The 57,671-nt window shown below is 70.7% G+C and carries 42 protein-coding genes (2 of these 42 cut by a window edge); 21 read left to right on the top strand and 21 right to left on the bottom strand.

Translation table 11 applies throughout. From position 1 onward, the window contains the following. The 3 genes from galT to SACCYDRAFT_RS08600 all read left to right on the top strand — a co-directional run. Window positions 1–420 carry the final stretch of a galactose-1-phosphate uridylyltransferase gene (gene galT, locus SACCYDRAFT_RS08610; protein WP_005455432.1) on the top strand. It extends 657 nt beyond the left edge of the window, so 420 of the gene's 1,077 nt are visible here — the last part of the coding sequence; its start codon lies off the left edge, out of view; it ends in the stop codon at window positions 418–420. A gap of 139 nt (window positions 421–559) precedes the next feature. Next, entirely contained in the window at window positions 560–2,260 is a 1,701-nt protein-coding gene (locus tag SACCYDRAFT_RS08605) for a sodium:solute symporter family protein (protein WP_005455430.1), read from the top strand. Window positions 2,261–2,272: 12 nt separating this feature from the next. Beyond that, a complete protein-coding gene (locus SACCYDRAFT_RS08600) occupies window positions 2,273–2,551 on the top strand; it encodes a hypothetical protein (protein WP_005455429.1) in 279 nt (92 codons plus the stop codon). 97 nt (window positions 2,552–2,648) lie between these two features. Here the strand turns inward: SACCYDRAFT_RS08600 and SACCYDRAFT_RS08595 are convergent, their stop codons facing one another. Together SACCYDRAFT_RS08595 and SACCYDRAFT_RS08590 are read right to left on the bottom strand one after the other, a co-directional pair. Beyond that, entirely contained in the window at window positions 2,649–3,050 is a 402-nt protein-coding gene (locus tag SACCYDRAFT_RS08595) for a hypothetical protein (RefSeq protein WP_005455426.1), read from the bottom strand. A gap of 90 nt (window positions 3,051–3,140) precedes the next feature. After that, the gene (locus SACCYDRAFT_RS08590) at window positions 3,141–4,136 is read right to left on the bottom strand and encodes an asparaginase (protein WP_005455425.1); all 996 of its coding nucleotides are present in this window, start codon (window positions 4,134–4,136) and stop codon (window positions 3,141–3,143) included. 156 nt (window positions 4,137–4,292) lie between these two features. Between SACCYDRAFT_RS08590 and SACCYDRAFT_RS08585 the strand changes: the two genes are divergently transcribed. The 12 genes from SACCYDRAFT_RS08585 (at window position 4,293) to SACCYDRAFT_RS08530 (ending at window position 24,637) form a co-directional block, all read left to right on the top strand. After that, window positions 4,293–10,268, top strand: a complete 5,976-nt coding sequence (locus tag SACCYDRAFT_RS08585; RefSeq protein ID WP_005455424.1) for a non-ribosomal peptide synthetase — start codon at window positions 4,293–4,295, stop codon at window positions 10,266–10,268. Beyond that, entirely contained in the window at window positions 10,265–11,221 is a 957-nt protein-coding gene (locus SACCYDRAFT_RS08580) for a TauD/TfdA family dioxygenase (protein ID WP_005455423.1), read from the top strand. Before SACCYDRAFT_RS08585 ends, SACCYDRAFT_RS08580 begins: the two co-directional genes overlap by 4 nt. 61 nt (window positions 11,222–11,282) lie before the next feature. Beyond that, window positions 11,283–16,304: a non-ribosomal peptide synthetase gene (locus SACCYDRAFT_RS08575; RefSeq protein WP_005455422.1), complete on the top strand. Its 5,022-nt coding sequence runs from the start codon at window positions 11,283–11,285 to the stop codon at window positions 16,302–16,304. Window positions 16,305–16,387: 83 nt separating this feature from the next. Further along, complete coding sequence (locus SACCYDRAFT_RS08570) at window positions 16,388–17,530, top strand: acyl-CoA dehydrogenase family protein (RefSeq protein ID WP_005455421.1); 1,143 nt, start codon at window positions 16,388–16,390, stop codon at window positions 17,528–17,530. Next, window positions 17,527–19,074 carry an amino acid adenylation domain-containing protein gene (locus SACCYDRAFT_RS08565; protein WP_005455420.1) on the top strand — a complete coding sequence of 516 codons (1,548 nt, stop codon included), beginning with the start codon at window positions 17,527–17,529 and terminating at the stop codon, window positions 19,072–19,074. The genes SACCYDRAFT_RS08570 and SACCYDRAFT_RS08565 overlap by 4 nt, the downstream gene beginning before the upstream one ends. Further along, a complete protein-coding gene (locus SACCYDRAFT_RS08560; RefSeq protein WP_005455418.1) occupies window positions 19,071–19,352 on the top strand; it encodes a phosphopantetheine-binding protein in 282 nt (93 codons plus the stop codon). Before SACCYDRAFT_RS08565 ends, SACCYDRAFT_RS08560 begins: the two co-directional genes overlap by 4 nt. Further along, entirely contained in the window at window positions 19,349–20,695 is a 1,347-nt protein-coding gene (locus tag SACCYDRAFT_RS08555) for an NAD(P)/FAD-dependent oxidoreductase (RefSeq protein ID WP_005455417.1), read from the top strand. Before SACCYDRAFT_RS08560 ends, SACCYDRAFT_RS08555 begins: the two co-directional genes overlap by 4 nt. A gap of 42 nt (window positions 20,696–20,737) precedes the next feature. Beyond that, a complete protein-coding gene (sbnA, locus tag SACCYDRAFT_RS08550; RefSeq protein WP_005455416.1) occupies window positions 20,738–21,745 on the top strand; it encodes a 2,3-diaminopropionate biosynthesis protein SbnA in 1,008 nt (335 codons plus the stop codon). 62 nt (window positions 21,746–21,807) lie between these two features. After that, complete coding sequence (locus SACCYDRAFT_RS08545; RefSeq protein ID WP_005455415.1) at window positions 21,808–22,029, top strand: MbtH family protein; 222 nt, start codon at window positions 21,808–21,810, stop codon at window positions 22,027–22,029. A gap of 46 nt (window positions 22,030–22,075) precedes the next feature. Next, window positions 22,076–23,617: a tryptophan halogenase family protein gene (locus SACCYDRAFT_RS08540; RefSeq protein WP_005455414.1), complete on the top strand. Its 1,542-nt coding sequence runs from the start codon at window positions 22,076–22,078 to the stop codon at window positions 23,615–23,617. A 115-nt stretch (window positions 23,618–23,732) separates the two neighbouring features. After that, window positions 23,733–24,272, top strand: a complete 540-nt coding sequence (locus SACCYDRAFT_RS08535) for a flavin reductase family protein (RefSeq protein WP_005455413.1) — start codon at window positions 23,733–23,735, stop codon at window positions 24,270–24,272. 86 nt (window positions 24,273–24,358) lie between these two features. Next, a complete protein-coding gene (locus tag SACCYDRAFT_RS08530) occupies window positions 24,359–24,637 on the top strand; it encodes a hypothetical protein (protein ID WP_005455412.1) in 279 nt (92 codons plus the stop codon). Between the two features lie 37 nt (window positions 24,638–24,674). On the opposite strand, the gene SACCYDRAFT_RS08525 is transcribed toward SACCYDRAFT_RS08530, so the two are convergent. The 6 genes from SACCYDRAFT_RS08525 to SACCYDRAFT_RS08500 all read right to left on the bottom strand — a co-directional run bounded on the left by SACCYDRAFT_RS08525 (window position 24,675) and on the right by SACCYDRAFT_RS08500 (window position 36,189). Then, a complete protein-coding gene (locus tag SACCYDRAFT_RS08525; RefSeq protein WP_005455411.1) occupies window positions 24,675–25,925 on the bottom strand; it encodes an MFS transporter in 1,251 nt (416 codons plus the stop codon). Then, window positions 25,922–26,842, bottom strand: a complete 921-nt coding sequence (locus SACCYDRAFT_RS08520) for an ornithine carbamoyltransferase (RefSeq protein ID WP_005455410.1) — start codon at window positions 26,840–26,842, stop codon at window positions 25,922–25,924. The genes SACCYDRAFT_RS08525 and SACCYDRAFT_RS08520 overlap by 4 nt, the downstream gene beginning before the upstream one ends. Window positions 26,843–26,877: 35 nt before the next feature. After that, window positions 26,878–33,312: a non-ribosomal peptide synthetase gene (locus SACCYDRAFT_RS08515; RefSeq protein ID WP_005455409.1), complete on the bottom strand. Its 6,435-nt coding sequence runs from the start codon at window positions 33,310–33,312 to the stop codon at window positions 26,878–26,880. A gap of 145 nt (window positions 33,313–33,457) precedes the next feature. After that, the gene (locus SACCYDRAFT_RS08510) at window positions 33,458–34,231 is read right to left on the bottom strand and encodes a thioesterase II family protein (protein WP_005455408.1); all 774 of its coding nucleotides are present in this window, start codon (window positions 34,229–34,231) and stop codon (window positions 33,458–33,460) included. 2 nt (window positions 34,232–34,233) lie between these two features. Beyond that, window positions 34,234–35,205 (bottom strand): TauD/TfdA family dioxygenase, encoded by a 972-nt coding sequence (locus tag SACCYDRAFT_RS08505; protein ID WP_005455407.1) that lies wholly within the window; start codon window positions 35,203–35,205, stop codon window positions 34,234–34,236. 42 nt (window positions 35,206–35,247) lie between these two features. Next, entirely contained in the window at window positions 35,248–36,189 is a 942-nt protein-coding gene (locus SACCYDRAFT_RS08500; protein ID WP_005455406.1) for a TauD/TfdA family dioxygenase, read from the bottom strand. Between the two features lie 283 nt (window positions 36,190–36,472). On the opposite strand from SACCYDRAFT_RS08500, the gene SACCYDRAFT_RS08495 reads away from it, so the two are divergent. Further along, window positions 36,473–38,347: an AfsR/SARP family transcriptional regulator gene (locus SACCYDRAFT_RS08495; RefSeq protein WP_005455404.1), complete on the top strand. Its 1,875-nt coding sequence runs from the start codon at window positions 36,473–36,475 to the stop codon at window positions 38,345–38,347. Further along, window positions 38,319–39,383, top strand: coding sequence for an ornithine cyclodeaminase family protein (locus SACCYDRAFT_RS08490; protein WP_005455403.1), 1,065 nt, complete (start codon window positions 38,319–38,321; stop codon window positions 39,381–39,383). The genes SACCYDRAFT_RS08495 and SACCYDRAFT_RS08490 overlap by 29 nt, the downstream gene beginning before the upstream one ends. Window positions 39,384–39,394: 11 nt before the next feature. Here the strand turns inward: SACCYDRAFT_RS08490 and SACCYDRAFT_RS08485 are convergent, their stop codons facing one another. Beyond that, window positions 39,395–40,339, bottom strand: coding sequence for a helix-turn-helix transcriptional regulator (locus SACCYDRAFT_RS08485; RefSeq protein ID WP_043536301.1), 945 nt, complete (start codon window positions 40,337–40,339; stop codon window positions 39,395–39,397). 502 nt (window positions 40,340–40,841) lie between these two features. Between SACCYDRAFT_RS08485 and SACCYDRAFT_RS08480 the strand changes: the two genes are divergently transcribed. Continuing rightward, window positions 40,842–41,330, top strand: a complete 489-nt coding sequence (locus SACCYDRAFT_RS08480; RefSeq protein WP_005455401.1) for a hypothetical protein — start codon at window positions 40,842–40,844, stop codon at window positions 41,328–41,330. Between the two features lie 243 nt (window positions 41,331–41,573). Here the strand turns inward: SACCYDRAFT_RS08480 and SACCYDRAFT_RS08475 are convergent, their stop codons facing one another. Next, a complete protein-coding gene (locus SACCYDRAFT_RS08475; RefSeq protein WP_005455400.1) occupies window positions 41,574–41,774 on the bottom strand; it encodes a DUF397 domain-containing protein in 201 nt (66 codons plus the stop codon). Beyond that, window positions 41,771–42,628, bottom strand: a complete 858-nt coding sequence (locus tag SACCYDRAFT_RS08470; RefSeq protein WP_043537159.1) for a helix-turn-helix domain-containing protein — start codon at window positions 42,626–42,628, stop codon at window positions 41,771–41,773. The genes SACCYDRAFT_RS08475 and SACCYDRAFT_RS08470 overlap by 4 nt, the downstream gene beginning before the upstream one ends. Window positions 42,629–43,093: 465 nt before the next feature. Between SACCYDRAFT_RS08470 and SACCYDRAFT_RS08465 the strand changes: the two genes are divergently transcribed. Continuing rightward, the gene (locus SACCYDRAFT_RS08465; RefSeq protein WP_005455398.1) at window positions 43,094–43,342 is read left to right on the top strand and encodes a zinc finger protein; all 249 of its coding nucleotides are present in this window, start codon (window positions 43,094–43,096) and stop codon (window positions 43,340–43,342) included. Window positions 43,343–43,354: 12 nt separating this feature from the next. Here SACCYDRAFT_RS08465 and SACCYDRAFT_RS08460 read toward each other — a convergent pair whose 3' ends face one another. The 7 genes from SACCYDRAFT_RS08460 to hutH all read right to left on the bottom strand — a co-directional run bounded on the left by SACCYDRAFT_RS08460 (window position 43,355) and on the right by hutH (window position 51,925). Next, a complete protein-coding gene (locus tag SACCYDRAFT_RS08460) occupies window positions 43,355–44,158 on the bottom strand; it encodes a hypothetical protein (protein WP_157606474.1) in 804 nt (267 codons plus the stop codon). Window positions 44,159–44,171: 13 nt separating this feature from the next. Next, window positions 44,172–44,951, bottom strand: a complete 780-nt coding sequence (locus SACCYDRAFT_RS08455; RefSeq protein ID WP_232283801.1) for a hypothetical protein — start codon at window positions 44,949–44,951, stop codon at window positions 44,172–44,174. Between the two features lie 87 nt (window positions 44,952–45,038). Further along, on the bottom strand, window positions 45,039–46,199 hold the full coding sequence (gene hutI, locus SACCYDRAFT_RS08450; RefSeq protein ID WP_005455395.1) for an imidazolonepropionase: 1,161 nt from the start codon (window positions 46,197–46,199) through the stop codon (window positions 45,039–45,041). Continuing rightward, complete coding sequence (locus tag SACCYDRAFT_RS08445; RefSeq protein WP_005455394.1) at window positions 46,196–47,524, bottom strand: formimidoylglutamate deiminase; 1,329 nt, start codon at window positions 47,522–47,524, stop codon at window positions 46,196–46,198. Before SACCYDRAFT_RS08445 ends, hutI begins: the two co-directional genes overlap by 4 nt. After that, window positions 47,518–48,729 carry an allantoate amidohydrolase gene (locus tag SACCYDRAFT_RS08440; protein ID WP_005455393.1) on the bottom strand — a complete coding sequence of 404 codons (1,212 nt, stop codon included), beginning with the start codon at window positions 48,727–48,729 and terminating at the stop codon, window positions 47,518–47,520. The genes SACCYDRAFT_RS08445 and SACCYDRAFT_RS08440 overlap by 7 nt, the downstream gene beginning before the upstream one ends. Continuing rightward, window positions 48,726–50,393: a urocanate hydratase gene (gene hutU, locus SACCYDRAFT_RS08435; RefSeq protein WP_005455392.1), complete on the bottom strand. Its 1,668-nt coding sequence runs from the start codon at window positions 50,391–50,393 to the stop codon at window positions 48,726–48,728. The genes SACCYDRAFT_RS08440 and hutU overlap by 4 nt, the downstream gene beginning before the upstream one ends. Then, window positions 50,390–51,925 (bottom strand): histidine ammonia-lyase, encoded by a 1,536-nt coding sequence (gene hutH / locus SACCYDRAFT_RS08430; RefSeq protein ID WP_043536298.1) that lies wholly within the window; start codon window positions 51,923–51,925, stop codon window positions 50,390–50,392. Before hutH ends, hutU begins: the two co-directional genes overlap by 4 nt. Before the next feature lie 83 nt (window positions 51,926–52,008). Here hutH and SACCYDRAFT_RS08425 point away from each other — a divergent pair, with 83 nt between their 5' ends. Then, window positions 52,009–52,794 carry an IclR family transcriptional regulator gene (locus SACCYDRAFT_RS08425; protein WP_005455390.1) on the top strand — a complete coding sequence of 262 codons (786 nt, stop codon included), beginning with the start codon at window positions 52,009–52,011 and terminating at the stop codon, window positions 52,792–52,794. 24 nt (window positions 52,795–52,818) lie between these two features. Here the strand turns inward: SACCYDRAFT_RS08425 and SACCYDRAFT_RS08420 are convergent, their stop codons facing one another. After that, window positions 52,819–54,555, bottom strand: coding sequence for an SdrD B-like domain-containing protein (locus SACCYDRAFT_RS08420; RefSeq protein WP_005455389.1), 1,737 nt, complete (start codon window positions 54,553–54,555; stop codon window positions 52,819–52,821). A gap of 203 nt (window positions 54,556–54,758) precedes the next feature. Here SACCYDRAFT_RS08420 and SACCYDRAFT_RS08415 point away from each other — a divergent pair, with 203 nt between their 5' ends. Continuing rightward, window positions 54,759–55,997 carry an NAD(P)/FAD-dependent oxidoreductase gene (locus tag SACCYDRAFT_RS08415; RefSeq protein ID WP_005455387.1) on the top strand — a complete coding sequence of 413 codons (1,239 nt, stop codon included), beginning with the start codon at window positions 54,759–54,761 and terminating at the stop codon, window positions 55,995–55,997. On the opposite strand, the gene SACCYDRAFT_RS08410 is transcribed toward SACCYDRAFT_RS08415, so the two are convergent. Both SACCYDRAFT_RS08410 and SACCYDRAFT_RS08405 read right to left on the bottom strand, forming a co-directional pair. Then, the gene (locus SACCYDRAFT_RS08410) at window positions 55,994–56,620 is read right to left on the bottom strand and encodes a DUF4291 domain-containing protein (RefSeq protein ID WP_005455378.1); all 627 of its coding nucleotides are present in this window, start codon (window positions 56,618–56,620) and stop codon (window positions 55,994–55,996) included. The genes SACCYDRAFT_RS08415 and SACCYDRAFT_RS08410 overlap by 4 nt on opposite strands. Before the next feature lie 41 nt (window positions 56,621–56,661). Continuing rightward, window positions 56,662–57,671 carry the 3' portion of a M20 family metallopeptidase gene (locus SACCYDRAFT_RS08405; RefSeq protein WP_005455376.1) on the bottom strand. It continues 136 nt past the right edge of the window, so only the last 1,010 of its 1,146 coding nucleotides appear in the window; its start codon lies off the right edge, out of view; its stop codon occupies window positions 56,662–56,664.

Below are 57,671 nucleotides of genomic sequence, written 5' to 3'. Positions count from 1 at the left end.
GCCGACGTCGTGGCCGCCGAGAGGGCCGCCGGACTGCGCGTGATCGCCGAGAACGCCCACTGGGTGGCGTTCGTGCCCGCGGCGGCGCGCTGGCCGGTGGAGGTGCACATCCACCCGCTGCGCAAGGTACGGACCATCCCCGAACTCGACGACGCCGAACGCGACGACTTCGCGACGCTCTACCTCGACGTGCTGCGGCGGTTCGACCGCCTCTACGATGCTCCCCTGCCGTACATCTCGGCGTGGCACCAGGCGCCCAACAGTGACGACGAGGACCTGAGCCGGCTGCACCTGCAACTGTTCTCGATCCGCCGCTCGGCCGACAAGCTGAAATACTTGGCGGGCTCCGAGTCGGGGATGAACGCCTTCATCACCGACGTGCTGCCCGAAGACGTCGCGCAGAGACTTCGGGAGGTGTGACCAGACGACCGACCGATACGTCCACAGTGGCCGGCTTTCGCCGGAATCGAAACCAGGGGACCGGCGCGCGGGTCGACGATGCCGCGCGGTGGCCGTTCGACAAATTGGCGTGACTTCTCGTTGACCCCGGAGGTGGGCCGTGCACGTCCTCGCTGAAGCGGACCTGCGGCTTGATGCAGGAGCGATCGACTACGTGTTGCTCGCTTTCTATTTCCTACTCGTGCTCGGTATCGGCTACCTGGCCCGCAGACAGGTGTCGACGAGTCTCGACTTCTTCCTGTCCGGCCGGTCGCTGCCCGCGTGGGTGACCGGTCTGGCCTTCGTCGCCGCCAACCTCGGCGCGATCGAGGTCATGGGCATGTCGGCCAACGGCGCCCAGTACGGCATGCCGACCGCGCACTACTTCTGGATCGGCGCGGTGCCCGCCATGCTGTTCCTCGGCATCGTGATGATGCCGTTCTACTACGGCTCCAAGGTGCGCAGCGTTCCCGAGTTCATGTTGCGACGCTTCGGCAAGCCCGCGCACCTCGTCAACGGCATCAGCTTCGCGCTGGCGCAGATCCTCATCGCGGGGGCGAACCTCTACCTGCTCGCCCTGGTCGTCAACCTGCTGCTCGGCTGGCCGATCTGGGTTTCGGTCCTCCTGGCCGCGGTGATCGTCCTCGCGTACACCGCGCTCGGTGGGCTGTCGGCCGCCATCTACAACGAGGTGCTCCAGTTCTTCGTCATCGTGGCGGCCCTGCTGCCGCTGACCATCGTGGGACTGGCCAAGGTCGGTGGCTGGCAGGGACTCGTCGAACGGGTCTCCGCGGGCCCCGGTGGCGCCGAGCAGCTCAGCTCCTGGCCCGGTAACCAGCTCACCGGGTTCGGCAGCAACTTCCTGTCGGTCCTCGGCATCGTCTTCGGTCTGGGCTTCGTGCTGTCGTTCGGGTACTGGACGACGAACTTCGTCGAGGTGCAGCGGGCGATGGCGTCGAAGAGCATGTCGGCGGCCCGCCGCACGCCGATCATCGGCGCGATTCCGAAGATGCTGGTGCCGTTCATCGTCATCATCCCGGGCATGATCGCGGGCGTCACGGTGACCGAGCTGGCGGGCGAGAACAAGGCCGCGCTGCTGGCCGGTGAGGAAGCCCCGAGTGGCGCGACGTTCAACGACGCCCTCCTGCTGCTCATGCGTGACCTGCTGCCCAACGGCATGCTCGGCATCGCCATCGCGGGTCTGCTGGCGTCGTTCATGGCCGGTATGGCGGCGAACCTGAGCTCGTTCAACACGGTGTTCACCTACGACATCTGGCAGGCGTACGTCGTCAAGGGCAAGCCGGACGGCTACTACCTGCGGGCAGGCCGGATGGTCACCGTGATCGCCACGATCCTGGCCATCGGCACCGCGTTCATCGCCGCGTCGTACGCCAACCTGATGGACTACCTGCAGCAGCTGTTCTCGTTCTTCAACGCGCCGCTGTTCGCGACGTTCATCCTCGGTATGTTCTGGAAGCGCATGACACCCACGGCGGGTTGGACCGGTCTGGTCAGCGGTACCGCCGCCGCGGTCGGCGTCTTCCTGCTTGCCGAGACCGGGGTGTGGGACCTGCCGGGCCAGGGTGCGTCGTTCGTCGGCGCGGGCGCCGCGTTCGTGGTCGACATCGTGGTGAGCGTCGCCGTCACCTACGCCACGCAGCCGAAGCCCGAGGCTCAGCTCGTGGGGTTGGTCTACTCTCTGACCCCGAAGGAGAACCTGAAGCACTCCACGACGGGCGAGGACGCGGGCTGGTACCGCCGTCCGGGTCTGCTCGCGGGCATCGTGCTGGCCGTCACCATCCTGTTCAACATCATCTTCTAGGAGGCGGTAACCATGACGAACACCTCCGAGACCCGCCGTGCCAGGGCCTTCGACATCCGATTGGTGATCGCACTCCTGACCGGCGTCTACGGCGTCGTGTTGACGGTGATGGGGGTCGGCTTCACCACCGACGAGGACATCGCCAAGGCGGCCGACATCAACATCAACCTGTGGACCGGCATCGGCATGCTGATCTTCACGGGACTGTTCGTGCTGTGGGCGAGGCTACGTCCCGTGGCCGTCCCGGCGGAGGAGATCGAACGCCTGGAGCAGCAGAAGAAGGACGACTGAGCCTGGTACAGACGACGGTGGCGGCCCCCTGTGGGTGGCCGCCACCGTCGTGTACGCGCCGGGTTCGGAACGCGTCACCGCCGGGTGTCCCCGACGGTCAGAGAAGCACGCTCTCGCAGTCGTTCGTCTCCCCGGTGCCCTTACACAGGTACACCCTCACCGAGGACATGATGCTGTCGTAGCCCACCGGGGTGGTGAACTCGTCGCTGCCCGGTCCGCACACCGTCGAGAGCGTTCCCGAATGGCCTGAGAAGTCGTAGACGTATATGTACTCAAGCGTGTAGCAGCCGTCGCCGGTGTTGCGCAGTTCCCCCTCCACGACGATCTGGCGGTTCTCGGTGTAGTGCGTGCCGGACGCGCTCGCGCTCCCGTAGGACACCTGCCACGTCTCCGCGGACTCCTCCGCCTGCGCGGCCGCCGTCCCCGCACCGAGCGCGGCGGCACACGCGAGTGCGGCCACTCCGGCGGACCGGCCGATCCGCGACAACAGTCTGGCCATCTCCCTATCCTTTCCGTCGATTTGGACGGCGGTGCGACAGCGGCCGGGTCCCGCGATCCACCCGGCCTCGTCACACCACCCCACCGAGCACTACGGCGCCCGGTAGGTCTCGAACAGCGTGTGGGCCCGCGCGCGGTCGCCGCCGACGCCCAACGCCAGGACAAGCAGCATCCGGGCCTTCTGCGGGAGCAGATCCTCCGCTGCGGGGATCTCGGGCATCCCACTGCGGTAGACGGCTCCCGAGCCGTTCCGGCTCGCGGCGACGACGAGCACGCCGTGTTCGACAGCGCGTCTGATCGAGGCCAGTTGCGCCGCCGACGGCTCCCCCGCCATCACGATCCCGTCGGCTCCGGCGTCGAGGGGTCCGTCGACCGTCGCGGCGCCGGCCTCGACGTAGGACAGGACGATCTCCACAACGGGGAGCCGGTCCCCAGCCAGCTCCCGCACGTCGAAAGGCGTCCGCCACCGGTCGGTTCCCACATCGGCCGATCGGGCGGGCGCGCGGGGCAACCGGATGTGCTCCCCGTCCACCGTCCCGAGACGCCCGTGGTCCCGAGCCTGGAAGGCGTGCAGCCGCAGCGTGCTGGTCTTGGTCACCTCACGGGCGGCGACGATCTCGTCGTTGAACAGCACCACGGTGCCGAAGCCGGTGGTGCGTGCGGAGGCGGCCAGCGACACGGCGTTGTAGAGGTTGGCGGGAGCGTCACTGCCCAGGACGTTCCACGGCCTCATCGAGCCGGTGACCACCACCGGTTTGGGGCTGCGCACCGTGAGGTCGAGCCAGTACGCCAGCTCCTCCAGAAACTGGGTGCCCGTCGTGACGACGACCGCGTCGACATCGGTGAGCAACGCGTCGACCCGGAGCGTGAGTTCGCGGTAGTCGGCCAGCCGCAGCCCGGGCGGACTGGCGCCGCGGAACTCGCTCGGGTACACGTCGGCCAGCGTGGTGAGCTCGTCGCGCAGCTCCTCGGTGAGATCGCGGATACGCAGCCGCCCACCCTCGTAGCGGTGGAAGGACGTCCGCGACGGCGCCACACCGCTGACGGTGCCTCCCGTTCCGATGATCGCCACGGCTGGTTTCGGCATGCCTCCATTGGTCTGTGCCCGGCTATACGCGACCCATACTCACCCCCCATGGAGCCGGTATAGGCGCGGCATAGCCGCCGCACACACGATGGCGACCTCACCGCCCGCGGCTCGGGGGCGGTGTCCGCGAACGACCGTGTGGACGATGGAGCTGGCATGCCCGAAGGTCGCCGAACACGTCTTCCGTTGTCTCGTGCGCAACGGGAGATCTGGCTCGCACACCAGTCCGATCCGGACGGACGACGTTACACGTGTGCCGAGTACGTGACGGTGACCGGACCGCTCGACCCGGACGTCCTCCAAGCGGCCTGGAAGAACCTGTGCGCGGAGGCCGACGCCCTGCGCCTGGTCCGCGCCCCGCAGGACGCGGAGACGGGCGAGCCGGTGCAGGTCCTCGACGACCGCATCGCCGAGCTGCCGGTCCTCGACCTGCGGGACCGCCCCGATCCCGACGCGGCCGCCCTGTCCTGGATGCGGCGGGACCTCGACGTCCCGATCGACATGGTCGAGGGTCCCCTGTCGGCGTTCGCGCTGTTGCGGGTGGCTCCGGAACGGCACCTGCTGTACCTGCGGACGCACCACCTGGCGACCGACGCCTACAGCATGCACCTGGTCCAGTCGACCCTGGCCGACCTCTACTCGTCGTCGCTCCTGGACCGGCCCAGGCAGGCCCCACGGCTGCGACCGTTCACCACGTTGCTCGACGAGGACGAGTCCTACACCACGAGCGAGGACTTCGTCGTGGACGGCCGGTACTGGAGGGGACGTTTCGCCGACCGGCCACAACCGATGCGGATCTCGTCCACTCCGCCGGTGGAGACGCCCGACGCCCGGTTACGGGACACCCTGACACCTCCCGGCTCCGACGGCCGCCGGCTGGCCGAGGCCGCCACGGAACTCGGCACCACGTGGCAGGTGCTGCTCATCGCGGCCACCACGGCGTTCCTGTACCGGAGGACGGGCAGGCGCGACGTCGTGCTGGGGCTGCCGGTGAGCGGCAGGCGAGGAGTGGCGGCCCGGCACACGCCGGGAACCGCGTCGGGCACGGTGGCTGTCCGGGTGACCGTCGATCCCGGCATGTCCCTGCGCGAACTCCTGCCCGAGGTGACGGCGGAGCTACGGGCAGCGCAGCGGCACGAGCGCTACCGGCACGAGGAGTTGTGCCGCGAGCTGGGCGGTGTGTCCGGTGAGGGTGGTCTGCTCGGCCCCATGCTGAACTTCATGCCCTACGGCGGGTCCCTGACGTTCGGTGAGGCCACCGGCATCGCCACGAACCTGGCCGCGGGCCCCGCGATCGACCTCCAGTTCGGCGTCCGAGGCGACGTCGAACCAGGGCTGTCCTTCGTGGTCGACGCCAACCCTCGGTTGCACGACCGGAAAACCGCGAAGGAACACCTCGCGCGGTGGCTCCGGTTCGTCCGCGCGGTCGCGGAGCACCCCGACCGCGCGCTCGGCTCCGTGGACCTGCTCGACGACGACGAGCGTGCGGCGCTGCTCCACGCACGTGCCCACACCGCGCGAACCCGGCCCGAGCACAGTGTGCTCGACCCGATACGCGAGCACGCGGCGTCGGCACCCGACGCGCTCGCCGTCAGGGACTGCCGGACGGGCGAGGAGGTGAGCTACGCACAGCTCGACCACGCCGCCGCTCGCCTGGCCACCCGGTTGGTGCGGGCGGGCGTAGGGCCCGAGGACGTCGTCGCCGTGGCGCTGCCGCGTTCGGTGAGCATGGTGGTGTCGCTGGTCGCGGTGCTGCGAGCCGGCGGGTGTTACCTGCCCGTGGACGTGACCTACCCGCCGGACCGGATCGCGGACATGCTCGCCGACAGCGCCCCGCGCTGCGTGATCGTGGCCGACGCGCGGGAGACGTCGGTACTCGGCGTTCCCGGGGACGTGCCCGTCGTCGTGGCTGGTGGTGACGAGCGGACCCCTCTCGATCACACCGCGCCCGACCTGGATTCGGCCGCCTACGTCATCTACACGTCCGGCTCCACCGGCCGCCCCAAGGGAGTGGTCGTCAGCCACCGGTCGCTGTCGAACCTGGCACTCGACCACCGGGACCGCATGGGCCTGGGCCCGGGGAAGAGGCTGTTCCAGTTCGTGTCGCCGTCGTTCGACGCCGCCGTCGCCGACATCTGGCCCGCACTGGTGTCGGGAGCACTGCTCGTGCTGGCCCCGGAGAACCGCACGAGCGATCTCGACGAACTCGTCGCGACCCTGCACGACGAACGCGTCACCCACGCCGCCTTCCCGCCCGCCGTGCTCGCCCGCTTCCCCGAGAAGCCGCTTCCCGACCTCGAGGTGCTGGTGGTCGGGGGCGAGTCCATCGACCCGGCGGTGGTCCGCCGCTGGGCTCCTGGGCGGCGGATGCTCAACATGTACGGCCCGACGGAGGTCACGGTCACCGCCGCGGGCGGCACGCTCCGTGCCGACGACCTCGTCACCATCGGCTCGCCGATCGACAACGTCGCCGTCTACCTGCTCGATCACGACGGGCAGCCCGTCCCGCCCGGCGCGGTGGGCGAGGTCCACATCGCCGGTTCCGGTGTCGCCCGCGGTTACCTAGGCCGCGCGGCCCTGACCGCGGACCGCTTCCTGCCGTGTCCGTTCGGGCCTCCCGGCGAGCGCATGTACCGCACCGGCGACACGGCCCGTACCACCGATGACGGCCGGATCCAGTACCTCGGCCGCACCGACGACCAGCTCAAGATCCGGGGGATCCGGATCGAACCGGGCGAGATCGAGTCGGCGCTGGCACGCGATCCGAGCGTCCGCGCGGCCGCGGTCACCACTCGCGACACCAGCGCGGGCACGCGCAGGCTCGCGGCCTACGTCGTTCCCGCCGAGGGCCACCGGCCGGACGCGGGCGCGTTGCTGGCCGGCCTGCGGCGAACCCTGCCCGACTTCCTGGTTCCGGCGACGCTGGACGTGCTCGACGCGTTCCCGCTGACACCGAGCGGCAAGGTCGACCGCCGGGCTCTGCCCGCTCCCTCCGAGTCCGCTGCCTCCCCCGCGTCGTCCGCCCCGGCGACGGAGCGGCAGCGACGGTTGTGCGCGCTGTTCAGCGAGGTCCTCGGCGGCACCACGGTGGGCGTCGACGACTCGTTCTTCGACCTCGGGGGCGACAGCATCGTCGCGTTGCAGCTGGTGTCGCGGGCCCGGCGCGAGGGGTTCGACCTCACCTCGCGGGACCTCTTCACCAACCCCACCGTGGCCGGTCTCGCCGCCGCACTGGCGCAGCGACCGAACACCGGCGAATCCACCGCCGGTGCCGGTGTTCCCGCGACCGGGACCATGCCCGCGACACCGATCGTGCGATGGGCGCTCGACCTGGGTCCCGAGGTCGACCGCTTCCATCAGTCGGTGGTCGTCAACACCCCGGCCGGTGCCGATTCGGACACGCTGGTCGAGGTCCTGACCGCGCTCGTGGACCACCACGACGCGTTGCGGTGCCGACTCGTGCCGGGCCCTGCGCTGCACGTCGATCCACCGGGCGGCGTGGAGGTGTCCGAACTCCTCACCCGCGTCGCCGCCTCACGCCTCGACGACGAGCAGCTCACGCGGGAGACGGCCAGGCTGCGTGCCGAGGCGGTGGCGTCGCTGTCGGCGGCCGACGGCCGTCCACTGCGGGCGGTGTGGTTCGACACGGGAGCGGACCGTCCCGGACGGCTGCTGCTGGTGGCCCACCACCTGTCCGTCGACGGGGTGTCCTGGCGCATCCTCCTCGACGACCTGGCGACGGCCTGGGCCGCCGTCTCCCGGAACCACCCGGTGACGTTGCCACCCGTGGGAACGTCGCTGCGGGAGTGGGCCCTCGCGCTGACCGACGCCGCCACCGACGACCGCTGGGTGCGGCAGCGCGAGCACTGGGAGCGCGCCCTGTCCACTCCCGGCTTCCGCCTCGGCCGTCGGGCGCTGGATCCGGACGTGGACACGTTCTCGACGGCGGCACACAGCAGGCTGGTCCTGCCTTCCTCGGTGACCGAGCCGCTGCTCACCACGCTGCCCGCCGAGTACCGGGCGAACCCGGAGGACGTGCTGCTCACCGGCCTCGCCCTGGCGCTGCGGGAGCACGCCCGGCAGCGTGGCCTCGCACCGGCCGACAGCCTCCCGATCGACGTGGAACGCCACGGACGGCGGGAGGTCGGCGTGACCGCCGACCTCGACCGCACGGTGGGCTGGTTCACGACGCTGTTCCCGGTCGTCCTGGATCCGGGCACAGTGGACTTCGGTGACGCCCGCAATGGCGGTCACGGCGCGGGCACGGCGTTGAAGCGGGTGAAGGAGCAGCTGCGTGCCGTGCCGGACCACGGGACCGGGTTCGGGTTGCTGCGCCACCTCAACCCGGCCACGGCGTCCGAGCTCGCGCCGCTGTCCGCTCCGGACGTGGCGTTCAACTACCTCGGTCGGCTGTCCACGGCGGAGCCCCACGACTGGTCCCTGGTCGGGGACGAGGCCTTCGCGGGCGATGCCGACGAGCGCATGGCCATGCCGCACGCTCTCGAACTCAACGCGATCGCGTACGACCGGTCGGGTGGCCCCGAACTGACCCTGCTTGCCGAGTGGCCCGCAGGCGTGCTGGACCACGACGAGGTGGACACCATCCTCGTACTGTGGCGGGACGCGCTCACGGGCCTGGCCGAGCACGCCCGACACCCTGGGGCCGGGGGGATCACGCCGTCGGACGTTCCCCTGACGAGCCTGGACCAGGAGGAGCTGGACGCGATCCACGCCGACCATCCCGGTGTCCTCGACGTCCTGCCGCTGTCCCCGCTGCAGGGTGCCTTCCTGCTCCACAACCTCGTGACGGCCGACACCGTGGACGCCTACGGGACACAGATCCGGGTCACCCTCGAAGGCGCGGTGGACGCCGACCGGATGCGCGGGGCGGCCGAGCTGCTGCTGCGCCGCCACCCGAACCTGCGGGCGGGTTTCCGCTACGAGGACGTCACCGAGCCGGTACAGGTGATCGATTCCGGGGTCACGGTGCGCTGGAGCGCACACGACGTGTCGCACCTGTCCCCGGAGGCGGGCACGAAGGCGGCCGCGGAGCTGGCCGACCGCGACCGGCTGACCCGGTTCGAGTTGGACGACCCGCCGCTGGCACGGTTCCAGCTCGTCACACTCGACGAGAACCGCCACCAGCTGGCCGTGACCATGCACCACATCCTTTGGGACGGCTGGTCGACATCCATCGTCCTGCGCGAGTTGTTCACGTTCTACACGCACGGGCACGACGCGCTCCTGCCGCCCGCGCCCGCGTTCCGCACGTACCTCGCCTGGCTCGCCGGGCGGGATCGGCGCCGGTCGCTGGAGGCGTGGGCACGACACCTGGAAGGGCTCCGGGCGCCGACACTGGTCGCCCCGCACCTGACCACCGACGTGCAGGTCTGTCACGAGCAGGTGACAGCGACCCTGCCCGAGAGGGTGTCGGAGTCCCTCACCGACACGGCCCGCACCGAGGGCGTCACCCTGACGTCGCTGGTCCAGCTCACGTGGGCGGTGGCGCTGGCCCGCCTGACCGGAGACGGTGACGTGGTGTTCGGGACCTCGGTGTCCGGCAGGCCACCGGAGCTGGACGGCATCGACCGCACGGTGGGGATGCTGACCAACACCGTGCCGGTCAGGGTGCGTGCCACCGAACTGGCGACCGAACCGGTGTGGAGCGCGGCGCGGACGTTGCAGGCCGAACAGGCCGAGCTCTCCGCCCACCACCATCTGCCTCTTGCCGACATCCAACGACAGTCACCGGCGGGTCGCACCCACCGCTCGCTCTTCGACACCACGACGCTGATCGTGAACTACCCGTTCGACTCGTCGTCCTGGAACGCCGCGCTCGGTGAACTCCGCCTGGCGGGCTACGAACTCGTGGACCAGACGCACTATCCGATCCGGCTCGCCGTCATCCCCGGCGACGTCATCGAGATCCGCCTGGGCTATCGCCCGGACGTGTTCGGCGCCGCGCAGGCGCACCGGATCGCCGAAGCCGTCGTCGCGCTGCTCACCGCCGTCGCCGACGCTCCCCGCACGGGACCGGGGGCCCGCACCGTGAACACGCTCGGCGCCGACCTCCCGCCACTGCCCGCCCCGTACTCCGACCACCGCCGCCGTACCAGGAGCGAACAGCCATGAACAACGACACGACCTTCGTTCTCACCGACGACGAGAACAGGCAGGCGCGCGCCACCACGGAGCAGCTCACCCAGGTCGAGCCCCGCCTGGTGGACGCGCCGGACTGGCTCCACGCGTGCCGGGGCTCGTCGGCCGAACTGCCCTCGCGGCTGCGGCGGCGACTGGCGGAGTTCCGCAACGATCCCGGCGACCACGGCAGTCTCCTCGTCCGCAACCTGCCCGTCGTGGTCGACCGTCCCACACCCGCCGACCCGGGATCGGTGGAGCGGGACGCCACCACGGGTGCCGCCCTGATCGGCATGGTGTCGATGCAACTCGGGGACCTGATCGCCTACCGAAACGAGAAGTCGGGCGCGCTCGTGCAGAACGTCGTGCCGGTACCGGGGCAGGAGGCCCAGCAGAGCAACGCCGGGTCGACCCGGCTGGAGATGCACATCGAGAACGCCTTCCATCCACATCGGCCGGACTACGTGGGCCTGCTGTGTGTGCGCAGCGACCACGAACGCGTCGCGGGGCTCCAGATAGCGTGCGTTCGCCGGGCCGTCGACACGCTGCCCGGCGACGTGCGCACCGTGCTGGGCGAGCCGCGGTTCGTCACCGACGCACCGCCCTCGTTCGGCGGCGGCAGCGCAGCGGCTCCCCGGCACGCCGTGTTGACGGGGCATCCGGACGACCCCGACATCCGCGTGGACTTCCACGCCACGCACGGATGCGACGTCCCCGCCAAGGACGCGCTGGAGATCCTTCGTGACGCGCTGACCGCCGTCACCGAGACGCTGGTGCTCGAACCCGGTGATCTCGCCCTTGTGGACAACCGGGTCGCCCTGCACGGACGGACCCTGTTCACGCCCAGATACGACGGCGAGGACCGCTGGTTGTACCGCACGTTCGTCCACCTCGATCACCGCCGCTCCCGGGCCTTCCGGTCGCGCGACGGCCATGTCCTGGACTGAGAACACCGCCCGCGGCACCTCCACCACGGAAGCCACCACCGATTCGACGAGGAGAAGTCCCGTGGAACACCTGGCCGAGACGTCGCTGCCCCGGTTGGTCGCCGAGCAGGCCGCACGCACGCCCGACGCGATCGCCGTGATCGACGACGCCGGTTCACTGACGTACGCCGAACTGGACGCGCGCGCGAACCGCCTCGCTCACCTGCTGCGCGCCCACGGGGTGGGCGAGGCGCTCGCCGGGGAACCGGACAGCGTCGTCGGGGTCTGTCTGCACCGGAGCGTGACCCTGGTGGTGGCGCTGCTGGCGGTGTGGCGTGCCGGCGCCGCCTACCTGCCCCTCGACCCGGGGCATCCGGGTGGCCGCCTCGTGTCCGTGGCCCGGTCCGCGGCGCCCCGGCTGGTGCTCACCCAGACGATCACCCACGACGCCGTCGCCGTGGCGGGGGTGCGCACAGTGGTCCTCGACCGCGACCTCTCCGTGGCCGCCGGACAGCCCTCCGACGACCCCGGACCGGTGATCGACCCCGACGCGGCGGCCTACGTGCTCCACACCTCCGGCTCGACCGGCACGCCGAAGGGCGTGGTCGTGCCCCACGCGGGTATCGGGAACCGGATCGACTGGGTGGTACGCACCCACGGGCTCGGCCCCGGCGACCGGGTGTTGCAGAAGACCGCGCTGACGTTCGACGCGTCCATCTGGGAGGTCTTCGCTCCACTGGTGTGCGGTGCGACGGTCGTGCTGGCCCCCGTCGGGGCCGAACGTGACCCCGCCGTGCTCGCAGGCTGCCTGGCCGAACGCGACATCACCGTGCTGCAGGTCGTGCCCTCACTACTGCGCGTTCTCGTGGAGGAACCCGCGCTGGCCGAGTGCCACGCGCTACGTCTGTTGTTCTCCGCGGGGGAACAGCTGCACGCCGAGTTGGTGCACCAGTTTTTGAACAGGCTGCCGGACCCGTCGGCGATCGGGGTGTGGAACACCTACGGACCGACCGAGTGCTCGATCGACGTCACGGCCCACCGCTTCGACCCCGCCCAACGCTCGGGGCCGGTACCGATCGGACGCCCGATCGACGGCCTTCGCGCCCTCGTTCTGGACCCGAGTGGGCGTCCCGTCGAGGCGGGCGAGCAGGGTGAGCTGCACGCGGGCGGGACAGGTCTCGCGCGAGGCTACCTGGGACGTCCCGACCTCACGGCCGAACGTTTCGTTCCCGACCCGACGAGCACGTCGGGCGAGCGGCTCTACCGCACCGGGGACATGGTCCGCGTGGAGCCCGACGGTGTCCTGACCTACCTCGGCAGGCGCGACCACCAGGTGAAGGTCAACGGTGTCCGGATCGAACCGGGCGAGGTCGAGGCCGCGCTGGCCGCGCATCCCGGACTGGGCGGGGCTGTCGTCCTCGGGTATCCGTCGGCCGAGGGCGGCACCCGGCTCGCCGCCTACGTCCGCACGTCCGACGGCGAGGTCCCGGCCGGGCTGCGGGACTTCCTCGCCGAACACCTCCCCGAGACCCACCTGCCCTCGGCGTTCATCGGACTCACCGCCTTCCCCACCACCAGCAGCGGGAAGATCGACAGGTCCGCGCTGCCCGCACCGGACCAGCGCGCACCCTCCCCCACGCGCCCGGACAGCGCGGAGGAAGCGCTCGTCGCGGAGGTGTGGCGGGAGCTGCTCAAGATCGACGAGATCCGTCACGACGACGACTTCTTCGTACTCGGCGGTTCGTCCCTGCAGTTCACCCGGCTGGCCAACCGCCTGCGCAAGGCCAGCGGTACCGAGATCGATCTCCGTTCCCTGCTCTCGGCGACGACCCTCGCCGCCCAGGCGAAGCTGCTCGGCACGGCCCGCCGCGCCGACGAGACCATCCGCCCCGTACCGCGCGACGGTGGCCTGCCCCTGTCGTCCGGTCAGCGCCGGATCTGGTTGCTCGACAGGATGAACCCGCGCAGTCGCGAGTGGATCTCGGCCCTGTTCGTGCGCATCGACCGTGGTGTCGCCGTCGCCGACGTCCAGGCGGCGCTCGACGCGCTCGTGTCCCGGCACGAGTCGCTGCGCACCCGGTTCGTCCTGCGCGGCGACGAGCCGGTGCAGCTCGTCGATCCGCCCTCGGGCTGCGAGCTCACCACCGCGACAGGCGCGCACGACGACTTCGTCACCGACCTCGACGCCTGGCTCGACCAGGGCTTCGACCTCCGCACCGGCCCGCCCGTGAGGGCGCTGCTGTACCGGCCGGAGGCCGGGGAGGCCGTCCTGGTGCTGGCCATGCACCACATCGTCTGTGACGGTTGGTCGTCGGCCGTGCTGGAACGGGACCTGCGGGAGATCCTGGCGGCCCGGTCGGCGGGGCGCCCGCCCGCACTGGCCCCGCTCCCCGTGCAGTACGCGGACTTCGCGGTGTGGCAACGGCAGCGACACGACGGGGACGGCGTCCGGAGTCTCGTCGAGCACTGGCGTGTCATCCTCGACGACGCGAAACCCACGGAACCGCGGACCGACCTTCCCAGACCGGCCCGCCGTGACGGACGTGGCGGCATCGTCGGCTTCACCGTGCCCGCCTCCGTGGCCACGGCGCTCGACTCGCTGGGCAAGCGGGTCGGAGCCACCCCGTTCATGACGCTGTTGACCGGGTTCGCCACGTTGCTGGCCCGCTACCAGGCCGAGTGGGACGTGGTGGTCGGCACTCCCGTGGCCGGGCGCGACCGGCCCGAGCTGGAGAACGTCGTGGGCTTCTTCCTCAACAACCTCGTGCTGCGGTGTTCGCTGGACCCGGGCGACGACTTCACCGGCGCGGTCGCCGAGGTCCGCGACACCTGCCGCGACGCGTTCAGCCACCAGGACGTTCCGTTCGACATGCTGGTGGCCGAACTGGCACCCGACCGCGACCTGTCACGGACCCCGCTGTACCAGGTGGCGTTCGACTTCCACGACGAACAGCTCACGGGCTCGGCCGCCGACCCGGATGACTGGCGGACGCTGCTGGACGTCTCACGTATCGCCAAGACCGACCTGACGATGTACCTGCGGCCGCGCCCCGACGGCTCGCTGGCGGGCGGGTTGGAGTACGCCACCGCGTTGTTCGCGGAAGAGACCGTCGAACGGATGTGCCGGCACTTCCTGGCGTTGCTCGACGCGGTCACGGCCGACCCCACCCGGCCCCTGGCCGAGATCGACTTCGTCGCCGGTGAGGAGGCGGCGACGCTGCGCGAGGTCGCCGCCGGAGCCGAGCTCGGCGAGAAGGGTTTCACCGACGCCACCGTGGTGGACGCCGTCGAGCGGCAGGCCGCGGACTCCCCCGAGGCGACCGCCGTGGTGTGCGGGTCGACGCGCGTGACCTTCGCCGAACTCGACCGCGCGGCCAACCGGCTCGCCCACCGGCTTCGCGACCTCGGTGCGGGCCCGGACCGGGTCGTCGGTGTGCTGCTCGACCGTCGCCCGGAGTTGCTGTCCACGCTGCTGGGCGTGTGGAAGTCGGGGGCGGCGTACCTGCCGCTCGACCCCGCGAACCCGGCCGCGCGGGTGGCCGCCGTGCTGTCGGACGCGGGTGCGAGCGCACTCGTGACGACGGCGGCCGAGTGGAGTCGCGTTTCCGGGGAGGTCGACGGCGTGGCGCCCGTCCTGCTGGACGAGGAGGCGTCGACGCTCGCCGCCGGTCCCTCACAGCCGCCCGCCAGGGTGTGCGACGCGGACCTGCTCGCCTACGTCATCTACACCTCCGGCTCCACCGGAACGCCGAAGGGAGTCCAGGTCACCCACGGCGGTGTCGCGAACCACGTGCGCTGGGCCGTCGACGAGCTCGCGAAGCGCGGCACGGGTGGCGCGCCGGTCTTCTCCTCGGTCGCCTTCGACCTGGTGGTGCCGAACCTGTGGGCGCCGCTGGCGGCGGGACAGCCGGTGCACCTGGTGCCCTCGGACGTGGACCTGACCGAGCTCGGAACGGCCCTGACGGCCGCCGCGCCGTTCAGTTTCCTCAAGCTCACCCCAGGCCATCTGAAGATCCTGTCCCACCAGCTCGACCCCGCGGCGAGGGCCGAACTCGCGAACACCGTCGTGGTGGCGGGCGAAGTGCTGCCCACCGTGCTGGCCCGGGAGTGGGTGGGCGCGCTCGGCGAAGGACGGCTGATCAACGAGTACGGGCCGACGGAGGCGTCGGTGGGCACCTGCGTCCATCCGGTGTCGCCCGAGCCGGGCGGTGCTTCCGTGCCCATCGGCAAGCCTCTCCCCGGCGTGACCATGCGTGTACTCGACGACCGGCTGCGCCCCGTACCGATCGGGGTGGTCGGCGAGCTCTACGTGGGCGGAGCCGGCCTCGCCCGCGGGTACCTCGGTCGTCCCACGCTGACGGCCGCCTCGTTCCTGCCCGACCCCGACGGCCCGCCCGGCGGCCGCCTGTACCGCACCGGCGACCTGGCCCGTGTCCTGGCGAGCGGTGACGTGGAGTTCGTCGGTCGCCGCGACCAGCAGGTGAAGATCCGTGGTCACCGGGTGGAGCTCGCCGAGATCGAGGGGGTCCTCTCGGCTGATCCCCGGGTCCGGGACGCGGTGGTGGTGGCCGACGGCGACGAGGCCGGGCGCACGGTGCTGGCCGCGTTCTGCACCGGCGCCGACCAGGTTGCCGTCACGGACCCGACGCTGGTCCCCGACCTGCTGGAAGCCTGCGCCCGGCAGCTCCCGGAGTACATGGTCCCGACCTCGTGCCACGTGCTCGAACGACTCCCGTTGAGCGCCAACGGCAAGCTGGACCGCAGGGCACTTCTCGCCCACCTGGACGAAGAGGCCGACGACACCGCCGCACTGGAAGGCGTGGTCGAGCGCCGGGTCGCCGAGCTGTTCTCCGAACTGCTGGGCAGACCCGCGGGCCGCGACACCGACTTCTTCACCGCGGGCGGCAACTCCATCCTCGCCATCCAGCTCGTCGCGGCCGTGCAGGCGGCGTTCGAGACCGAGTTGCCCATCCGGGCGGTGTTCGAGGGACCGACCGTGTCCGCGCTCGCCACCGTCATCGAGGAGCGGGTCCGCGCCGAGATCGACGAACTCGACGACGAGGACCTCGGTGTGACCGGCGCGGCCGGGAACCTCACGCGCTAGGACCGCGCAGGCCCACGGCACGGCAGCCGACCAGAGCCCTCGTCATCCCGGACAACGGGCACCGCGAGAACCGGAGGACGTCGATGGACTTCGACCTCACCCCCGAGCAGCACCGCCGCCTCGAGGAGATCGAGACGGCGGTGCGGGAACGCCTCGGGTCGGAAACACCGTCCACACCGGACGACCATTTCACCCGTGAGCGGTGGCGGATCGCCGCCGACATCGGCCTGACCGGGTTGTGCCTGCCCGAGCGGCACGGCGGTGGTGGGCTCGGAGCGCTGGACACCGCACTGGCACTGGAACGGTTCGGAAAGGCCTGCCCCGACACCGGCCTGGTGTTCGGGGTGGCGGCACACCTGCTGGCGTGCGGGGTGGCGGTACGGGACTTCGCGTCCCCCGAGGTCGCCGACACGTTGTTGCCCGGACTGTGCGACGGCGAGCTCATCGCCGCGAACGCCATCACCGAGGACGAGGCGGGCTCCGACGTCGGTGCCCTGTCGACCAAGGCGGTCGCCGACGGGGACACCTACCGGCTGACGGGCGCGAAGTCGTTCTCCAGCAACGCGCCGCTCGCCGACGTCCTCGTCGTCTACGCCGTCACCGATCCCGCGGCGGGCTTCCTCGGTACCAGCGGGTTCGTCGTGCCGAGGAACACCCCGGGCCTGTCGGTGGGCCTCCGCCTGGCCAAGGCGGGCCTGCACGGGTGTCCCGCGGGCCGGGTCACGCTCGACGACTGCGCCGTGCCCTCCCGGTTCCTTCTCGGTGAGCCGGGCCAGGGTTCCATGATCTTCCAGCACTCGATGGGCTGGGAACGCAGTTGCCTGTTCGCGGTCTACCTGGGACTGATGGAACGCCAGCTCCGCCGCTGTGTGCGGCACGCCCGCACGCGGCGGCAGTTCGGCAGACGGATCGGCGACAACCAGGCGGTGTCCCACGCCGTCGCGGACATGCGGCGGCGACTGGAGAGCGCCCGGCTGCTGCTCTACCGGGCGTGCTGGTCGCTGGACGCGGGCCGGGACCACACGACGGCGTCCTCACTGGCCAAGGTGGCCGTGTCGGAGGCCGCGATCGCGAACAGCCTCACCGCCGTCCAGCTTTTCGGCGCCACCGGCTACCTGGCCGAACACGGTGTTGAGGCCGCTCTGCGCGACAGCCTGCCCAGCACCGTCTTCTCCGGAACCAACGAGATACACCGCGGCATCATCGCAAGGGGTATGGGACTGTGAGCCTGCACGAACTCGTCATCGACAGCGCGCGACGGTATCCCGACCGTCCCGCGATCGTGTTCGGCGATGACACGCTCACCTACCGGGAACTCGACCGGGCGGCCGAGGAGTTCGCGGCCAGGCTGGCCGCGGCCGGAGTGAGCAGGGGTGACCGGGTCGTCCTGTGGGCCGACAAGTCCCCCGCCGTCGTCGCCGCGATGCAGGGGGTGCTGCGTCTCGGTGCCGTGTACGTGCCCCTGGACGGCACCGCGCCCGTGGGCCGGGTGGCGGTGGTGGCCGGTGACTGTGGCGCCGCCGCCGTGTGCACCGACGCCGGCCGTCGCCCCACGGCGGACGAGGTGCTGGCCCCCACGACCGCGGTACTCGACCTCGACGGCGGGGAGGAGCGAGAAGCCGCGGTAGCGCCCCGCGTGGATGCCGCCGTCGCACCCGACGATCCGGCCTACGTGCTCTACACGTCCGGTTCCACCGGCACGCCCAAAGGCGTCTGTCTCAGCCACCGCAACGCGGCGGCGTTCGTGGACTGGGCCGTGGCCGAACTCGGGCTGGGCCCCGGCGACCGGCTCGCCAACCACGCCCCGTTCGCGTTCGACCTGTCGGTGCTCGACCTCTACGGCGCGTTCGCGGTGGGAGCCTCCGTGCACCTGATCCCCCGGGAGTGGGCCTACGCGCCCCATCGGCTGGTCGACCTGCTCTGCGGCGGCACGCTCACCGTCTGGTACTCCGTCCCGTCGGCCCTGCTCCTCATGATGCGCGACGGCGGCCTGCTCACCCGGCCCGCTCCCCCGGCGTTGCGGGCGGTGTGTTTCGCGGGCGAGCCGTTTCCCGTCGACGGCGTGCGTGCCCTGCGGGAATGGACCGGCGCCCGGCTGCTCAACCTGTACGGGCCCACCGAGACCAACGTGTGCACGTTCCACGAGGTGACGGCGACCGACCTGGAACGTGACCGGCCGGTGCCGATCGGACGCGCGTGTTCGGGCGACACCGTGTGGGCGGCCCTGCCCGACTCGTCGGTGGCCGGTCCGGGTCAGGAGGGCGAACTCCTCGTGGCCGGACCCACGGTGATGCGCGGGTACTGGGGGCATCCCCCGCAACAGGGGCCGTACCACACCGGGGACATCGTCCGCGTGCGCCCGGACGGCGGCTTCGACTACGTCGGCAGGCGCGACCACACGGTCAAGGTCCGGGGACACCGCATCGAACTCGGCGAGGTGGAGGCGGCGCTCGGCAGCCATCCCGAGGTGGACGACGTGGCCGTGGTGTCGGTGGGAGAGGGACTCGACGCCCACCTCGTGGCGTTCGTGGTGCCGAAGCCGGACGCCAGGCCCGGCACGCTCGCCCTGCGTGCCCACCTGGCCGCCACGGTGCCGTCGTACGCGGTCGTCGATCACGTGCACCTGGTGCCCGACCTGCCCCGCACCGCGAACGGCAAGGCCGACCGGGCCGCGATGCGACGCGCACACACCGAGTCGCGTGCCCGGCGCGACACCTCAGCGTCCACACGCGACAAGGCGACGGCAGACAAGGAAGGAAGAGGGCGATGACCACCGAGGACGTCGAGAAGGAACTGCTGCACTACATCCGGGAGGAGTTCCTCTGGGGCGACGAGAACAACGAACTGACCGTGACGACCCCGCTGCTCGAATGGGGAATCATCGACTCCCTCCGCACGGCCCTGCTGCTGACCTGGGCCCGGGAGAGGTACGGCGTGCACGTCTCGCCGGCCGAGGTCAACAGCCGGAACTTCCGCAACGTGCGGTGCATCGCCGCGCTCGTGACCGCAGAGATCGATCAGCACGCCGGTGAGGAGATCGTCCGATGACCGAACTCGACTACGACGTCGCCGTCATCGGTGGCGGCCCCGCGGGCTCCACCACGGCCTCGTACCTCGCCCGGGCCGGGCTCTCGGTGGTGGTCTTCGAGAGCGAGACGTTCCCGCGCCCCCACGTGGGTGAGTCCCTGGTGCCCGCGACCACCCCCGTGCTCGCCGAGATCGGGGCACTCGACAAGATCGACGAGATCGGCTTCCCCCGGAAGTACGGGGCCTCGTGGACCTCCGCGGAGACCCGCGACATCCCGACCCTCGGTTACTCGGGCCTCAGCCACGACTGGTCGGCCGAGGTGCAGTTCGTCGAACGCAACCAACCGGGCGTGGACCGCGACTACACCTACCACGTCGACCGGGGTCGGTTCGACGCCGTGCTGCTGCGGCACTCCCAGGAACAGGGCGCCACCGTGTTCACCGGTGCCCGGGTCCGGAACGTGGACTTCGACGATCCCGACCAGGTCCGGCTCGACGTCCGGTTCGGCGGGAAGGACCTCAGCTACACCGCGGGCATGGTCGTCGACGCGTCGGGCAGGCAGACGCTTCTCGGCAGGCAGCTCAGGATGAAGGTGTCCGACCCCGTGTTCGACCAGTACGCCGTGCACACGTGGTTCGACGGACTCGACCGGCACGCACTGAGCGGGAACGCGGCGACGGCGGACCACATCTTCGTCCACTTCCTGCCCATCGAGAACACGTGGGTCTGGCAGATCCCCATCACCGACACCATCACCAGCGTCGGCGTGGTGACCCAGAAGAAGCGGTTCAAGGCGGCGGGCACGGACCGGGAGAAGTTCTTCTGGGACTACGTCGGCAGCCGTCCCGAGCTGCGGGACGCACTGGCGAAGGCCGAGCGGATCCGGCCGTTCCGGGCCGAGGGTGACTACAGCTACTCGATGACCCGGATCTGCGGCGACCGGTTCGTGCTGATCGGTGACGCGGCCCGGTTCGTGGACCCCATCTTCTCGAGTGGGGTGAGCGTCGCGCTCAACAGCGCGCGCATCGCCAGCCAGGACATCATCGCGGCCCACGCGGCGGGTGACTACACGAAGAAGCGGTTCGACACCTACGAGGGCAAACTCCGCAGAGCCGTCAAGTACTGGTACGAGTTCATCTCGATCTACTACCGCCTCAACGTGCTGTTCACGGCGTTCGTGGCGGACCCGCGCTACCGCATCGACGTGCTCCGGATGCTGCAGGGCGACGTCTACGACGGCACCGAACCGGAGGCGCTGCGGGCGATGCGGGAGATCGTCGCGGCGGTGGAGAACGACCCCGACCACCTGTGGCACCCGTACCTCGGCACACTGCGGGCCCCCTCGGCGGCACCGAGCTTCTAGAGCGTGGCCGGGTAGGGCCGGCGCGGCCGAAGGAGGGCCGATATGACCGACCACGTGAGGCGGGGCATTCTCGCCACCGTGGGCTCCACCCCACTCGTCGAACTGGAACGGTTGTCGATCGACTGCGACATGCGGGTCTTCGCGAAGGTGGAGAAGTTCAATCCCGGGGGCAGCATCAAGGACAGAACCGCGGTCAGCATGCTGCTCGACCGGCTCTACACCGGGCAGCTCGACCCCGGCCGGTCGGTGGTCGTGGAATCCAGTTCCGGCAACCTGGCGATCGGACTGGCACAGCTCTGCCGCTACTTCGGACTGCGGTTCGTCTGTGTCGTCGACGCCAGGACGACCTCCCACAACGTGTCCGTGCTCCGGGCGTACGGCGCGGAGGTGGAGGTCGTCACGGAGCCGGACCCGGTGACGGGTGAGCTGCTCGCCGCACGGCTGCGCCGGGTCGAGGAGCTCCTCGACGAGCTGCCCGACGCGTTCTGGCCCAACCAGTACGCCAACCCACGTAACCCGAAGGCGCACGAACGCACCATGCGGGAGATCGCGACGGCACTGAACGACCGCGTGGACTACCTGTTCTGTCCCACGGGCACCACGGGCACTCTCCAGGGCTGCGCGCGGTACGTCCGCGCGCACGGCCTGTCGACCACCATCGTCGGCGTGGACGCGGTCGGCAGCGTCCTGTTCGACCCGGACCCGCCCCCGGTGTCGCGGCTCGTTCCCGGCCACGGCGCCTCGGTACGACCGGCCCTGCTGGACCCGTCCGCGGCGCACCGGGTGGTCCATGTCGACGACCTCGACTGTGTCGTCGGGTGCCGGCGGCTGGTCGCCCGTGAGGCGATCCTCGCGGGTGGTTCGTCGGGCGCCGCGGTCTCGGCGCTGCACCGCCTGGCGCCGTCACTGCCGCCGGGATCGACCTGTGTGCTCATCCTGCCCGACGGAGGTGATCGTTACCTCGACACCGTCTACTCCGACCAGTGGGTACGCGAGCACTTCGGTGACGTGACGCACCACTGGCGGGATCCCGCTGTCGCTCGCATATAGCGAAGTTATGGCGCAGGCCACAAGGGTGAACACACCACAGCCACGACCATCTGGAGGGTGTCATGGACGTCCAGGACGACTACGGCCACGATCGCCGCTATCGCGTGGTGCGCAACGACGAGGAACAGTACTCGATCTGGTGGGCGGACCGGGACCTGCCCGCCGGATGGCACTCCGAGGGCACGGAGGGCACCAGACAGGAGTGCCTCGACCACATCGGTCGCGTGTGGACCGACCTCCGGCCGCTGAGCCTGCGCCGTCGCATGGCCGAGCTCGGCCGGTGACGTCGACCGGACACCAGGAAACGGACTTACCGACAAGGGAGTACGTATGATCCGATCCGTAGTGATCGTCGGCGGCGGGACCGCGGGGTGGATGACCGCCTCGTACCTGAAGGCGGCTTTCGCCGACCGCGTCGACGTGACACTCATCGAATCCGCCAGAGTGGGCCGCATCGGGGTGGGCGAGGCCACGTTCAGCACGGTGCGGCACTTCTTCGACTACCTGGGTCTCGACGAACGGGAGTGGCTGCCCAAGTGCGCGGGCAGCTACAAGCTGGGTATCCGGTTCGAGAACTGGCGCAAGCCCGGCGAACACTTCTACCACCCGTTCGAGCGCCTGCGCACGGTCGACGGCTTCAACCTCGCCGAGTGGTGGCTGGCCGTGGGCGACCGGAGCCAGCCGTTCGACCGACAGTGCTTCATCACCACGGCGCTGTGTGACGCACAGCGTGCCCCGAGGATGCTGGACGGCTCGCTGTTCGCCAGTGGCCTCGACGACTCCTTCGGCAAGTCCACGATGGAGCAGCAGCGGGCGCAGTTCCCTTACGCCTACCACTTCGACGCCGACGGGGTCGCCGCGTTCCTGGCCGAGTACGGCATCGCGCGGGGTGTGCGGCACGTGGTGGACAACGTCAGCGGTGTCGGACAGGACGAGCGGGGCTGGATCACCCGCGTTCACACGGAGGAGCACGGATCCGTCGAGGGCGACCTCTTCGTCGACTGCACCGGCTTCCGGGGACTGCTGATCAACCAGACGCTCGGGGAGCGGTTCGAGTCCTTCGAGGACGTGTTGCCGAACAACCGCGCCGTCGCGCTACGGGTGCCGCGCGACGATGCCACCGACATGAACCCCTACACCACCGCGACGGCGATGACCGCAGGCTGGATGTGGACGATTCCACTGTTCCGCCGGAACGGCAACGGCTACGTCTACTCCGACGCCTTCCAGACTCCCGAGGAGGCCGAGCGGGAACTGCGCGCGGCGGTCGCCCCCGGCCGGGACGACCTGGAGGCCAACCACATCCGGATCAGGGTGGGCCGCAACGAACGGTCCTGGGTCCGCAACTGCGTGGCCATCGGGTTGTCGAGCGCGTTCGTGGAGCCGCTCGAGTCGACCGGCATCTTCTTCATCCAGCACGGCATCGAGCAGCTCGTCAAGCACTTCCCCGACAGGGACTTCGACGAGCGGCTGATCGACGACTACAACCGTCGGGTCGCCCACGCCGTCGACGGGGTCAAGGAGTTCCTCGTCCTGCACTACCGCGCGGCCGAGCGTGCCGACACGCCGTACTGGAAGGACGTCAAGAGCAGGCCGCTGCCGGAGGGGCTGCGGTACCGGCTCGAACTCTCCGAGTCCCACCTGCTCGACGAGGAGACCGTCTACCCCTACTACCACGGGTTCGAAAGCTACTCCTGGATCACGATGAACCTCGGCCTCGGGCGGATACCGCCCACCGCGCGGCCCGCCGTCCGGCAGCTCGACCCCACGAACGCGTTGGCCGAGTTCGCCAGGTCGAGGACGGAAGCCGACAAGATGGTCGCCGCACTGCCGAGTTGCTACGAGTACCTCGCCGCTCTCAACGAGAGGTGACGTTTCGAAACGACGGGCCACCACCGGTCTTCCGGCCGTGCGCGGCCCGTCGTCCTTTTCCCGCCCCGGTTCGTACGGCGGCGTGGCGCAGACGGTTCGAACTGGAGGTGCAGCAATGCAGACGGTTCCTGTCGGGTCGGAGTCCGGCGCGGCCACCGAGCCGGTGACCCCGGACACGTTTCGTGAGTTCATGAGCGGCTACTACACCGGCGTCACGGTGGTGACGTCGGTCGACGCCGCCGGCCGTCCGCACGGCCTGACGTGCAACTCGCTGACCAGCATCACGCTGGCACCACCCACTCTGCTGGTGTGCCTGCACGAGGACTGTGGCACGCTGGCGGCCGTGCGCGAGAGCGGGGTCTTCGCGGTGCACCTGCTGACCGAGCACGGGGCCGAGACGGCGCGGACGTTCGCGTCGACCGCCGACCGGTTCGCCAGTGTGCCGTGGCTGCCCGCGCCGAGCACCGGGCTACCGGTGTTGACGGAGCACGTGTTCGCGGTGTCCCAGTGCGCCGTGGCGGATCTGCTTCCGTTCGGCGATCACTGGATCGTGTTCGGGCGTGTGGTGAACGTGCGCAGTCACACCCAGCCACCCCTGTTGTACGGCCGACGGTCCTTCCAGTCCGCGCCCGTCCCCGCGGCTCCCCACCGGTGAGCCCGGTCTCTCGGCACGCTTTTCCCTTCGCACGGAAAGAAGCGTCCGTGCCGGAGGATCTCGGCTCGACGCGGACAGGAGGACCGATGCGGCAACGGGACGAACGGCTTCGATCCCTCCGGACGGAGCTCGACGTGCTGGCGAAGACCGCCGACCGCTCCGACCCGGTCGACGAGGCCCTGCTCTGCCTCACCGAGGCGGCGGTGCTGGTGCTGGCGGCGTCCGAACGCGAACCCGCTCCGGATCACGAGTCCGCGCGCTGTGACCGCGATCTGCTGCTCCGTGCGGTCGCCTCGACGCGGGCGGCGGTCGGGGCCGTGACGTTCGCCGCCACCTCCACGCACAACCGGTTGCCCACCCGGTGATCGCCCGCTCCGGCGGGCTCCCGCCCTTCCTCCCCGGTCACCGTGGCACCGAGATGTCGGCCCGCCGCACCGAGGGGGTCAGGACCGCCAGCAGCGTGCTCGCCACGAGGACGGCGGTGACCGTCAGGAGCGCGCCCGTGGTGCTGAGCACGCCCAGCAGGACCCCGGCCGCGAGCGCTCCCGCCGAGTTGGCCCCCCACGAGGTCATCAGCACGGCACTCATCGCCCGGCCGTGGATCTCGTCGGGGACGACCTGGGCCATGTAGGCGCCCGCGCCGACGTTGAGGACGGCTCCGGTGAACGACATCACCGCGAAGGGCGCGAACAACAGGGGCAGGCTCGTGGTGAACGCCATGGCCGGGACCAGGACGCTGCGGGTGGCGAGGTCGAGGATGACGAGGCCGCCCAACGACAGCCTGCGCAACAACCACGATCCGCACATCGCCCCGAGCACTCCGCCGACCCCGCCGATGGTGCCGACCAGGCCCACCAACGCGGCCGAGCCGCCGGTCTCCTTGATGACCACCATCGGCGCCATGTTCACCGTCTGGGCCAGGAAGTTGGTCACCGCCACCAGGAGGGTCGTGTACCGGAGGAAGCGTTGACTCCACAGCCAGCGCAGCCCCTCGGTGAGTTCGGACCGGAACCGCCGCACACGTTCGACCCGCTCGGTCTGGAACGGACGCTTCACCCGGCCGAGCCCGAACAGCGACAGCAGGTGCCCGACCGCCGTCGCGGCGAACGGAAGCCACCACAGGACGGCGAACAGGCCACTGCCCGCAGGCTGACCCAGCATTCCCGCGATCCGGCTTCGCGCCTCGTTCCGGGAGACCGCCAACGGCAGGTGTTCCGGGGCGACGACGTTGCGCACCGCGGCCCGCTCGGCGACCTGGTAGAAGATCATGCACGCGCCTTCGAGGAAGGCGACGGCACACAGGTGGGGCAGCCACACCACTCCGGCGGCGAGCAGCACCGCGGCCGACACCATGCCGGCCGCGGCCACGAGGTCACACAACCTCATCACCCGGCGGCGGTCCCAGCGGTCGACGAACACTCCCGCGGGCAGCTGCACGAGCAGCATCGGCAGGAGCCCGGCGAACGCGACCACCCCGGCGCCGAAGGTCGACCCGCTGTGCCAGATGACGAGCAGCGGGAACACCACCACGGACATGCGGGCACCGAGCTGTGAGAACCCAGCCGACAACCACAGCAGCCGGAAGTCGCGGTTCTTACGCAGTGGCCGGTCGGCCTGTGGAGGGCCTGCCACGGATCCGGGAGCGGCCGTCACGCCCGGATCCAGTCGAGAACCGCCATGGCGCAGGCCATCTTGTTGGCCGCCTGGTCGAAGGCGAGGCTCGCGGGTCCGTCGAGCACCTCGGCCGTGACCTCCTCACCGCGGTGTGCGGGCAGGTCGTGCAGGAACACCGCCTTCGGGCTGCGTTCCCAGAGCCCCTCGGTGACCTGGAACGGCGCGAAACGGGCACGCCAGTCCGGGTCCGGCTTGGAGGTGCCCGTCGTCTGCCACCTGGTGGTGTAGAAGGCGTCGACGTCGCCGGGCAGGTCCCGCATGTGGTGGACCTCGCGCACGCGCGCCCCGCTGCGCTCGGCCGAGCGTGCCGCCTTCTCCATGATCACCGGATCGACGCCGTAACCGGGTGGGGTCCGCAGTTCCAGCTCCAAGCCGGGTATCCGGGAGAACGCCAGCGCCACCGCGGCGGCGGTGTTGTTGCCCTCACCGAGGTAGACGACCCGGAGCCCGCGCAGGTCGCCGAAGTGGGCTCGCAGGGTGATCAGGTCGGTCAACGCCTGGGTCGGGTGTTCCGGCCCACTCATCGCGTTGATCACCGACATGCGGTTCCACGAGGCCCAGCTCCGCATCTCCTCCGGAGCGCCGCCGGTGCGGGCGACGAGAACGTCCAGCATGGACGAGAACACCCGTCCGGTGTCCTCCGTGGTCTCCCCTGTCGCGGTCTGGAGGCTTCCCGGGTCGAAGTTCACCACGCCCGCTCCCAGCCGCAGTGCCCCAGACCAGAACGACGTGCGCGTCCTGGTCGAGGTCAGGCGGAAGTACAGGCCCACGACGCGCCCCGACAGCACCTTCCGGGGGTCGTCGGGCGCGGCGGCGAACCGGGCTCCGCTGTCCACGAGGTCGGCGAGATCGGTGTCGGTGAGGTCGTCGATCGAGACGAGATGTTTGACACTCACGGCGGGTGTCCCTTCCGGTCGGCGCTGGTTTCGGGTCAACGGCGGTGGTCGGCGCGGTCCGCGATCCACGCGCTGAGAGCGGCGACCGTGGGATGGTCGAACACCTCTCGGACGGTGACCGAGATCCCGGCCGCCTGCAGTGCCGAGCTGAGGGCGACAGCGCGGATGGAGTCCCCGCCCAGGGCGAAGAAGTCGTCGTCGAGTCCGATGCGGGCGTGGCCCAGCACCTGCCGCCAGATCTCCGCGACGAGCTTCTCGGTCTTGGTACCCGGCTCCGTGTACTCGGCGGAGGTGGTGGTCCGCTCCGGGGCGGGCAACGCGGCCGTGTCGAGCTTTCCGTTGCTCGACAACGGCATCCGGTCGAGCCAGGTGTACGCCGTCGGCACCATGTACTCGGGCAGTGCCTGAGAAAGCCACCGGCCGAGCTGGTCGGCTCCGATCGCGTCCGTGTCGCGTTCGGCCACGAGGTAGGCGACGAGTTGCGGGGCCCCCTCGGGCGGGGTCCGCAGCAGTACCTTGGCCTCGGCGATCACCGGGTGGCCGGTGAGCACGGCCTCGATCTCCCCGAGTTCGACCCGGTAACCGCGGATCTTGACCTGGCCGTCGCGCCTGCCCAGGACCTCCACGGTCCCGTCCGGGCGCACCCGCCCGACGTCGCCCGTACGGTAGAGCCGCGCCCCGGGCTCACCGTAGGGGTCCGGGACGAAACGGTCGGCGGTGAGCGCGGCGCGTCCGGAGTAACCCTGTGCGAGCCCGGCACCGCCGACGCAGACCTCGCCGACGACGCCCACCGGCACGGGTTCCAGGTTGTCGTCGAGGACGTGCAGCGACGTGCCCGGCAGCGGTCTGCCGATCGGCACCACCGCGGGCTGGGGGCCGTGCACCTCCTGGATCGAGTTCGCGACGGTGATCTCGGTGGGGCCGTACTCGTTGACCACCCGCGCGTCGCCCAGGCGGGCACGCCACTGTTCGGCCGTGGCCCCGGGGAAGAGGTCACCGCCCACCACGAGGGTTCCCACCTTGCCCCGCAGCGCCGTGTCGTCGAGTTGCTGCGTCAGGATTTCGAGGTGCCCCGGCGTCAGCTTGACGAAGCTGTACGGCGCGCCGTCCACCAACCGCCTGCCGAGTTCGGAGAGGTCGGTGTCCTCGGGAACGATGTGGACGGGCTGCCCGGTGAGCAGGGGTCCGAACAGGGTGGTGACGGTGAGGTCGGTGGCGGGCGTGGAGAACAGCGGTGCACCGCCCGCGCGTGCGGAGGCGTAGTCGTCCACGACCCAGGCCAGGTATCCCGCCAGCCCCGCGTGGCTGATCCGCACTCCCTTCGGTCTGCCCGTGGACCCCGAGGTGTAGATGACGTAGGCCAACTCGGCGCTGTCCACGTCGCGCCGCGGCGGTGTCGCGCTCCTGCCCGACTCGGCCAGTTTGCGGTGGTCGACGAGCACGGCCGGGCCGGTGAAGGTGTGGGGCACGCGGTCGACGGACTCGGGAGGCGTCACCACGCAGTGCGCTCCACTGTCGGCCAGGAGGAAGTTCCACCGCTCGGACGGCAACTCCCAGCCCAGAGGAACGTACGCGCCGCCCGCCTTCCAGGTCGCCAGCAGGGACACCAGCAGGTTGAGGTCCCGCCTGACGACGACGCCCGCGACCCGCCCCGGACCGAAGCCGGTGGAACGCAGCCGCTGCGCGAGCGCGTTGGCGCACTCGTCGAGTTCCGCGTAGCTCAGTTCGTCGTCGCCGCACCGGACGGCGACGGCGTTGGGAGTGCGGGCGACCTGCCGCTCGAACGCGTCCAGCGCGTGGGTGAGGGTGTCCGGCTGTCCCTGCGCCGCCGGGCGCACGTGGGTGCGCGCCGACTCCAGCAACCATCGCCGGTACTCGGCCGGGAGCGCGGCGCGTGCCGCGTCGGAGTCCACGTCCTCGGCGATGGCCTCCAGCACGAGCCGGAACGAGCGGGCGATCAGATCGGCCTGTGCTTCCGTCACCTGCCGTGGGTCCACGGTCACGAAGATCATGCCGACCCGCGAGGACACGCTCAGCGGGAACTCGGTGGGGCTGTCGTCGTTGCCCGCCCTGTCGTCCACGAGGTCGGTGTCGACCTGGTGGAAGTCCTGGTAGTTGAAGATCGTGTTGACGAGACGCTCGCGCGGTGGGCGCATCCGCGCGATCTCCGGGTACGGGAACCGGCGGTGGGGCCACAGCTCCACCTCCCGGTCGAACACGGCACGCAGCACGTCACGCCACCGGCCGGACGGCCGGTCCACCGCGAACGGCACCGTGTTCAGGTACATGCCGTACACCCGGTCGGCTCCCGACCGCTCCGGGCGGGCGTCGCAGATCAGTCCGAAGTGGAAACTCGGCTCGTCGGTGAGCTGGGCGAGCACCTTCGCGTACGCCGCCACCATGACACACTTCAACGAGACACCGGCCGCGGTCGCCGCCGCTCTCAGCCCGTCCTCCAGGTCACGCCACTCGACGGCGGTCTGGTACTTCCGCCCGGCCGGGACGGCCGGGTCCCCCCACTGTTCCGGGAGGGTGAACGCCGGATGGTTGTCGACCACGCCACGCCAGTAACGCGCGTGTTCCGGCGACTCGATCGCCGCCATTTCCTCGGCGACGAAGTCGGCGAACCTGACCGGCGGCGCCTGGTACGCCTCCAGCTCCTCGCCGCGCCTGAGACGGTCGTAGCAGTCGAGGAACTCCATCATCATGGTGTGGTGACCCCAGCCCTCGAGGATGGGATGGCACTCGGTCACCGTGAGCCAGTACCCGTCGTCACCGGTCAGGTGCACGAAGAACCGCATCAGCCCCGGAGTGGTGAGGTCGAACAGGGTCTCCCGTTCGCGGTCGGAGTGCTCGCGCAGGATCTGCTCGACCCGGGCGGCGTCCATCCCGCTGACGTCGCGCACCCCCAGGGGCAGCTCGGCCGTCGCGTGCACGAGCTGCATCGGCACGGAGTAATCGCTGAGGTGCAGGGAGGTGCGCAGAGCCTCGTGCCGCCGCACCAGCTCCCTGGCCGCGGCCGTCATCGCGGTCAACGAGAACGGTGCGGCGTCGCGGATACGGAACGACGTGACGTTGTGGTAGCGGCGCTGCTCGTCGGCCAGCATCTCGACGATCATGCCGATCTGGTTGCGGGACAGTGGGTAGGCGTCGGTGACCCCCTCCGGCAGGGCCGCCCTGTCCTCGGAGCTGATCAGCGCGAACTCGGCCACGCCCTGTTGCGCCTCCACCGTGCCCCTGCCACGCACGAGGTCCGCGAGGGCGGCCACGGTCTGGTGGGCGAACACGTCCCGGACCGAGACGTCGAAGCCGGCCTCGCGCATGGCCCCCACCACCGACACCGCCCGGATGGAGTCGCCGCCGAGCTCGAAGAACCCGTCGTGGGCACCCACCCGGCCGACCCCGAGGACGTCCGCCCACACCTCGACGAGCCGCCGTTCCACCGGATCGGCGGGCACCTCCGGTGCGGCCTCCGCCTCCGGCTCCGGTGCGCGGGGCAGCGCCGCCACGTCGAGCTTGCCGTTGCTGGTCAACGGGATCCGGTCCAGTTCCACGACGGCCGAGGGCACCATGTACTCGGGCAACTGCTCGGACAGCCACGCCCGCAGCTCCCGGGCCTCGGTCGCGCTCCCCGCCGCGGGCACGAAGTAACACACCAGGTCGCGGCGCTCGCCGTCCTCCCGCAACACCACCCGGCATTCCCGCACCGAGGGATGGGAGGCGAACACGCCCTCGATCTCCCCGAGTTCGACGCGGTAACCGCGGATCTTGACCTGGGTGTCGGCCCGGCCGACGAACTCGACGTCGCCGGAGGGCAGCACCCGGCCGAGGTCGCCGGTGCGGTAGAGCCGGGACCCCGGTTCGCCGAACGGATCGGGCACGAACCGCTCCGCCGTCACCTCGGGCCGGTTGAGATAGCCGCGCACCACACCGACCCCGCCGACGCACACCTCCCCGATCACGCCCACGGGCACGGGCCGCAGGTGGTCGTCGAGAACGTACATGCTGGTGTGCGGGATGGGTGTGCCGATCGGGACGACCTCGCGGTCCGTCGCTTCGGAGGGCACGAACGTGGAGTTGCCCACGGTGATCTCCGTCGGACCGTACTCGTTGATCACCCGGCCGGTCCCGAGCCACTCGTTCCAGCGTAGGGCGTGCCGGTTCAGCAACACGTCGCCACCGGCCACGACGGTGCCCGCCAGCCCACGGATCTCCTCGGGGCCGAGCTGCCGCGAGAGCACCTCCAGATGTCCGGGGGTGAGCTTCAGGAAGGCGTACGGTCTGCCCGCGACGAGCCGGGCTCCCAGGTCGGCGAGATCCATGTCCTGGGGGAGCAGGTGCACCGGCCGGCCCGCGAGCAGCGGCGCGAAGAGTACGGGCACGACGACGTCCGAGGCGACCGTCGAGAACAGCGGCGCACCACCGGAGTGCGCGCCGACGTACTCGGCGAGCACCCAGTCCAGGTGGTTGGCCAGCCCGCGGTGGGTGACGGCGACGCCCTTCGGCACGCCGGTCGAACCCGACGTGTAGATGACGTAGGCGAGCGCGTCGGGTGTCAGCGCGCCGGCCTCGACGGGCGGCACCGACACCGGTGCCCCGTGGGTGGCCTCGTCGAGCACCATCATCCTGCCCTTGAAGACATCGCCCAGCTTCGCCATCCGGTCCGGTGTGGAGTCGGTGACCACGAGTTTGGCGTCGCTGTCCCTCAGCATCGCGCCCCAGCGGCGGGCGGGCAGTTCGGGCCCGAGCGGCAGGTACGCCGCCCCCACCCGCCAGCAGGCCAGCATGGTGGCCAGCAGGTCGACCCCGCGATCGAGCAGGATGCCAATGAGGTCCTCGGGCCCCACCCCCACGGCGGACAGCCAGTGCGCGATCCGGTCGATCCGGGTGTCGAGTTCGGCGAAGGTCGTGGGGCACTCGTCGGTCACCACGGCGACCGCGTCCGGTGTGGCCGTCACCACCCGGTCGAAACGGGTCAACGTGTGTTCGAACCGCGGCGGAGGGCCTGCCGGTCGGGTCAGCTCGGCCAGTTCGTCGTCGTCCACCAGCCTCAGTGCCGACACGCGGCTTCCGGGCTCCGCGACGGCGTGGGCCAGCAACCTCTTCAGGTGGCGCGCCATCCTTTCGACCGTGGCGGGCAGGAACAGCTCGGTGGCGAAGAGGAACCGGGCCCGCAGGGAGCCGTCCGGTTGCGGGACCACCTGCAGCTCCAGATCGCAGCGAGCCACTCCGCCGTCCGCCGACAGCGGTTCCACCGTGAGGTCGGGGAACACGTCCGGTGCCGCTCCCGCCGACTCGTGCATGGTGAAGACGACCTGGAACAACGGTGTCCGCGACAGGTCCCGCTGTGGTTGCAGTTCGTCGACCACGTGGGAGAACGGGACGTCACCGTGGTCGAACGCGTCCAGCACGATCTCGCGCACATGGTCCAGCAACGCCCGGAACGTGACGTCCTCGGTCCACCGGCTGCGCACGACCACGGTGTTGATGGCGTATCCGATGAGCCGCTGCAACTCCGGGCGGGTACGTCCGGAGACGACGGTGCCCACCGCGATGTCCGTGCGCCCGGTGTAGCGGGCCAGCAACGCCTGGAAGGCCGCCATCACCACGACGAACGGCGTGGTGCGGGACTGCCGTGCGAGTTCGACGACACCGGTGCCGACCTCCGGGGAGAGGACGAAATCGACCTCGTCGCCCGCGTACCCGCGTACCGGGGGCCTCGGGTGGTCGGTCGGCAGGTCGAGCGGCGCCAGCCCCGACAGCACGTGACGCCAGTAACCGAGCTGACGTTTCCGGCCCGCCGCCGACAGCTGGTTTCGTTGCCAGGCCGCGTAGTCGGCGTACTGAACGGGCAGGGGCGGCAAGGGGGCCAGGAGCTTCCGCTCCTTCGCCCGATACCGGGCGTAGAGGGCTCCCAGCTCCGACAGCAGCAGCCGCGACGACCAGGCGTCGCAGGCGATGTGGTGGAACGTCACGAGCAGCACGTGCTCGGCCACACCGAGCTCCACCAGCGTTGCCCGGACCGGCCACTGCGTGGCGAGGTCGATCGGCGTCCTCGACTCCGCGTGCAGCAGGTTCTCCAGATGCCGTTCCCGTTCGTCCGGCCCCACCTCGGTGAGCGAGACCGTCGCCAACGTACCGGTCACCGGTTCGTCGATCACCTGATGAGGACCACCCTCACCCTGCCGATGACGCGTACGCAACATCTCGTGCCGTCGCACCAGCATGTCCCACGCCGAGCCGAGTGCGTCCTTCTCCAGCGCGCCGAGGAGCCGGAACGCCACGGGAACGAGGTACTCCGTGCTCCCCGGATTCAACTGATCCAGAAACCACATCTGCTCCTGGCCGAAGGACAGTGCCAGCGGACCGGAACGGTCCGCACGGCCGATCCCGGCCGCGCCGGACGTACCTTCTCCCCGAAGCCTGCGTCGCAGCAGTTCCTCGCGACGGACATCGGCAGTAGCGCTCATGGATCACTCCCGCGGGCTGTTCCGGCGCCGGACGCCGGAAAGGACGGCGTTCGCCCACTCTGACGAGCGCCGCAATACTGGGGCTATACCTGGAGAACCATCCACTTCGCCCACTCTCATCAACCACATCGGACCGATCGGGGCGTCATCGTCCGCCGTCGAGGACGTCGGCGAGGACACCGAACAACTCGTCCGGCGGATCCTCCACGTAGTAGTGGTCACCGGGAATCACGTGTTGGTCGAACGCACCGAGGGAGTACCGCTCCCACCCCCGCACGTCGTCGGCGTCGCAACTGGTGTCGCCGTCGGCGACGATCACCGTGATCGGGCAGGTCAACGGCGCGCCCGGCCGGAAGGCGTAGCGCTGCGACATCAGCAGATCGCTCCGGAGGGGCGGCACGACCACCTGCCACAGCTCCCCGTTGTGCAGCGCCATGCCTCCGCGACCACCGAGACCGCGCAGGTACCGGCGCAGATGGTCGTCCCGCGTGAAGTCGTAGCCGCTGGGACCGACCTTTCCCGGTGGCAGCCGCGCGGAGGCCACCAAGCGACGCAACGGTGTCGGAAACCGCGGGTGCAGCTCTCTCGCCACCTCGAACGCCACCGTGGCGCCGAGGCTGTGGCCGAAGAACGCCACGGGCCGGTCGAACTGCGGCGCCAACGCCTCCACGAGCCGTTCGGTCAACCGTTCCATGTCGGAGATCGGTTCCTCGTGGATCCGGTCCTGCCGTCCCGGGTACTGGACCGCGACGACCTCCACGGAGTCGGGAAGGCGTTCGGCCCAACCCCGGAACACGCTGGCACTGCCACCCGCGTGGGGGAAGCAGATCAGTCGGACGTCGGCGTGGGGGCGCGGCACGAACGTGCGGCACCACTGCGCCCCGTGGACCGTCGTCGTACGTGGCGTGCTGTGCGGCATGCTCAGTCCCGATCCCGCACGAAGTCCGACCGGTACGCCTCACCCATGGCGACCGCGATCTTGCGCGGGCCGGTGAACGGCTCACGGCCGTGTGCCGCCGCCATGTTGTCCACCACGAGCACGTCGCGGTGCTTCCAGTCGAACCTCCGCGTCAGGCGGCGGTAACAGGAGCGCAGGTGCTCGACCACGTCGTCGGGGATGCGTCCCCCGTCGCCGTAGTAGGTGTTGGTCGGAAGGTCGTCCTCGCCGAACATGGCCAGCAGGCCCTCACGCACGTCCTCGTCGAGGGACGTGTGGTGGAAGAAGGTGATGTGGTTGAACCACACCGGTTGCCCGGTGTCGGGGTGCCGGTACACCGCGTTCCGGACGGCACGCGTGCGGAGGTGGTCCGAACCGACCCACTCCGGCACCATGCCGTGGTCGGCGCAGTACCGTTCCACGGCACCTCTGTCGTCGGTCCCGAACACCTCGGGCCAGGCGACACCGAACCGGGGTTGGTAGTTGCGCACCACCATCCAGCCGCGCCGCGCGAACTCGTCGCGCACAGCCGGTTCGATCTCCTCGTACACCCGCCGGATGTCGGCCAGCGGCGTCGCACCGAGCGTGTCCGGCTCACGGTCGCAGTAGAAGTACAGGATCCTCGGCCACACCGCCTGGTAGGAGTTCTCGTTGTGCAGGAAGATCTCCTCGTCGGGCGGGTAGTCGGTCGAGGTGTAGACGTTGCCCTTCAGTGAGTGACGTGGCGACGAACGCTCCTGGTACGACAGCGGCTCGCCGGAGAAGGCCCGCACCGCGGTCTCGAAGGCCGCGATGTCGTCGACCGGAAAACCGCGGAAGAGCAGAGCACCGTGGTGCGCCAGCAGTGACCGCAGTTCCGCTCGGTCGCGCGACAGCACGGTGTCGAGTGCCGGACCCGACGGGGTGCCGGTGACGGTGTGCGGCAGGGTCGCCGGCTCCGCGATGGTTTCGGACATGAGTTCCTCCCGTGTCTGCTCCGTGTCGTCGTCGGGCCGCCGTCATCCGGACATCGCCACGAGCACGCGGCGTGGCCCGGTGAACGGTCTCCGGCCGTGCCCCACCAGCACGTTGTCGATGAGCATGAGATCGCCCGCTTCCCAGCCGACGTCGACGGCCTCGGCGAGGCCACGCTCACGGACCTGGTGCACGTACTCGGCCGGGATCGGTGAGCCGTCGGCGAAGACCACGGACTGGGGCATGTCCTCCTCCGCCATGATGGCGGCGAGCGCCGCGGCGGTCTCGTCCCCGAGGCCGGCGACGTGCCACTGGTCGGCCTGGTTGAACCACACGACCTCACCCGTGCGCTCGTCGTGGAGCGTGGCGGGCCCGTGCTGCTCGATGTGCAGCGTTCCGTCGGAGCGCCATTCCCATTCCGCGCCGGTGTCGTCGAGGAACTCCTGGACCTCGGCACGACTGTCCGTCTCGAACGTCTGCTGCCAGCTCTTGCCGAAGCCGTGCCCGTCGTGCAGGTTCTGGCGGTACCGCACACCGTCGGCGAAAGCCTCCCGCACTTCGGGGTCGAGAGCGGAGAGCCACGCGGTGCCGTCGACGACCGGGGTCTCGCCTCCGGTCCGCGGCGCCTGCTGGCAGTAGAACAGCAGCCTCGTCGGCCAGTTCCGTGCGTAGGACAACTCGTTGTGCATGGAGATCGTGTACTGCGGCGGGTACTCGGTGGACGTGTACACGTTGTCGCCGACCTTGGTCCTCGGCGAGTTGCCGTGCCGGTAGGCCCACCGTTGCGGCAGCAACAGCGGCAACAGCTCCTCGAACTCCTCGGGTGAGACCGAGAAACCGCGCCACACCAGGGCTTTCGCCCTCGCCAGCTCCGCACCGAGGTCGTCGACGGACGTGAGTTGCCGTCGTAGTCCCTCGGCGTCGGGACTCACGTCCACGTCGGCGGGTCTGATCACGGTCGGTGTCCACGGGGACCGCTCATCCATGTGGACCACTCCTTCTTCTCCGGGCGGTCACCACGCCGCTCCCACAGTCGTCTCTTCTTCGCTGCCTTTTCTGCGCGGGACACTGTGGAAGGGGCCGCAATACTGCGGCTATATCGCCGTGATCGTGGTTCGGCTTCCGGCCCGGACCGGTGTCACAACCTGACAGTGCATCTTGCTGCCATGGAAAATCCACAACAGCCGGGTGATCCACGCCACTTCCTGACATACAGTGTCGGACGCCGACGATCTCGGCCTGTCGCCGACACGGAACAGAGGTGATGCGATGCGGTTCCAGGTTCTCGGTCCGGTCAGTGTCTGGGCCGGCGACGTCCGGCTCGACATCCGCGGGTCCAAGATGCGCACCTTCCTCGCCTCGCTCCTGCTCGCCCGTGGTCGCGTGGTGTCCGATGCCCGGCTCATCAAGATGCTCTGGGACGAGGACCTTCCGGCCACCACACAGGCACAGGTACAGACCTATGCTTCGCGACTTCGCAGCGTGCTCGGCGCGGAGATCAAGATCGAGCGCACTCCCCCCGGCTACCGGTTGGAGCTGCCGAGCGCCCGCCCCGCCCGGCTCGACCTGCTCGAGTTCGAGGAGCTCTCCACACAGGGACACGAGGCACTGGCCTCCGGACGGCACGCGGAGGCGAGCAGGCTCCTCCGTTCCGCACTGGCCCGGTGGAACGGTCAGGCACTCGGCGGTGTCACCGACCATCTGGCCACGGTCGAGCAACCCCGTCTGGAGGAAGCCAAGCTGACCGCGCAGGAGGAATGCATCGACGCGGAGCTCGCTCTCGGCCGCCACCAGGCGCTCATCACCGAACTCACGGCACTGGTCGCGAGCCACCCGCTCCGGGAACGCCCGCGAGCCCAGCTCATGACGGCACTGCACCACAGTGGCCGCACCGCCGACGCCCTCGACGTCTACCAGCAGTTCCGGACGGTCCTGGCCGACGAACTCGGTCTCGACCCCTCCACCGAACTCCAGAACCTCCGCCAGTCCATTGTCACGGCCTTCTCACCGGGTTGGTCGGGAACGGTACGCATGCCCGCCCCGGACCGGGGCAGGGCGCCCGCTCTTCCGCCGGAGCCCTCGGACTTCGTCGGCCGCACGCAGGAGGTGTCCCGTGCGTGCGCCGCGCTCGCCGACTCGCCCGTCGACAACGGTATGTCCCGGGTCTGCGCGGTCAGCGGCATGAGCGGAATCGGCAAGACCGTGTTGGCGTTGCGGGTGGCGCGCAAGCTCCGACACCACTACTCCGACCGGCAACTTCTCGTGGAACTGGGCGGACGGTCGGCGCGCCCTCCCGACTCGCGCACCGTGCTGCTCGACGTGCTCGACCGGCTGGGCGTGTCACCGACGACCACAACCACCTGGGCGCTCGTGGAACAGTTGCGGCAGGCCCTGGCGGGCACCCGCACACTACTCGTCCTCGACGACGCGGCGAACGAGCGGCAGATCAGGCCGCTGCTGTCCGCCGTCCCCGGCTGTGGCGTGCTGGTCACCAGCCGGACGCCGCTCGCGGCGCTCGAAGGCGTCCGTCGCATCGCGCTCGACGCGTTGTCCGGCGACGAGTCGGTGCTTCTGCTGAGCCGCATCGCCGGCGTCGAACGCGTGGAGGCCGAACGCTCCACCGCCCAGCGGATCGCCGAGCTCTGCTCCGGAATCCCTCTCGCCGTGCGTATCAGCGGCTCGCGTCTCGCGACTCGACCGCACTGGTTGCTGCACCGGCTCGCCGAACGGCTGGCCGACCCGCGCCGGGTACTCACCGAGCTCAGCGTGGGAGACCTGGACGTGCGTGACTGCCTCCTGCCCACCCATGCCGCGCTCGACATCGAGCTGCGGCGCGCCCTCGACTCGCTCGTCGCCCTCGGACCACGCGACTTCAGCTGCGCCACGGCGGCCAAGCTGCTCGGTGTCTCGGTGGCCGAGGCTCAGGACGTCCTCGACGATCTCGTCGCCGCATACGTGCTCCGGCGTGAGGACTCCCAGGACGGCTATCGCTTCCCGGCGCTGATCCTGGCGCTGGTCGGTGAGCGCGACGAGGCGGCCGTGCCCTCCATTCCCGTCCACCGCACCGAACGCGCCTACCGAGTCCCGGCGGGCCCCGAGCAGTTGGGAGACGACAATGTCCGGTCACTCCGCTCCCCCGCGTGAGCACTTCCGCTATCTCGACGGGAACGCCGTGGCCACCGCACTCGACCACGTCGACGTGGTGTCGGTCGTGTCCGAGGCCCTGCGGCTGCACGCCGAGAGCCGCGTACTGCTGCCCGAGGAGGCCTATCTTCCGTGGCGGTCACCGTCGGGCGCCGCCAACCGCTGCCTCGCGATGCCCGGCGCCGTCGACTTCGACACCGGCTTCGCCGTCGGCCTCAAGACGATCAACGCGAGCCTCGGGAACGTGGCCAGAGGGCTCGCCAGGTCGCAGGGCTTCACGTTGCTGCTCGACCCGGAGACCGCCCGCCCGACCGTCCTGCTGGAAGCAGCGCGGATCAGCGCGCTGCGCACGGCGGCGGTGACGGCCGTCGCCGCGACGACGCTCGGCAACAGCCGTCGAGCGAGTCTGGGCCTCATCGGCTGCGGCACCCTGGCGATGACGCACCTCACCCTCCTTTCCGAAACCCTCCCGACCCTGACCGAGGTCCGCGTCCACGACATCGACCGGTCCCGGGCGGAGGCGTTCCACGAACGTGCCCGGCAGGCGTGTCCGGCACTCGACATCCGGATCGCCGATTCGGCGCAGGAGTGTGTGGAGGGAATGGACCTCGTGGTACCGGTGACGACGGTGACCGAGGGCTACATCCCGTACCGGTGGTTGAGCCCGGGCACGCTGGTGTCGCACGTCTCGCTGGACGACCTGCTGCCGGACGTGATCCATCGCGCCGACCTGCTCGTCATCGACGACTGGGAACTCGTGAGCGGTGACAGCAGACGGCTGCTCGGTCGCATGTACCGCGCGGGCGAGTTGCTGGAGCCCTCCGCGGTCACGGGTGACGGTGTGCACGACGTGGGTCGGCGCCGGGTGGACGCCACGCTCGGGGAGATCGTGTCAGGCACGCACCAGGGACGGATCTCCGACGCCGACATCGTGGTCTGCAACGCTTTCGGGATGGCCATCCTGGACATCGCGGTGGCTCACCGGGTCGCCGAGGCCAGCGCCAAGCTACAGCTCGGCCGTGTCCTCGAACTGTGAAGCGGCGCCGCTCACCCTCCCCCGGACAGCCACCCCGCTTCGACGGCGCGCGCACCGATCTGGAACCGGCTGCGCGCGCCCAGACGCTCCGCCAGCTCGGCGATCACCCTCCGAATGGTGCGCACCGACACACCCATCTTGCGGGCGACCACGGCGTCGGTGTGGCCGTCACCGAGCAACCGCAGGACCTCGTGTTCCAGGTCGGTGAGCCCGTCGTCGTCCCGGCTAGACGGGGCGTCGAGTTCCGGCGCACGGCCCCACTCGCCGTCGAACAACGCGCACAGGGCCGTCAGGATGGCGGTGCCTCGCACGACCACGACCTCGTCTCGCGAGCGCCGCGGCTCGACCGCCACCACGGCGACGGCGCGATCGTAGATCGACATCCGCACGGGAAGGCTGGGCACGGTCCGCACCTGGCCTCCCGCACCCACCAGCCGGCGCAGGTGCTCCGAGGTGGCCGAGTCGTTGGTGGCACTCCGGAGGCACAGCTTTCGAACCCGGATTCCCCGGTCGAGCAGCCTGCGGTCCTCTTCCCCGTCGGCCGACGCCGACATCGCTCCCGGGACCGTGGTCAACACCTCGGCATCACAGCTCGCCGCGAGCCGCTCCCCGACGTCACGCACCGCGGCGTGGCCCACCACCTGCCGGATCGGGAAGTCGGCGGGCTCGGACAACGCCTGCCGATGCCGCTCGATGAGGGTGGTAGCCAGTGTCCTGGCCTGGTCCAGGTCGTCACTGTAGCGCTGCAGTGCGAGTTCGCCTGCCTCGACGAGGCGGGGCAACGCCACGCTCGGGTCGACCAGCACGGGGCCCCGCTGGCCCTTCCAACCCGATTCGATCAATTCCCGATGCTGCAACTCGGACAGTGCCTCCGAAAGGCGGCGCTGCGACCACCCGAGCCAGAACCCGAGTTCCACCAGGCCGGCGTTGGGATGTCTGATCAGCGTTTCGTACACTGTCTCGGCATCGGTTCCAACCCCGAGCAAACGCATTCCTCCCCCATGGCGAAAGTCACCGGTGTTCGTCACGCCCGTGTAACGGTGGCGACATTTCGATTCCCTTCCCCGGATTCCCGGCTCCACCTCGCCGGTCCCTGGAAGCTCGACCCGGGAACTCCCGCTCGAGCGTGGCGCGGAACCGGCCGGCGATGCCGACACAGCACACCCAATCACAGGCCGACACGTGCGGGAATGCGCCAAGCGGCCGTATTGATCACTATCGCGTTGCCCCGATCGACCGAGCATCACCCCAGACCCGAAGAAGATGAACCATTAATTCCAACGAATGAAATCCGGCCCCGTCCTTTTCGCACCTATCACCCGGTTCAGTGACAATATCCGGCCGTTTTCACAGTGCCCCCTAGGTGACCGTTTCCAGGCGCGGGTAAGGGCCATACCCGATGTGGAGTACCGCCCCGTGGTGCTGAACTCGACTGGTGGACACCACGGAAGGGCACTGATGACCATGTGGCTTCTCGCGACGTTCGGCTTCGCACTCGCCACTGCCGTCGTCCCGGTGGCCAGTCTCGAGGTGTTTCTTCTCGGACTCGCCGTCCACCGGCCGGACCTACCCTGGCTGGCACTGGGAATCCTCGGAGCAGGAGGTCAGATAGCCGGGAAACTGGTGTACTACTACACCGCACGCGAATCACTGCGGCTGCCCGCCCTGCTTCGCCGCCGCGGCCGACCGGACCTTCCGGACGGACGACGCCGGGGGCGAATCGGCGAGGCTCTGCGAAGGCTTTCCGAGCGGGCCCAGCAACGACCACAGTGGATGATCAGCCTGTTCGGGATCAGTGCGGTCGTCGGACTTCCACCGTTCGGGATGACGACCGTACTGGCCGGCCTCACCAGGATGCGGCTGAGCCTGTTCGTCGCAGTCGGGTTTCTCGGCCGGTGCGTTCGCTACAGCGGTCTCGTGGTGCTGCCCACGTTGCTCACCACCTGACACAGTGGCGCGTGGGCGGTGGCCATCCAGCCGGTCCAGCACGAAGGCGGGCCTCGATCGGCGACCGCTGCCACCACACGCGGATCCGAAGTGTGAACGCCTGGCCCTGCTGGGTCGAGTCGATCGTTCGAGTGTCGGTGAGTTCGGAAACAGCGGTACGGGCCGAGGAACCAGGCACCGTGACGATGCGGACCAACGTGCCCGGCGAGGCCGGACCAGTACAGGTCCCCCGGCCAACCGGCGTTACACGTCGAACTCGCCGTCCTTGGCTCCCGCGATGAACGCCGTCCACTCCGCCGCCGTGTAGCGGATCACGGTGCTGTCCGGGCGCTTCGAGTGGCGGATCAACACGTCACCACTGCCGTCGTCGGCGGGAGCGAACTCGACGCAGTTGCCGTTGGGTCCCGAGTAACTCGACTTCCTCCACGGAAGAGGACCTGTCATAGTGTCTGCTCCAAATCGTCAGCGATCTTCGCGATGAGTTCCGCGGAGTCGTCAGGGCTTCTCGCGACACCGCGGATGACCTCTACCGCGTCCCGATACGAGTGCACGTCGTCCTCGTCGATGACGAACGCGCCCGAACTGTAGTGCTCGAAATGCACGACGGGTTGCGCGTCGGGGAACGAGTACAGCACGAACGGACCGATCAACCCGGGGTGCCACCCGACACGAGGCGGCACGACCTGGATGGTGACGTTGGGCCGTTCCGCCATGCTCAGCAGATGCCGGAGCTGGTCGAGCATCACCTCGGGCACGCAGATCTTCTCGTGCAGCGCGTCCTCGCTGATGAGGGCCAACAGCTGAACGGGATCGCGCCGCGTGATCACCTCGGACCGTCCCACCCGAAGCAGCACCCGAGCGTCGACATCGGACTCCGGAAGGCCGATCGCCGTGGCGAGTGCCCGTGCGTAGTCGGCCGTCTGCAACAGCCCCGGCACGATGTCCCTGGACCACTCGACCATGGCCGACGCATGGCGCTCCGACTCGATGGCCCCGGCGAGTTGTTGCGGGATCCCCGGCATGCCCACCACCAGCCAGTTCGGCTCCGCCGCGTGCCTGGCCAGGTCGATGAGGCGTTGCTTCTCCTGACCCTTGATACCGAGGAGTGTCAGCAACGACGCCATGTCCTCCGGGCTCGGCAGGCGCCGCCCCGTCGCCCAGTGCGATACCGTGCCGTGACTGAAACCCAGCCGTTGCGAAAGCTCCCGACCGCTCATTCCGGACGCGGCGAGCAGCTTGCGGATCGCCGCCGTCAGTGCGCGAGCGCGGGTCGTCAGGCCGGTGGTGTCGACAGGCACGAGCGGGATCGTAGCCAGCCCCACACGAGGTCCAGAAGTCACACGATCGGGAGATCACTGCTACAGCCCGTGAAGACAGGTGATGCGCCGTCCGGCGACTCCCCCACCACTGTGTCCGGAGTCTGCGCACGCGTGTCCGCACTTCCCGCCAGCCGTGTCCGGCACGCACCAGTAATCGATACGCTTGCCGGATATTTCAGCGTCACCGCTTCCGCTCGTTTCGCTCAGCGAAGCAGGCGCGCGGCGTGTGCGGGCGTCGGTCGGACATGGCCACGCCCCTGACCGCCCTTCGGCACCCACGCAGGCGACACCATGGCCTTCAGGCCGGAACCCGTCGTCGCGAGACCTTCCTTCCGCTCGTCCGGGAGCACCCCCCGCACGGCAAGTCACACGATCGGGAGATTGCAGCTACAGCCCCTAGACAGCCACCGTGATCAGCAGACATCGGCAGGCAGGGGGTCACTGATGGAACCGTTTCGCTGGCAACAGGCCGAAGGGCGGCGGCACGCCTACAACGCCGAAAAGACCGCCACCCCGCATCCCGGTATCGCGTTCACCACGCTGTGCGGCGCCGAGGTCACCCCACAGGAACGGGACTTCGTGGGGCTGTCCGGATGGTGGCACGACCCCACCTGCTGGGTCTGCGACCGCGAATGGCGGGTCCGCTCCGGCTTCCCGGCCCACGACATCCCGCCGCTTCCGGAGAACGCGTGAACGGTCGGCGGCTCACGGCGCGGGGAGGTCCTCGCACAGCGCCGTCGGGAAGTCCGCGAACCGGCGGCCCAGTCCGGCGCAACCCGCCTCGGCCGTGCGCAGCACCGTCTCCCAGCCCTCGCCGGAGAACCGCAGGAACCACCGACTGACGGTGCCGCCGGGATCGCAGTCTCCGCCGCCGGGCGGGCAGTTGCCCACGGCCGGGTTCACGTCGAGGACGAGCCACGTGCCGTCGCACCCGCGCATCTCACGCACGCTGCGCAGCCGCTTCACCGGGACGTCCAGGTGGTACACGGCCTGGTCGATCCACACGGGATCGCAGTGGTCCTCGGGCGGGGAGCAGCCGAGGAGGTCGTCGCACAGCCGGTAATGGTCGCCGTCGGGAGCCCACCCGGGACCGGAGCTGTTGAACAGCAGCATCCGGTCGCCGAGGGGCGCGCTCACCCGCATCGGGACCTCCGTGGTGCGTCGCTCGGGACACTCGCCGAACTCTGGCGGGACCGCGGAGTACACGACGTTCGCGTAGACGGTGTCCGGCCGATCCGGCAGGTCGTCCTGGAGGTGCTCGACCCGCGCGTCGCGTCCGCAGGTCGCCCCACCTGCCGGCAGTTCCACCACGAGACTCAGCGACCGCTCGTCCGTGCGACGTACGCCGACGACGTCGGCCGCGAACGTCGACCACGTCCCAGCTTCCGTCCCCCGCCCGGCGTCCTGGGGTGTCTCCCGCGTGAGCTCGGTGCCCACGACCACGGCAGCGACGACCGCGACGACACCTGCCGCCGCGAGCACAACCGTCCACCGACCCCGACCTCTCACAACCGAATCCCCCTCACGGATGCAGCCGGTCCAGCCCGGCGCGCCGTTCCTTCGCCTTCCGCTCGGCGTCCGCACGGCTACGGTGGCGCGCTCGGTCCTTCCCGTCCTGGGGCACCAGCAACAGCAGGTCGCCGCCCGGGGTCACGAGCACACCGCCCAGCTCGTCGTCACCGGCGAACCGACCACCGCCGGCGATGCCGGGCTCGTCGGCGTGGTGGTCAGCGACGCCGCGCGCCACCATTCTCGGCGACCGCCGCTGCCCCTCCCCCACTCGCAGGCACAACCGGCCGTGATCGAGCCCCAGAACGATCCGCACGGGGCCCCGGAACTCCGGCTCGTAGACCGACAGTACCCGGGCTTGCGCCCGCAGCAGGGACAATTGGCCGAAAAGGAAGTAGTGCACGACCTTCGCCACGCCCAAGCCGATGCCCACGAGCGGATACAGCACCATGACGTCGGCCAGGAAAGGCACCGCGCACAGCACGGCGGCGAGTGCCATCAGCGAGCCGTAACGGCGCAGTACCACGGCACGGTGCAGTCGCAGTCGCCGGCGCGGGTCCGCGTCGGCGGAGGGGTTCACCCGGCGTCGTTGCACCCGGTGCACCCCGATGATCACCACCGTCAGCAGGCACAAGACTCCCGGTACGGCGAGCAGGTACACGGTGTCGCTCGCCACGGACAGCGTCATGGCGTAGCCGGCGAGCGTCGTGCCCGACCACACCGCCGCACGCCTCCATCGGACACGGCGGTGTGGCCCTGCCGATGGGGTGTCCGCCTTCGTCGATCGCGTCACCGCGGCACCGTAAACCATGACGCTTGGCGTACACCAACTAGCGAACAGGCGTGCATGAAGTGCGGACACGGGACGGGACGTCTCGCTTCAGCGCACGCGCCTGCCCTCTCGCCACACCGCGTGCGTCAGCGGGACACCGGGGCGGTAGGCGAGGTGGACGGCCGACGGGGCGTCGAGCACGTGCACGTCCGCTCGCGCGCCCGGGCGCAGCACTCCGACGGCGCCCTCACCGCGGTCGCGGCGCAGCGCCCGAGCGCCGCCCCAGGTCGCCGCGCGCACGGCCTCCTCCACCGTCATGCCCAGCTGGAGCACCGCGGTGGCCACGCAGAACGCCATGGACGTCGTGTACGAGGAGCCGGGGTTGCAGTTGGAGGCCAACGCCACGGTGACTCCCGCGTCCAGCAGGGTACGCGCGTCCGGCAACGGCTGGCGGGTGGACAGATCGCAGGCGGGCAACAGGGTCGCCACGGTGTCGGAGTTCGCCAGAGCGTCCACATCGGAGTCAGTGAGGTGGGTGCAGTGGTCCACGCTGGCCGCACCGTGTTCGACCGCGAGCCGCACCCCCGGGCCGGGACCGAGCTGGTTGCCGTGGACACGCAGGCCCAGTCCCGCCTCGGCGGCCGCGGTGAGCACCGCCTTCGCGGAGTCGGCGTCGAACGCGCCGCGTTCGCAGAACACGTCGGCCCACCCCACGTACGGCGCCACCGCGTCGAGCATCTCGCCACACACGAGGTCGGTGTAGTCGTCGACGTTCCAACCAGGCGGCACCACGTGGGCGCCCAGGAACGTCACCTCGTCCACGAGCCCTGTCGCGAGGCGTGCCGCTCGCGTCTCGTCGGCGACGGTGAGCCCGTAGCCCGTCTTGGTCTCCAGGCAGGTCGTGCCCTGCCACACGGCCTCCCGGACGAGGCGTCGCAGGTTCGCCACGAGCTCGTAGTCCGGCGCGGCGCGCGTCGCCTCCACCGTGACGGTGATACCCGCCGCCTCGTAGGGCTTCCCGGCGAGACGCGCGGCGAACTCGGCCGACCGGTCACCGGCGAACACCAGGTGCGTGTGGCTGTCCACCCACCCGGGGAGCACGGCGCGCCCCTCGACGTCGACGCGGTCGTCCGCGTCGGGCGCCTGCGCGGCGGGGCCCACCCACTCCACACGCGGTCCCGACAGCACCAGCGCCGCGTCGGCGAGCGTGCCGAGGTCCGCGTCGTTCGTCGTCAGCTCGCGGATGCCCGTGATCAGCGTCGATCTCATGTCCACAACTCTCCGACCTCGCGTGCCAGCAGTGCTCCCACATCACCGAGCGTGGTGTGCTTTCCCTCCGATGCCATGATGCGGCCTCCGACGACCACCGTGGCCACGTCGGCGGCCGAAGCCACCAGCGGTACCTGATCGGGTTCCGCACCCGCCGTGCGCGGCGTGTCGTCACGCACGGCCACCAGATCGCACGGCGCGCCGGGGGCGATTCTCCCGGCCTCCGGCCACCCCAGCGCCGCGTGCCCGTCCACAGTGGCGGCATTGACGAGCTCACCGGGTGTGAACCGCCCGCGTCTCCCCGAACGCAGCCGCTCACCGTGTTCCAGAGCCCGAGACTCCGCGAGCGGGTCCACCACGGCATGCTGATCGCTGCCGAGGCAGAGCCGACAGCCCGCGTCGGCCAGTTCACGCATGGGACCGAGGCCGTCGGCGAGATCGGCCTCCGTGCTCGGGCAGCAGCACACCGCCGCACCGCTGTCGCCGAGCAGTGTCACGTCGCCGGGGCTCAGGTGGGTGGCGTGCACGGCGGTGGTGCGTGGGGACAGCACGCCGGTCTCGTACAACAGCTCCACCGGGCTGCGACCGTGGGCGGCCCGGCACGCCGCGTTCTCGGCGGGTTGTTCGGAGACGTGGACGTGCAGGGGACGTCCCGGCAGCGCGGCGGCCAACTCCGGCAACTCGCGCGCGGGCACGGCTCGCACCGAGTGCACGGCCGCACCGACACGTGTGGTGGCGTCGGTGCCGCCAGCGGTCAGGGCCTCGACCCGCTCCCGCCAGGCCGCCACGCTGCCGTCGCCGAACCTCCGCTGCACGCCCCGAAGCGGTTCACCGATACCGCCGGTGAGGTAACACGTGTCCAGCAGGGTCAGACGCAGCCCGGCGTCGGCGGCGGCCTGCCGCAACGCCTCGCCCATCGCGTTCGGCTCCGCGTAGCGGCGGCCGTCCGGGGCGTGGTGCACGTAGTGGAACTCGCCCACGCACGTGACTCCGGCGAGGACCATCTCGGCGTAGACGGCTCGGGCGAGGCGGTGGTAGGAGTCGGGGTCGAGGCGCTCCGCCACCCGGTACATGGTCTCACGCCAGGTCCAGAACGTGCCGCCGGAGGCGTCGCCGCCGTGGGTGCGACCCCGCAGCGCGCGGTGAAACGCGTGGGAGTGCGCGTTGGCGAACCCGGGAAGCACCACTCCCGGCAGGCGGTGCGAGTCGGGCCGGGGTCGCGCGCGTTCCACGGCGGTGATCGTCCCGTCGGCGCTCACCGTGACGAGCACGCCGCCGGTGAGGCCGTCCGGCAGCCACGCGCGTTCGCACCAGTAGCTCAGCACGGTGTCCCCGCGAGGTGAGCGAGGACACGGGCGAGCGCGGCCACCCCGGCCTCGCAGTCGTCGGCGTCGGCGTGTTCGGCCGGGGCGTGGCTGACCCCGGTGGGGTTGCGCACGAACAGCATCGCGGTGGGCACGCGGTCCGCGAGCACGCCCGCGTCGTGTCCGGCGCCCGTCGGCAGGGCTGGCGCCCCACCGAGCACGCCCGCCAGTTCGTCCCGTAACCGGCTGTCGAAGGTGACCGTGCCGGTGTACGACTCCTCGTGCACGGTGACGGTGCAGCCCTCCCGCTCGGCCGTTTCCCGCGCCGTGGCGACGATCTCGTCGACGGCGTGCCGCGTGTCACCGTCGCCGGGTGCACGGGCGTCGAGCCAGACGTCCACGGTGGACGGAATGACGTTGGTGCCGCCGGGGTTGGGCACCAACCGGCCCACGGTGGCTCGCGCCCCGGGCACCGAGCCCGCGACCCGGCGCGCGGCGAGCACGAGCGACGCGGCGGGCAGCATCGGATCCCTGCGGTCGGTCAGCGGCGTGGCCCCGGCGTGGTTGCCCTCTCCGTGGAAGGTCAGCCGCCAGCGCCCGTGCGCGAGGATCGAGTCGGCCAGCCCCACGGGTGCGTCGAGGTTCACCAACCCGCGTCCCTGCTCCACGTGCAGCTCGACGAAGCAGCCGATGCGCGACAGCGCCTCGGGATCAGGGCCGAGGTGGGCCGGGTCGAGTCCCGTGGCCCGGACGGCCTCCGCCAGGGTGACGCCGTCCGGGTCGCGCAGCCTCCGGGCGCGGTCGACGTCGAACGTGCCCGCCAGCAGGCGGGAGCCCAGGCAGGGCACGCCGAAACGGCCACCTTCCTCCTCGGCGAAGACCACCACGGCCACCGGGCGGGCGGGCCGGAACCCGGTGGCGCGCAGCGTGTCCACCGCGGCGAGGGCCGACACCACGCCGAGCGGTCCGTCGAACGCGCCACCGCCGGGTACCGAGTCGAGGTGGCTTCCGGTCACCACCGCACCCGGCCCCGGCGTTCCCCACCACGCCCACAGGTTGCCGTTGCGATCGGTGTGCACGTCGAGCCCCCTCGCGGCGGCCTCCGAGGAGAACCACTCCCGCAGTTCGGCGTCGGCGTGGTCGAAACCGTGTCGCGAGTAGCCGCCGCGCACCCGGTCGGCGCCCACGTCGGCGATGGCGCCGAGCAGTGTCGTCGCGCCGCTCATGCCGTGGCCCCGGTGTCGGCGCCGCGCATGGGGACGCGGAGCCCGCGCTCGCCCGCCACCCGTGCCGCCCGCTCGTATCCGGCGTCGGTGTGGCGCAGCACGCCCATGGCGGGGTCGTTGGTGAGCACCCGCTCGATCTTGCGGGCCGCCAGGTCCGTGCCGTCGGCCACGGTGACCTGACCGGCGTGGACCGAGCGGCCCATACCGACACCACCACCGTGGTGGATCGACACCCACGTCGCGCCCGACGCGGTGTTGACGAGCGCGTTGAGCAGCGGCCAGTCGGCGATGGCGTCCGAGCCGTCGGCCATGCCCTCCGTCTCGCGGTACGGGGAGGCGACCGAGCCGCAGTCGAGGTGGTCGCGTCCGATCACCACCGGCGCGGCCAGCTCACCGCGAGCCACCATCTCGTTGAACCGTTCCCCCGCGAGGTGCCGCTCGCCGTAACCGAGCCAGCAGATCCGCGCGGGCAGCCCCTGGAACGCGACCCGCTCGCCGGCCAGGCGGATCCAGCGAGCCAGCCGCTCGTCGTCGCCGAAGAGGTCCAGCACGGCGCGGTCGGTGGCGGCGATGTCGGACGCCTCACCCGACAGTGCCGCCCAGCGGAACGGGCCCTTGCCCTCGCAGAACAGCGGCCGGATGTAGGCGGGGACGAAACCGGGGTAGTCGAAGGCGCGCTCGCAGCCTCCGAGTCTCGCCTCGCCCCGCAGGGAGTTGCCGTAGTCGAAGACCTCGGCCCCGGCGTCGAGGAACCCCACCATCGCGTCCACGTGTTCGGCCATCGACTCGCGGGCACGGTCGGTGAACTCGTCGGGCTTGGTTTCGGCGTAGTCGCCCCAGTCCTCCACGGCCACGCCCTTCGGCAGGTAGGACAGCGGGTCGTGGGCCGAGGTCTGGTCGGTGACGACGTCGGCCTCGACACCGCGGCGCAGCAGCTCGGGCAGCACCTCGGCGGCGTTGCCGATGACGGCCACCGACAGGGGCCTGCCCTCCCGCTTCGCCTGTTCCACGCTGCGGACCGCACTGTCGAGATCGGACGCCACCTCGTCGAGGTAGCGGGTGCGGACCCGGCGGTGGGCTCGTTCGGCGTCGCACTCCACCACGAGCGCGACCCCCTCGTTCATCGTCACGGCCAGCGGCTGGGCCCCACCCATCCCGCCGAGGCCCGCGGTCACGGTCAGCGTGCCGCGCAACGAGCCGCCGAACCGTTTGGCGGCCACGGCGGCGAACGTCTCGTACGTCCCCTGGAGGATGCCCTGCGTGCCGATGTAGATCCACGACCCGGCCGTCATCTGCCCGTACATCGTCAGGCCGAGGGCGTCGAGGCGGCGGAACTCCGGCCAGCTCGCCCAGTCGGGCACCAGGTTGGAGTTGGCGATGAGCACGCGCGGCGCCCACTCGTGGGTGCGCAGTACGCCCACGGGCCGCCCCGACTGCACGAGCAGGGTCTCGTCGTCCCGCAGGTCGGCCAGTTCGGCGGTGATGGCGTGGAAGCTGGGCCAGTCCCTCGCGGCCTTGCCCGTGCCGCCGTAGACGACGAGGTCCTCGGGCCGTTCGGCCACCTCCGGGTCGAGGTTGTTGTGCAGCATGCGCAGCGGAGCCTCGGTCGCCCACGACCGCGCGGTGAGCGCGGTGCCGCGAGCCGCTCGAACGGATGCGTTCATGATTCCTCCCCACAGGATTCGGCAGCGCGCAGCGCGGTGCCGGAACGAACCACCTCGCCTGCCGCGGCGATCTCGGGAGCGAGGTGACGGTCTTCTCCCGGGCCGGGCACGCGCTCGCGCAGCACGGCGAGTGCCGCCGCCGTGGCCGGTGCCGGGACGAGCGGCGCGCGCAGGTCGAGCGCGCGGGCGGCGGTGAGCAGTTCGACGGCGAGCACGGTGGTCAGCCCGTCGACTGCCCGGCGGAGCTTGCGTGCCGCCGCCCAGCCCATCGACACGTGGTCCTCCTGCATGGCGCTGGTGGGGATCGAGTCCACGGACGCGGGAACGGCCAGCCGTTTCAGCTCGGCGACCACGGAGGCCTGCGTGTAGTGGGCGATCATGTGCCCGGAGTCGACGCCCGGGTCGTCGGCGAGGAACGGCGGGAGCCCCTGCGAGCGCGCGACGTCCAGCAGGCGGTCGGTGCGGCGTTCCGCCATGCTCGCCACGTCGGCCACGGCGATGGCGAGGAAGTCCAGCACGTAGGCCAGTGGCGCGCCGTGGAAGTTGCCGTTCGATTCCACCCGCCCGTCGGGCAGCACCACGGGGTTGTCCACCACGGCGGCGAGCTCCCTGTCGGCGACGGTCTCGGCATGGGCCACGGTGTCGCGCGCCGCGCCGTGCACCTGGGGCGCGCAGCGCAGCGAGTAGGCGTCCTGCACCCGCGTGCAGTCGGGACCGCGGTGGCTCGCGACGATCTCCGAGGACGCGAGGAACCGCCTCATCCGTTCCGCCGAGAGCGCCTGGCCGGGATGCGGCCGGAGGTGTTGGAGGTCGGCGTCGAACGCCCGGTCGGTGCCCAGCAGGCTCTCCACGCTCATCGCCGCGGTGAGGTCGGCGGTGTCGAGCAGACGGCGCAGATCTGCCAACGCCAGCACGAGCATTCCGAGCATGCCGTCGGTGCCGTTGATCAGCGCGAGCCCTTCCTTCTCTCCCAGCTCGACGGGCTCCAGACCCGCGTCGGCCAGCGCGTCGGCGGCGGGGCGCACGAGTCCCTCGGCGTCGCGCACCTCGCCCTCACCGGTGAGCGCCAGCGCGATCGACGACAGCGGCGCGAGGTCGCCGGAACAGCCGAGCGAACCGTACTCGTGCACCACGGGCGCGAGCCCGGCGTTGAGCAGGTCGGCCATGGCCCGCACCGTCGACGGCCGCACACCGGTGTGGCCCGTCGCGAGCGTGCGCAGGCGCAGCAACGTCAGCGCCCGCACCACTTCCCGCTCCACCTCCGGACCGGCCCCGGCGGCGTGGGAGCGGACGAGCGAACGCTGCAACTGCGCGCGGCGCTGTCCGGGGATGTACTTCACGGCCAGTGCGCCGAAGCCGGTGGACACGCCGTAGACGCCACGCTCGGAGGCCGCCAGTGCGTCGATGTGGGCCCTCGCCGTGGTGACGGCTTTCAGCGCCTCCGGGGTCACCTCCACGGGCGCGCCGTCGCGGGCCACGGCGACGACCTGCTCACGCGACAGCGGCGTGAGTCCGATGGGAACAGCTCGCATGTCCCCATCACACCCCGCGCCGGGCTCGCGAGCGAGACCGAGAGGAGTGAGACTGTCTGGCATACCAGACTCGGAGGTGTGGGATGGGGAGCAGCAGTGACGTGCCCGCGTTGCGGCGTGGCCTCGCGGTGCTGCGCCTGCTGGCGGCCCGGGCGGAGCCGGTGACCGCCGCGACGGTGGCGCGGGAGCTGGGCCTGCCGCGCTCGACGACGTACCACCTGCTGTCCGAGCTGGTGGCCGCCGGCTTCGTGACCCACCTGCCCGGGCAGCGGCGCTACGGCCTCGGGGTGGCGGCGTTCGAGGTCGGCTCGGCCTACCTGCGGCACAACCCGCTGGAGGAGCTGGCCCGGCCGCTGCTGCGCAGGCTCACCTCCCGCATCGAGCTCACCGCCCACCTCGGCGTCCTGCACGGCGCCGAGACGCTGTACCTGCTGCGGGAGCAGCCCCGGTGGCCGCTGGGGCTGGTGACGGAGATCGGGGTGCGGCTGCCCGCGCACCTGCCCGCGTCCGGGCGGGCGATCCTGGCGCACCTGCCCGAGGCCCAGGTGCGGGCGCTGTTCCCCCGTGCCGAAAGTTTCGTGCGGCGCACCGGGCGAGGGCCGACCGATCTGCCGAAACTTCGGCGACTGCTGGCCGCGGAACGCCGCAGGGGCTGGGCCGTCGAGGACGGCTACGTCACCGAGGGGTTCGCGTCGGTGGCCGCCCCGGTGCTCAACCCGGACGGCAGACCGGTCGCCGCCATCAGCGTGACGTTCCGCCACGAGTGCGACGCCGGGCGGGAGTGCGGGCAGGAGTGGCCGGAGCCGGCGGCCGAGGTACGGGCCTCGGCCGCCGAACTCACGGCACGCGTCGGCGGACGCGCCGGGTGACTCGCCGACGCGCCCGCCCGGTCATCACTCGGCCGAGCCGCCCACCCGGCGGCGACGGGCGATCACGACCGTCACGGCACCGGCGAGCAACACGGCCACACCGACACCACCGAGCGTCAGCGCGTCGACCCCGGTGGAGGCCAGCTCGTCGACGTCGTCCGCCCGCTTGTCCGGGCCCTGCGTGTCCGCCGTTTTCCGCCCGTTCGGCGCAGTCGTGCCGTCACCGTCACCGTCCCCGTCACCGTCCTCACCTGGCAACGGCCGATCAGGTCCCGGCACGACCTCGACGGTGACCGTGTTGTAGTAGTCGCTGTACTCGGCGTGCACCAGGGCGAAGGAGGCAGTCCCGTCCACGCGTCGCCACGGCCCGTAGACCTCGATGTGGTACAGGCCGGCTTGGTGGTCGTCGAACGCCGCGCGGCCCTGTTCGTCGGTCACCGCCGTCACCACCGGGGTGTCCGCGTCGCGGTCCCGCAACCCGACCGTCACCCCGGGCACGTGCTCGTCGTCGTCGACGATGCTGTCGCCGTCACGGTCGTGGTAGAGGATGACCGCCGCATCGGCGGACCGGCCCGGCACCTTCGCCCGGTCCAGAGCCGAAGGATGCCCTGTGATGTCCTCCCCTGGTCCGAACTCGCAGCCGATCGTGACGAACCCGTAGTTGGCCGCGCCGTCGGGCACGAGGCCCGTGACCTGATAGGTCTCGGTGCTGTGTGCGGGGACGGTGACGCCCTTCGAGCCCCACACCAGATCACCCCAGTGCTCGGCGTCCGCGACTCCGTCGAGCTCGTCGCTGTTGCCCGCACCGGAGCAGAACGCCGTGACACCGTGCAACGGCACGTCGCCGTTGTTCGTCAACGTGACCGTCACGTGTGCGGTGTCTCCGGGACGGTAGGTGTCCTCGGCGAACTCGACGGTGGGAACGAGAACGTCGGAGACAGGGCGGGTTCGGCGCACCAGAAGGTCGGTGTGGTCGCCAGAGCCGTCGACCCGCACGGGAACGGTGTACGGCCCGATCCAGTCGGTGCCGCTGACCTGGAGCTCGTACAGCCCTGCCGAGACGTCGTCGAAGACGAAACGCCCGTCGGAGCTCGTCCTGGTCTTCACCTCCCCACCCCCGGTGGACAGGCGGAGAAACACCGTGACACCGGCGAGCCCCTCACCGCCGTCGAGCGCACCGTTGCCGTTACCGTCGCCGTAGACCGTGCCGGCCACGGGGTGGGTCTGCGTCGGCGGAACGACCGGGACCGCGATGTCGCCGATCTCGTTGTTGCTCCAGCGCACCTCGTCCGGGCTCTGCGTGGACACCCTGATCGCGGCGTCACCGCTTTCCCAGCGATGGGGCGTGACCGCGACCTCGAACGTGACGGACTCCCCCGCGGGCAGCGTCCCACCGTCGGGCCAGGTGAACCCGTTCCACTGCTCGTCGGGCACGCTGACGGAGAACTCGCCCTCGCCGTAGAGGCTGACGACGACCTCGTGGGCGTCGGCGTCACCGATGTTGCCGACGGTGACCGTCACCGGCATCTCCTCGCCGATGAGGTACGGGCCCTCGGGCACCGACACCTCCACCGCCAGGTCCGCGCCGTTGACAACGGGCTCGGTCGACTCGGCAGGCGCGGTAGGCGAGGTTGTCGGCTGCCGCGGGGTCTCGCCCTCCTCGGCGACGGCCACAGGCACCGCTGCGGCTCCGGCGACGAGGACGGCGGCGAGGCCCGCCAGTACCCGGGCGGCCCGCCCGGTTCTTCGTGAGATGGACACAACGACCTTTCCGCTCGAGCTAGACACAACGAGGCGGCAATCTACGCGTCGACACCGGCATCGGTGATCACTACGAGGATCATCGCGACGAAGCGTTACCGAGCCGCGACACGGATGTCACCGGCACGATGGGTAGCGCGTGCGTGCGATGGGTACTCCCCCGCGACCTGCGTGTCCGCACCACCACGAAGGCGGCGAGAGGCATGGCGACAGACACCGTCGTGATCGTCGGCGCGAGCCTGGCGGGCTCGAAGGCCGCCGAGACACTGCGCGACGAGGGCTTCTCCGGCGCGATCGTGCTGATCGGGGCCGAGGAGGAGCTGCCGTACGAACGTCCCCCGTTGTCCAAGGACTACCTGCTCGGCACCGCCGAGCGAGCGAGCACGGCCGTCCACGACGAGGCGTGGTACACCGGCAACGACGTCGAGCTCCTCCTCGGCACGGCGGTGGTCGACATCCATCGCGACACCCGGGAGGTGGAGCTGGCCGACGGGCGACGCGTCGGCTACACCCACCTGCTGCTCACCACGGGCGCGAGCCCACGGCGGCTGTCGCTTCCCGGCTCGGAGCTGGACGGCGTCCACTACCTGCGTGATCTCCAGGACTCGGAGAGTCTTCGCGACGCGCTGCGCGAGGGCGGCCCGGTGGCCGTCGTCGGAGCGGGGTGGATCGGGCTCGAAGTGGCGGCGGCGGCCCGGCACCACGGCTGCGAGGTGACGATGCTGGAACCACGCGACATGCCGTTGCGGGCCGCGCTGGGGCCGGAACTCGGTGGGTACTTCGCCGAGGCGCACCGGCGGCACGGCGTCACGATCCTCACCGGGCGCCGTCCGAGCGCCCTGATCGGCTCCGGCAGGGTCATGGGGGTCACCGCGGACACGGGTGAGGAGATCGAGGCCGACACGGTGGTGGTCGGCATCGGCGCCCAACCCAACACCACCCTGGCGCGCGGCAGCGGTCTACGGGTCGACAACGGCATCGTCGTCGACGAGTACCTGCGCACGGCCGACCCCACCATCGCCGCCGCGGGCGACGTCGCCTCCGTGTTCCATCCCTTCTACGGCAGGCACGTGCGCGTGGAGCACTGGGCGAACGCCCTGAACGCCGGTCCGGCGGCCGCGCGCTCGTTGATCGGCCACGGGCGCCCCTACGACGAGCTGCCGTTCTTCTACACCGACCAGTACGACATCGGCATGGAGTTCATCGGCCTGCTTGAGCCGGATCGACCGTACACAGTGGTCACCCGGGGCGAGCTCGATGACGACGCCTTCCACGCGTTCTGGCTCTCCGACGGCCAGGTGGTGGCGGGAATGCACGTCAACCGGTGGGACGACGGCATCGAACCCGCCAAGAAGCTGATCCGCGATCGGGCCGTCGTGGACCCCGCGCGGCTGGCCGACCCGTCGGTGCCGCTCGGCGACGTGGCGGCGAGGGTGCCCTAGCGACGGGAGGCACCGACGGTGGCCGCGGTGCCCTCTCCCAGTGGATACGGCCGCTCCGGCGGCAGTGACCCCACCGCCTCGTCCACGCGGCCGGCCGCGACGAGCCCTCTGATCCGGCGCATCGTCGCCGTGACGTCGCTCAGGCCGACGATCCACTCGTCCACGTACTTCTCGACCGCTTCGCCGCCGAGTCCGATCTGGATGGAACGGTGCGGCAGTGGCCGATGGTACACGTCGCGTTCGGGATCCCACTGAACGCGCACGGGGCTGCGCTTCTTCCGTTCCGCCCAGTCCTCACGGCTGCGATGGGTGGCGGGCTCGTAGTGGCTCAGACACGCGTGGTCGAGGGCCCATTCGAAGCCTTCGCGGGTGACCTCGACGGCCAGCACGCGTTCCTGGTCCCGCTTGCTCGCCCACCCGCAGCGGTAGGCCATCCAGAGGAAGGACGGTTTGATCCAGGTCATGCGCCCGCGCCGGAACGGCGGCACGAACGTTCCGGCCGCGAGCGCGGCGTCGGCGATGGCGTCCGAGTACGCCTGGTACACCGTGATCGTGCGGTCGGTGTAGCCGGCGCGGACCTCGCGGTGCACGGTCGTCGTTGCCGTGTCGGTCAGCTCTCCCATGCGGGGAAGTGTGACCGTCGCGAGGCCGCGCGGCCACCGGTTTAGCTCGCCAGCGCCGTCACGATCCCGGCCACGAGCGCGGTCCTGGCGGGCAGGTGGTCGAGTAGCGCGTGTTCGTGCCTGGCGTGTGCGCCCGCGCCGACGGCGCCGAGCCCGTCCAGCACGGGACGTCCGAGCGCGGACACGAAGTTGCCGTCGCTCGCGCCGCCCACGGCGACCCCGTCCAGCGCCCAGCCGAGTCCGGCGGCCACGTCCCGCGCCACCGCGAACAACGCGTTCGACGCCTCGTGAGCCACCATGGGCGGCCGGTTCCACTCGCCGTCCACGGTGACGCGCGCACGCGGATCGGACGGCCGCAGCCCGGCGAACATCGCGTCGAGCCGTTCCATCTCGGCCGGGTCGGAGACGCGGATGTCGATGCCGCACGTCGCGTGCCGTGCGACCACGTTGCGGCCCGTTCCGCCTCGGACCAGGCCGACGTTGATGGTCGTCCCCTTCTCCGGTGCCGCCGCGGCGACGATGCGGGGGATCAGCTCGGCGAGCTGGTGGATGGCACTGACACCGGCTTCCGGGTCGAGTCCCGCGTGTGACTCGACGCCCTCCACGGTGACGTCGAACAGGCCGACGCCCTTGCGCACCGTCTTCAGGGCGCCGCCGGCCGACGCCTCCAGCACCAGCGTGGCGAGGACGTCCTCGCTGAGGCGTTCGATGTGCGGGCGGGCGGCCGGGCTGCCGATCTCCTCGTCGCCGTTGAACAGGAAACGCACCGTCGGCCTCGGCAGGTCGAGCTCCCGCAGACACCGCAGCGCCCACACGGCCTGCACGATCCCGTGCTTCATGTCGAACACCCCGGGTCCGCTCGCCCGGCCGTCCTCCACGTGGAACGGCCACTGCGCGAGCGTGCCCGCCGGCCACACCGTGTCGTAGTGGCACAGCACCAGCACCGTGCCCGGGCGGGTTCCGGTGTAGGTGGCTTCGAGGGCGTCACCCCACTGACCGCCGTCGTGGCGGTGCAGCGCCTCCGGCTGGCCGAGCCGGTCGGTGAGCCAGC

Origin of the sequence: Saccharomonospora cyanea NA-134 (genome assembly GCF_000244975.1) — a bacterium.
GTDB lineage: Bacteria > Actinomycetota > Actinomycetes > Mycobacteriales > Pseudonocardiaceae > Saccharomonospora > Saccharomonospora cyanea.
This window is presented reverse-complemented; position numbering and strand designations above follow the sequence as displayed.

Bases quoted from the DNA above. Each gene is read 5' to 3' on its own strand.
- SACCYDRAFT_RS08600 (WP_005455429.1), top strand. From the start codon at position 2,273: ATGACGAACACCTCCGAGACCCGCCGTGCCAGGGCCTTCGACATCCGA.
- SACCYDRAFT_RS08595 (WP_005455426.1), bottom strand. From the start codon at position 3,050: ATGGCCAGACTGTTGTCGCGGATCGGCCGGTCCGCCGGAGTGGCCGCA.
- SACCYDRAFT_RS08590 (WP_005455425.1), bottom strand. From the start codon at position 4,136: ATGCCGAAACCAGCCGTGGCGATCATCGGAACGGGAGGCACCGTCAGC.
- SACCYDRAFT_RS08585 (WP_005455424.1), top strand. From the start codon at position 4,293: ATGCCCGAAGGTCGCCGAACACGTCTTCCGTTGTCTCGTGCGCAACGG.
- SACCYDRAFT_RS08580 (WP_005455423.1), top strand. From the start codon at position 10,265: ATGAACAACGACACGACCTTCGTTCTCACCGACGACGAGAACAGGCAG.
- SACCYDRAFT_RS08570 (WP_005455421.1), top strand. From the start codon at position 16,388: ATGGACTTCGACCTCACCCCCGAGCAGCACCGCCGCCTCGAGGAGATC.
- SACCYDRAFT_RS08560 (WP_005455418.1), top strand. From the start codon at position 19,071: ATGACCACCGAGGACGTCGAGAAGGAACTGCTGCACTACATCCGGGAG.
- SACCYDRAFT_RS08555 (WP_005455417.1), top strand. From the start codon at position 19,349: ATGACCGAACTCGACTACGACGTCGCCGTCATCGGTGGCGGCCCCGCG.
- sbnA (WP_005455416.1), top strand. From the start codon at position 20,738: ATGACCGACCACGTGAGGCGGGGCATTCTCGCCACCGTGGGCTCCACC.
- SACCYDRAFT_RS08545 (WP_005455415.1), top strand. From the start codon at position 21,808: ATGGACGTCCAGGACGACTACGGCCACGATCGCCGCTATCGCGTGGTG.
- SACCYDRAFT_RS08540 (WP_005455414.1), top strand. From the start codon at position 22,076: ATGATCCGATCCGTAGTGATCGTCGGCGGCGGGACCGCGGGGTGGATG.
- SACCYDRAFT_RS08535 (WP_005455413.1), top strand. From the start codon at position 23,733: ATGCAGACGGTTCCTGTCGGGTCGGAGTCCGGCGCGGCCACCGAGCCG.
- SACCYDRAFT_RS08530 (WP_005455412.1), top strand. From the start codon at position 24,359: ATGCGGCAACGGGACGAACGGCTTCGATCCCTCCGGACGGAGCTCGAC.
- SACCYDRAFT_RS08515 (WP_005455409.1), bottom strand. From the start codon at position 33,312: ATGAGCGCTACTGCCGATGTCCGTCGCGAGGAACTGCTGCGACGCAGG.
- SACCYDRAFT_RS08510 (WP_005455408.1), bottom strand. From the start codon at position 34,231: ATGCCGCACAGCACGCCACGTACGACGACGGTCCACGGGGCGCAGTGG.
- SACCYDRAFT_RS08505 (WP_005455407.1), bottom strand. From the start codon at position 35,205: ATGTCCGAAACCATCGCGGAGCCGGCGACCCTGCCGCACACCGTCACC.
- SACCYDRAFT_RS08500 (WP_005455406.1), bottom strand. From the start codon at position 36,189: ATGGATGAGCGGTCCCCGTGGACACCGACCGTGATCAGACCCGCCGAC.
- SACCYDRAFT_RS08495 (WP_005455404.1), top strand. From the start codon at position 36,473: ATGCGGTTCCAGGTTCTCGGTCCGGTCAGTGTCTGGGCCGGCGACGTC.
- SACCYDRAFT_RS08490 (WP_005455403.1), top strand. From the start codon at position 38,319: ATGTCCGGTCACTCCGCTCCCCCGCGTGAGCACTTCCGCTATCTCGAC.
- SACCYDRAFT_RS08480 (WP_005455401.1), top strand. From the start codon at position 40,842: ATGACCATGTGGCTTCTCGCGACGTTCGGCTTCGCACTCGCCACTGCC.
- SACCYDRAFT_RS08475 (WP_005455400.1), bottom strand. From the start codon at position 41,774: ATGACAGGTCCTCTTCCGTGGAGGAAGTCGAGTTACTCGGGACCCAAC.
- SACCYDRAFT_RS08465 (WP_005455398.1), top strand. From the start codon at position 43,094: ATGGAACCGTTTCGCTGGCAACAGGCCGAAGGGCGGCGGCACGCCTAC.
- hutI (WP_005455395.1), bottom strand. From the start codon at position 46,199: ATGAGATCGACGCTGATCACGGGCATCCGCGAGCTGACGACGAACGAC.
- SACCYDRAFT_RS08440 (WP_005455393.1), bottom strand. From the start codon at position 48,729: ATGAGCGGCGCGACGACACTGCTCGGCGCCATCGCCGACGTGGGCGCC.
- hutU (WP_005455392.1), bottom strand. From the start codon at position 50,393: ATGAACGCATCCGTTCGAGCGGCTCGCGGCACCGCGCTCACCGCGCGG.
- hutH (WP_043536298.1), bottom strand. From the start codon at position 51,925: ATGCGAGCTGTTCCCATCGGACTCACGCCGCTGTCGCGTGAGCAGGTC.
- SACCYDRAFT_RS08425 (WP_005455390.1), top strand. From the start codon at position 52,009: ATGGGGAGCAGCAGTGACGTGCCCGCGTTGCGGCGTGGCCTCGCGGTG.
- SACCYDRAFT_RS08415 (WP_005455387.1), top strand. From the start codon at position 54,759: ATGGCGACAGACACCGTCGTGATCGTCGGCGCGAGCCTGGCGGGCTCG.
- SACCYDRAFT_RS08410 (WP_005455378.1), bottom strand. From the start codon at position 56,620: ATGGGAGAGCTGACCGACACGGCAACGACGACCGTGCACCGCGAGGTC.